This is a genomic window from Archangium sp., from assembly GCF_057119385.1.
Genome location: NZ_DBNGVP010000061.1, coordinates 1 through 57,671, shown reverse-complemented (window position 1 = coordinate 57,671; position 57,671 = coordinate 1). Strand labels below are relative to the sequence as shown.

The window sequence follows — 57,671 nt, the reverse complement described above, 5'->3', positions numbered from 1 at the left end:
TCTCAGACGACGTGATTCATGAGGTGACCTCCCAGATGAGGTGCGGCCTCCCGTTTCGCGAGGTGATAGAAAGGCGAACGGAAGGAGGCCGCACATGGCCGACGAATCACCATTCAAGGGCGGAAGACTGGGGCCGTTCCACCTCGGCAGGCGCTTCAAGCACAAGGAGCTCGGATCGGGCCTGGGCCGTCTCTACGAGGCACACAACGTCCACACCGGGGCCTCGGCGCTCGTGCTCATGCCCGACCGGCACTCGGACTGGGAGCCCACGGAGGATTGGCGGATCTCCGCCTCCTCGCACGTGTCGCCCCCCTACGTCGCGCTGGAGGTGGGGCACGCCCCGGCCTCGGGCCGGCTGCCGGCCTTGTCGGAGCTGCTCGATCTACTGACCTCCGCGGTCGAGCGGTTGGAGCAGAACGCCGAGGCCCGCGCCCACCTGACCCGCGAGCCCATCGGACGGGTGCGCAGGTGGCTCGGACGCTCGCGCCGGTGGTTGCGCTCGTGGCACGGGCGCACCCTCGCGGGACTGGCCTCTGTAGCTCTCGGCGTGGGCCTCTGGCTGGGAATCACCGGACCCGGCAAGGGCCCGGAGCACGAGCCCCGCACGGCCCATGGCGTGGCCGCGGAGGCCGCGGCCCGGCTCGATGAGCCCCTCATGATCAACAAGCACGATCGGGGTGAGGTGGCCATCGCCTATCCCATGCCCGGAGGCCCCTTCCGCAACCAGGCCAAGGCACCCTGCTTCGCCGACGAGGGCGAGGTGGAGATCAATGGCGGGTGCTGGATGGCGCTGGAAAAGCGTCCCCCCTGTCTCAAGAACCAGGCCGAGTACCAGGGCAAGTGCTACCTGCCGGTCGCCGCGACGGCCCGGAAGGCGCAATCCCTCCTGCCGTGAACCAAAGCGCTTGCATGACCGGAAAAGTCATGTTCCTATACGGACTCACGAAGTAGGACAGAAAACCCACTGACTGCCAGCAGTGAACTTCGTGGCCTCCCTCCCAAGGGCAGTACCGGCGTACCCGCGTCATGGCGGGGCGCCAACTCAACGCTCCCCGCGGTGCCTAGCAGCCCACGGTGGAGCGTTGTTCTTTTGGGGTGGAACGTGACCGAGCAGAATCTCCTCTCGAAGGCACTGAGCAATACGGCCCGCGAAGCCCGGCTACGAGCGGGACTTACACAAGACGACGTGGCCGAGCGCCTCGACCTCTCCCAGGAGGTGTACGGACGGATCGAGCGAGGTGCACTGCTCCCCAGCGTGCTCACGTTGCGGCGATTGAGCCTGGTGTTGCACGTCCCCACGGATCAGCTGCTCGGGATCGACTCCGCGTTGACGCACTCGCCGCCCTCCGAGCGGGATTCGCCACAGCTCAAGCGGTTGATCCGCTCGTTGCGCGAGCTGAGTGCTTCCCGGCTGCGGACACTGGGTCTCCTCATCGCCCACTTCCGGCGCCGCGACTGAGCCTGCCGCGGTGGCCCCCTGGCAGGTGTAGGTTGGTGAAGAATGCGCCGGATGACGCGGCCCTGGGTGAAGTACGCCAGTACCGCCGCATTCCTCCGCACCTCACCCCGAGTTGGCCGAGGCCCTCCCAGATGAGGTGAGGAGGGCCCGGCCCGCAGGGCTCAGCCGATGGCGAGCCGCTCGGGCGTGGAGTCCGTGCCCCTCACCACCGCTCTTCCGTAGTGGTAGTCGTCCGGACGAAGCTGCTGGAAGGGGCTGTCACTGGCGGCGGTCAGGCTGCCGCCCAGGGACTTCGCCACTGCGGCAGCGGCGTTGAGGCCGGTCTGGAAGGCGCTCTCCACCCACCCCCCCATCCACGACACGCTGTCTCCCGCCAGGTACACCTTGCCATCCAAGCTGCTCCCGACCTTGAGGAAGTCGTAGAAGAGCGAGTGAACGTACGCGTCCTGCCCAGGAAGATTGAGCTTGAACGCGCCGAAGTAGTACGGCGTGTTCTGCCAATCGATGAATCGCGCCGTCGAGCGGTCGATGGAGCTCGCCACGGTGGCCGCCAACGCCGGGGAGATGGTGTCCAGGTCCTTGAGAAGCAGATTCAGCCGGTCCTGCGGATCGGTAAAGGTCACCTGCTTCTGGGAGTCGTCTGCCCAGGTGTAACTGAAGAGCAGCACCCCTGGGCGGCCGGTGCCGTAATCCAGCGTGTAGAGATTGCGGAGCAGGGTGTCGCCCACCACGTTGCGCGGCCATTGCGGCTCGGCTGACGCCCAGAACCGCTGGGTCTCCACGAACACCTTGGACGAGTACTCGAGGTGCACCCGCCGTAGCGCATCCGTCACGTCTGTCTCGAGCAGTCGGCCGGAACCGTTGTTGGCGAGTCCCAGGGTCAGCTCCATGGCCCGGTGCGAGGTGGCGACGATGACGCGGTCGAACTCCTCCGAGGGTTTGTCCTGGAAGGAGAGCCGTAGACCCGTCCCGGCCCGCGTGATGGCCGTCACGGGCATCCGCGTCCGTACATGGTTCCTCACGCGGTCCGCCGGTTTCCCCGGCAGCTCGATTTGCTGCTCGAGGAAGCCGTCCACCACGCTGCTCACGCCGGTGGTGATGGCATGATGTTCAGCGTCCACCGCGTTGATGACGAACCGCATGATGTCCAGGAAGCAGATGGGGAACAGCGCGTCGAAGCCGCCAAACCCGGTTCCCAGCGCGCCGAAGAACTCGAAGTCGATCCTCTTCCACTGGGTACAGCCCGGGGCGTTCTCATCCGTGAAGATACGCTGCATCGCCTCGTACAGGCTGGAGTTGCCGAACGCCTGGAGATAGGCGGACCAGGCCTCGCGGATTCTCCCGGCGTTGCCTCGCGGGTCTTCGGCCAGCCATTGAGTGAGCTGCTTCGGCGCGATCAGGGAGATCTTCTCGTCCTTGCTCGTGAAGCCGTTCTCGTACCAGGCCTTCCACCCCTTCTCGACGATGGAGTAGCTCGGCGGGAGCTCGTTCTGCTCATCGGGGCGGTAGAGATACGTACTGCCCTGGAACGTGATGTACGTGAGGTTCTCTCCCGGATCCGGGAAGAGCGCTTCCTCGAAAATGATTGTCGATGCGCCCGAGGCGTTGAACACGTTGGCGTAGTAGTGCAGGAGCCGCTCGGAGGGGCTGAAGCGCATGGCTCCCATCTCGAAGAGGCTCCCATCCCCTGGTTTCATGGAGAACAGCCTCCCGCCGATGCGGTCCGTGGCCTCGAACACGGTGACGTCCACGCCACAACGGAGCAGCTCGTACGCGGCGGAAAGACCCGCCGCGCCGGAGCCCACCACCGCCACCATGTACCGGGAGGGGTCTGATTCGAAGGCCGCGATTCTCGCACCGCTGTTCCTCAGCCACGCGACGTAGTCCATCGTAGGGGTATCCACGAACGTGAGGGGCGTGGGCGTGGTGTCCGCAGTGTTCGCCGAGGCGAGCTTGGAGGTGGATCTGTTCGAGCGCCGCAATCTTGGAATGGCTGTCATGTCCGGTGTCCTCGTGAGGGATTGGAGCCAATGGCTCCACGCCAGAATAGACACGGCACGTTCCGGACCTTGTGATCGTGCTCACCGCGGACGCGTGAAGGCGATCACATCACCCACGCACCGCCAGATGGCAGGTTGATGCGTACCAGGAAGAATCCAGGGCCTGGTGCACACGCATTCAACCGGAGACACTCATGGCAGACGTCATCTACTATTCGACTGGCGAAATCTTCTGGGTCACCGACCCGCCCAAGGACACCAAGCTCCACGGGGGGGTGCCCTACGGATTCCCGCCGGTGCCATCGGACAACCTCTTCACCTACTCGCGGTCCGCCCACGCGCTCACCGAGGCCGGCCACACGGTCATCGGTGCCTTTGGCCGCATGCGTCAGGAGGTGCGTAAGAGCGCCGAACAACAGGATCCCGAGTTCCTCGCCCTGGGGCAGCTGCCGCACCCGGAGCGCACGGTCCTGGTGCTCATCGCCACCGACTTCGGGAAGGACCGCATTCCATTCACCGCCAAGGAGATCCAGTCCCTGGAGCGGTTCCGGGCCCGGGGCGGAGGAATCTACGTCACGTGGGACCACGGGCCGCTGGGCTACCAGGCGATGTTGGAGCTGGGGCTGGCCAGTCCCGTGGAGCCCGAACCCGAGGAGCCGCTCCGTCCGGCCATGGCGTTCTCCCACGACGCGACCAACACCGCCAGGGTGGAAGCCGACGGCTTCAAGCTCATGCAGAACGGGCAGCGCGAGCGCGTCCGGGTGCATCTGTCACCCGGCCCTCCCGCCGGCCATCTGCAGAAGATCGTCCCCGCCGAGTTGCTGTACGACACGCCGGCCAAGCCTCACCCCATCTTCAACGGGGTGGGCGGCGGGGACGGCATCTGGATTCCCGCCCATTCGCACGAAGGCAAGCTGCGCATCAAGGCCAGCCTGGTGACGGGGCTTGACGAGTCGCAGCTCCGCGATGGAGTGCGGGCCATGGCCATCCACCTGCCCATCATGGAGACGTCCTTCGACTCGTTCGCGGTGATGGCTCGCCAGGATCCCGAGAAGCAGCCAGACGGCAGCACCCGGGGGGGCGTCATCTGGGACACCAGCTTCCACCACCTCGTGGACATCAACTGGTCCCCGGACGGCAAGGTGCCCTGGGATGCCTTCGTCCCGTTCTCGGCGGAGTCGCTCTGGCTGCAGCAATTCTCCCCCGAGCTCTTCACCGCGCGCCTGGACCGCGGAATGCGGCGGTTGTTCGTCAACGCGGTGAAGTGGCTGGCGGGCGAGCTGCATGACTCTCCCGCGCACCAGGTGGGACTCCGGACATCGGTGCACGGCCTGTCCCGCGAGGCGGCCCTCCTGCGGAGCGAGCCCGCCATCCGCGAGCGGCTGACCATTGGGGGTCCCCTGTAATCGACCGGGCGGCTCCTGCTCCGCCGCCTCCAGGCGAGTGACCTGGAGGCGGTGTCGAGAAGCTCGTTCTTCCAACTCTCACAACGGCCCCGGGCGCCAGCACTCCGTACTCCAGGTCCCTGGAGACTGGCCCGGCGCACAGCCCGAGGGTGACACCCGGGCGGTTCGCTCGCACCCGGCCATCCGCGTCGGCCACGGGGCTCGGCGAGCGTTCACGCTCCCGCTCAGCTCTTGCTTCCATGCGCCAGACCGTTGGCTGGCCGAGGTGTCACCGGGCGCGTGTTCGCATCGAAACAGCTCCGCGCCGTCCCGGGGAAGCCAAAGAAATGCCCTTCCCGCGTGAAACCGTCGATGAGCATCCGTCTCATCTGCACATCGTCGTCGAAGACCTGCATCCAGATGCTGAAGAACCCCGTCGCTTGAGCGAGCTTCACGATCATGCGGCGCATGCCCTCGGTGGGGCTCTGCGCCAGATCAGCCTTGCTCGTCAGCGCCTGACCCCACACTTCCATGCGTTGGGCGTATCTATCGATCGCGACGATTCGTCCATTCTCGTCGGTCACTTCGCTCGGACCTTTGTCGAGGCCACAGAGCGCGAGGGTGTGAGCGGCCATCTGCTGTTGCGCCGCGGTCAACCCGTGAGCGGGAACGACCTCGCCACCGGAGGTGTAGGCGAACGCGGCGGCCGTGTTGTCGCGATCCGGCAGCAACACGTGCTCGAGGCTCACGTCCTGGTCCTTCTTCGTCGAGTTGCAATTCACGCAGCCGAGCAGGAAGTTGTCCCATTGCCCGATGAGCGCCGCATACTGCGGCAGCCCCTTCGGCTGGATGTGCTCCACCGCGAGCATCGTGGGGATGCGCCGCTCGCAGTAGGTGCAATACGCCCCAAGCCTCGAGACCAGGCCGGGGAACGCATCCCGATAGTTCTCATAGTCATGTGCCTGGGGACTGTTGCCACGCTCGACAGGGCGCATGGTCAGCGCTCCCCGTCGCCGTCATGGCGGCCCGGCTGCACCTGCTCGGCCATCGCCTCCAGCCGAGCTCCCAGCGTCGCCTCCCGCTTCAGCTCGAGGAAGGCCTGGAACGCCGGGTTGTCCGCATAGGGTGCGATGTCCGCCGCCAGCCGCTCGACATAGTCCCGGAGCTTCTCGGCCGGTGCTTTCTCCGCCTCGTCGAGCAGTGTCAGGTAGTTCTTCGCCACGTCGACCATCTGCCGATACCGCGGGCTGACTTCCGGCCGCTCGACCCGCATGAGCCCCCGGGCGATCTCCTCCAGACCCAGGTTCTCCGTTTCCGCCACGGGCTGGACATCCAACGGGATGAGCTCCCCTTCGCGCGCTGTCTGCACGATGAACGGGGAGTGGGTCGTGGCGATGAATTGCACCTCCGGAAACAAACGCCGGAGATCGTCCATCACGTGCCGCTGCCACCGCGGATGCAGGTGCAAATCGATTTCGTCGATGAGCACGATGCCTGGCGTCTTCAGCAAGACCTTCTCATCGAGGTGCGGGTTGAGCTGCGCGGCCTTGAACGCGAGATCACCCACCATCGCGATGACGTTGCGCTGCCCGTCACTCAGCGCGCCAAACGGCAGCCGCGGCTGGCCCTCGATATCGAGCAACAAGCCAAGTCTCGGGTGGTATTCGATACGGCGGCACCCTTCCACGGCATCTTGAATGGCCTGCTTCACCACGCGAAACTGAATGGACTCCCGCCGCTCCACGTTCGCGATCTGTTGCTCGAACTTGAGCCATCGCAAAAGGTCGCGCGGACTGCACCGCGGGTCGATGCTGAACCGGTAACCCGCGAGCCGGGATGCGAAGCTTTCGGCGAGGTCTTCCTCCGTCTCTTGTGCCGGCACCTCCTGCGGAGTGTGGCCGGCCTTGAGAGCCTCCGCCTCGGCGCGGACATCCTTCGGCTCCAACCAGAGCCTGCCCGTGCCATAATAAGAGATGAGCGGCAGCGTCACCTCTTCGCCCCGCTGCATCTTCTCGACCGCGATCTCCGCCGACGTCTTGATGTTCTTCGCGTTCACCCAGGTCGTACGCTTGCCGGCGAACTCGCGCTTCCAGGTGTAATCCTTCCCCTGCACCCGTCCCGTGGCTTCGACGACAACGGGGAGCTGCTTCTCGATGCGCTGGGTCTCGCGGAATTCGATGACGCGTACGCGCACGTCATCCAGCCGGATGTGGCGGGAGTCCTCGCCGCGTACGCCCAGGAACCAGCTGCCCACCGCGACCGCGAGCGCGTCCAGCGCACTCGTCTTGCCCCGACCGTTCTGACCGATGATCACATGGAACGAACCGTTGCCGTCCGCCGGCGCGTCCAACGAGCGCGGGAACGTGAAGGTGCGCTCCTCGAAGCCCTTGAAATTGCGAACGTAGAGTCGGTCGATCCGCATGGGGGGGGATTCTGACGTCCCCCGAAAGCGGGTCCAGCGGAAGCGTGTGCGGCCATGAAGTTTCCGCGGACGTCCGCTGGGCCCTCCGGGTCACGTACCACGCGCGGGCCCCGTCCCCTTCCGGGAACGAGGGCCTCACGGCAACAACGAAGGCTCAGCTCTTGTACTTCACCGAGCAGCCGTACGGCTCGGTGGTGGAGGCCGGCACGGGCTTGCCGGACAGGAGCGCGTCCACCGCCGTCTTCACGTGGTTGGTGGTGCCCTCCTTCTTGTTGCCGCGCGGATCATCGTCGATGGCGCCCGCGTAGCGCACCACGCCCTGCTCATCGATGACGTACATGTGCGGCGTCGTCCTGGCGCCATACGCCTTGCCCACCGTGCCGCTCGCGTCCTGCAGCACCGGGTAGGAGAAGCCCTCGGTCTTCTTCCAGGCCGCGGACTTGTCCGGCGTGTTGCTCGCGGTGGAGTCCACCGCCAGCCACACCACCTTCTTCGCATCCAGCCCCGAGAACGTCTTCTGCATGGTGTCGGCCGTGTAGTGGCGCTGCACGAAGGGGCAGCCCGGGTTGGTCCACTCGAGCACGACGATCTTCCCCTTGTACTGCGACAGCGAGTGCTCCTTGCCGGACTCGTCCTTCAGGGTGAAGGCCGGGGCGGGCTTGCCCACCTGGGCGGTATCGGCGGCGAGGGCCGCCACGGGCAGCATCACAGCGAGGGCCACTGCGGTGAAGAAAGGCTTCATTCGCTCTGCTCTCCTTGTGGGGGTACTGCGGAAGAAACGAACGCCGGGGCCGTGGCTATCGCGCATCGGCCACCCGCCCGGCCGCCCGGCGCACGGCGTCGGTGACGGAGTCCGAGGTGAGCAGCTCGGGCAGCACCTCGGGCTTGTCGGGCGCGGCGGGGCTCACCACCAGGTACATGGGCACGCCGGCCCGGCCGAACTCGGCCAGCTTCGCGCTGATGCGCTCGTCCCGCCGCGTCCAGTCCGCCACGAAGAAGGCCACCTTGTGCTGCGCGAAGGCGGCGCGCACGTCCTCGCGCGTGAGCACCGTGCGCTCGTTGAACTTGCAGGTGAGGCACCAGTCCGCGGTGAAGTCGATGAACACGGGCTGGCCCGCCTTCAGGGCCGCGGCCACCGCCGTCTCGTCCCACGGCTGGGCCTCGGCCACCAGGGAGGCCTTGCGCACGGCCGGGCCCGTCTCGTCGAAGCGCAGCGAGAGGAAGCCGCCCACCGCCAGCACGGCCACCACCGCCGCCACGCCCGCGGCCTTGCGGCCCCCCGAGGCGCCCTGCACCAGGCCGTACAGCCACGCGCCCAGGCCCACCACGGCGAGGAAGGCGAGCAGCCGCGCCATGCCGTCCACGCCCGTGAGGCCGCCCATCACCCACACCAGCCACACCGTGGTGCCCAGCAGGGCGAAGCCGAGCAGCTGCTTGCCGCGCTCCATCCACGCGCCCGGCTTGGGGAGGAACTTCGTCAGCCCGGGCACGAGCACCAGCAGGCAGAAGGGCAGCGCCAGGCCGACGCCCAGCATGAAGAAGGTGGCCAGCACGGTGGCCGGGCCCGCCGCGAGCGCGAAGCCCACCGCGGTGCCCAGGAGCGGCGCCGAGCACGGCGTGGCCAGCACCACGGCCAGCACGCCCTCGCCGGCGCTGCGCGCGAAGCCGTGGCTCGAGTCCACCTTCTCCACCAGCGCGGTGCCGTCCGTGCCCACGTTGAAGACGCCGAAGAGGTTGAGCGCGAAGGCCACCAGCACCGCGGCCACGGCGGCCACGAAGAGGGGCTCCTGGAACTGGAAGCCCCAGCCCACGCTGCTGCCACCGGCGCGCAGGGCCAGCACCACGCCCGCGAGCACCAGCAGGGAGCCCACGATGCCGCCCGCGTACGCCAGCGCGTGCAGGCCCACCTTGCCGCGCTCGGCGTGCACGGTGCGGGTGAAGCCGTAGGCCTTGAGGGCCAGCACCGGGAAGACGCACGGCATGAGGTTGAGCAGCGCGCCCCCGAGGAAGGCGAAGAGCAGCACCAGCCCCAGGGACAGCGAGGACTCGGCGGCCACGGGCGCGGCCACCGCCGGGGACTTCTGTGCGGCCACGGCCTTCGCCACCGGAGCGGCCCCGGGAGCGGCGGCCACCACGGAGGCCAGCGGCAGGCTCACCGTCAGGGCGGTGGGGCCGGGCGAGCCCAGGCGCAGCACGCCCGTGAGACGAGGCTCCTGCGCGGGCACGTCCGGAGCGGCCTCGCCCTCCAGCTTGAAGGTGCCGGGGCTGCCCGCCACGGGAGACAGGGTCAGGCGCGCGATGCCGGGGATGCGCTCGGGGTAGAAGAAGTCCTTGTCCCCCACGGACACCGGCTGGCCCTGGGGGCCCGTGACGGAGAGCGTGCCGGTGAAGGGCTGGCCGGCGGTGAGCGGCTTCGTGTCGAGCGCGAGCGTCACCCCGTGGCCGGAGCTCTCGGGGGCCACGGGCACGCGCGCATGGGCGGCGGCGAAGACGGGCTCGTGCTCGGGGTCCGGCTGCGTCCGGGGGCCCACGGGCAGGTTGCGGGTGAGCATGAGCTGCGCGGGCAGACAGTGCACCTCGCACACCAGCACGTCCGCCGCGGCCGACAGCTGCAACGAGCCCTGGGCCTGCCCGGAGGCGCGGGCCTCGGCGAAGAGGAGCACCTCGTCCGCGTAGCCGAAGGTGGTGATGTAGCCGTCCGAGGTGCGGAAGGTGGAGGGCGCGGGCCACTGCAGCGCGCCCACGGTGGTGCCGGGCGTGTCCCACGTCACCTCGGAGGCCAGGCCGGACTCGCCCGGGTTCTTCCAGTAGATGTGCCAGCCCGGGTCCATGCGGAAGCGCACGCCCACGCGGAAGGCGTCTCCGGCCTTCACCTGGGCCACGTCCGTCAGGAGGGCGGCTTCCACCCGGTTGTTGCCCTCGTCCGGCGCGCCACTGGCCACGGCGGTGGAAGGCAATTCCGCCCGGGCCCCGCCCGCGCCGAGGCAGAGCCCCAGCACCGCGAGGAAGAAAAAGGCCCCCCAGCTCGAACGTCGTACCGGCTGCTGCGTCATGCGCCTCCCGTTAACCCACCGGCCCGCCGTTCGCCAGCCGGACATCCGTGGATTGGCTCTCATCAACCCTCCAGGCAGGCGGGCATTCCCGGACGGCCCCGCCCTGGTGGTACGGGTGATACGCGGGCGGCCAGCCTCGGGTTACAGCCCCTACCGCTCGAATGCCCGCCAGGCGGCCGGGCTCGAAGGACTTCACGGCGGCGGAGTGGCGCCGAGGCCGGGTACGCGAGCGGTTTCCACTCGGCTGAACCACCTCACCTGGGAGGACATGGTGCTCTCATGGATGCTGGCCGCTACTGCTCCCTGAGTCGAGTCCGGGTGAACAGCACAGGAGGTGTCCATGAGTGCCGACGTCAGATGCGCGTTCAGGTCCTGGGCCGCACGATGTGGTGGGGTGGCACTGCTCCTTTCGTGGGTGCTCGCCGGCTGCGCCACGACTCCCGTCAAGCCGTCGCCTGCTGCGTGGAGCAGGGGGACACCACGAATCCGCCCAGCATCCCTCCCCACTCCTCCGCGGGTCCTGTTGGCCATGAGCGACGGCCCGCCAACAGGTGGAGCCTCCTCCAGCCCAACGGTGCGGGGCTACAACGTCCCCGGCCGGAAGCCGGATTCGCAGGTGCCTTATGAGTTCTTCCTCGGCAACGCCGCGCATCGGCTGGTTGCCTTCATGTATGGAGCCAAGTACCCGAGCAACCGCATCTTCTACAACACGGACACACTCCAGAAGATCCTCTCGGAGAAAGAACTCGGAGACACGTCCCTGCTGCACTCGAATGAGCGCAACCTACGTCCGGACATCACCAATATTTCCAGGCGGGTCCTCTTCGAGATCAAACCCTGGACCGAGCAGGGTCTCCAGGAGGGCCGCGAAGAGGCGCGAATCTACCTGGCCGCACTGAATCGAGCGCTCCTGGACGGCAGACGCTTCACGGGAGGCACGGACTTCCACGGTGAAGTCCTGATTCGCTTCGCGAGAGGCCAGTACATCTGGCGGCTGGAGTGGAGGACTCAAGAGCCAGGAGTGGTCCAGTACCGATGGACACGCAGCCAACAACGCTTCGAGTCGGAAGCCGCGGCGTATGAGGCCGGGCAGTGGGTAGAGATCACCGAGCAGGAGTTACAGCAATACGGCGGGTGGGTGGCACAGGCAGTGGAGGACATGGTGCGCCGACGCGAGGAACTCGCCACCTTCAGCGGAGCCGTGGGCGTCGTCATCGATGTCGCGGGCAATGTCGCGACAGGGTTCTTCTCGGGTGCGATTTTCGGCCAGATGGGTTCGACTCCCGGGGCACAGCAACCTCCCGCCCAAGGAGGTGGACAGGTCATTCCATTCCCCTCGAGGCCACCGCCCACCGTGCCGCCAGCACAGGTTCCCGCTGCTGCGGGCATGTCTCTTCCCCGGTGATGAGCCGCTTTGATACGACGCCCCCGCATGGCACCCAGTCAGGATTCTTCGCTGCAACTGCCTTCCTTCCTGCATGGCACGTTCCCCGCAGTGCACCAGAAGACAGCGAAGGAGGGCACAGCGTGCGGCGAGCAGTATCTGCGGGACGGCACCTTTCCCGTTCCCCGGCTGATGCGGGAAGTGCCCCCAGGAGAGGTGGTCGTGGCTCACGAGGTGGTCGACTTCCAACGCGAGCGACCAGCCTGGCGGCTGTATATGGTGTCCAACGTCAAGAACAGCTTGTACGAGGCGCTGGCAGGGCAGAACACGATTCCCGCGAGGGATGCCTACGAAGCCTCCTTCCGTGAAACCGCCTGGGGCGCGCTGTACTTCGCCATTCACTCATCGAGTCCGGAGAGCGCGGAGCGCACGGCGGTGAGACTGCGGGCGGTGCTGCGTTACTGGGAGCCGCTCCAGTCCGTACGCTACCTCTTCAAGCACCCGGGAGCGGCGCACACACTGAATGAACTGATGATGGCCGCCTGCGGTTGGGCCATGGAAGCATGGTGCCCGGAAGGAGGAGCATCGACGCGCGCACGCCTGGAGACCGCAGCCGAGCGCATGGCGCGCGCAACACGGGAGGACTGCCTCGAGGCCATCCTCCGTCAGCTGCCACGAGCCCTTGCCGCCGAGCGCGAGTTCAAGCACCGGCAGGTGTTGGCCGACCCCACCTTCCAACGCGAACGGCTCGCAACGCTCGATTCACGTGCATTCCAACGAGTGTCCGGCGCATGCACGTCGGAGCTCATCGGACTGCTCTATGACTGGGATCACGAGCTCGGAGTGCATTGAACGGAGCGATTGCACCGGACGATCGCTCCGCCACCGCTCAGTTCCCCGCCTTCCGGATGGGGATGGCGGGCTGGATGATGCTCAGGCCCGTATGCGCGTCGGCGGCCCGGGCCCGGCGCACCATCAGCGCCGGCAGCTCGCCCGCGCGCCGCTCCACCGCGAGCTTCAAGTCCGTCAGCCGCTCCACGTGGCGCTTCGCCGGCACCTCCTCCACCGCCAGCCGCACCAGCTCGCGCAGCGCCTCCTGCGCCACCTTCAGCGACTGCTCCGCGGCGATCGGATTGCGCCGCACCAGCGACTTCCACGCCGCCGACTCCGCCGCCACCAGGTCCAGCTCCGCGCCCACCGCGCGGATGAAGCGGCCCTCGGGGCTGTCCGGCAACACGCGCTGCACCGGCACCGCCACCCGCCGCGTGTCCCCATTCTCCGTCCACGTCGTCGTCACCCCGAGCGACCAGTCCGCCAGCTCCAGCCGCCCCGTGAAGAGCGCCCGGCGCGCGAACGCGTGCGAGAGCGAGCCCAACCCCACGCTCAGCGCGTCCCCCTCCACCCGCGCCGTGTAGCGGTGACGGCACAGCAGCTCGGTGAAGCCCATCGGCTTCACGAACACGCGCGCGTCCGTCCCCACCTCGCCGAACAGCTCGGCCACCAGCGCCGCGGCCGCCACCGGCAGGCCCTCGGCGTCGTCCACGTGCGTGAAGCCCGTGCCCGCGGGCGCCGTGAGCGCCTCGAGAATCTCCGGCAGGTAGTGCCGCCCCAGTCCCAGCGCGTGCAGCGTAATCCCCGACTCGGCCACCTTGCCGCCCAGCGTGCGGAAGTCCGCCAGCGAGCGCGGGCCCACCGAGGGCTCGCCATCCGTGAGCATCAGCATCTTCGGCCGCGCCCCCGGGATGAACAGCCGGCGCACCGCCGCCGCCCCCGAGTCCACCGCCTCGTGCAGCGCCGTGCCCTCGCCGGCCTGCAACGCCGAGAGGCTCTCGGACAGCTCCGTGCGCGCCTCCGCGTCCATCAGCCGCAGCGGCACCAGCTGCTCCGGCACGCCGTCGAACGCCATCAGCCCCAGGTAGTCCTTCGGCCCCGCGCGCTCCACGAGCAGCTGCGCCGCCTCCACCGCCGCGGCCAGCGGCGCGCCCCGCATCGACGCACTCCGGTCCAACACCAGGTTCATCGCCACGGGTGCACGGGGCGCGTCCGACTCGGCCTCCACGGTGACGAGCAGATGTACATTCCGGCCGCGCTCACCATCGCGCTCGACCGCCCAGGCCGTCAGCTTCATCGCTTCATCCTCCGTGCGAGGCACACTCGTGTGCCCCGTTACTACTACCGCCGCGTCCCCTCAGTATCGCTCCACTCGCCCCCACGGCCGCAACCCGAAGGCGCCCCCCTTCCCGAGGCTCGTCCGCCCCACCCGCGGACACGCTCCCGGAATGCAGGACCCGGACACGCCGCGAAACCCTCACGAGCGGGTCCCATCCACCCCACCCGCACCGGGCTCCCACACCCCTCGCCCCTCCACCTTCCTCATCACGCCCACCACCTCGGGAGGCAACTGCGCCAGCAGTGCGGGCGACTGCGTGGCCACGAGCAGCTGGCCCTCCGTGGAGGCGCGCCGCAGCAACCGCGCGAGCACCGGCAGCACGCGCGGGTGGAGTCCCAGCTCGGGCCCGTCGAGCCCCACCAGCGGCGCCTTCCGGGGCGACAGGCACAGCGCCGCGAGGCACAGCAGGCGCAGCGTCCCGTCCGAGAGGTCCGCCAGCGTCAGCTCGCTCCCCGCGCCGGCCTCGCGCCAGACGCCGATGACGGTGCCCGGCCCGCCCCGGGGTTTGACCGAGAGCGAGTGGAAGGACGGCAGGGCCTCGCGCAGGGTGGCCTCGAGCTCGCGCCAGCGCTCCGGGTGCTCCACCATCAGGTGGAAGAGCACGGCGCTCAGGTTGGCGCCATCCGCCGCCAGCAGGGGCTCGGGCTCCGAGAGCACGGGGCGCCGGAGGGCCGCGCTCCTCGACACGTCGAAGCCCGGGTAGAAGCGCCAGCCCGAGACGAACGCGCGAAAGCCGGCGGCGGAGCGCAGGGCCGGCTCCAGCTCCCCGCGCAGCGCGAGCCTGTCTGGCGGCAGCGCGTGGGACGCGGCGAGCACGCGGGGCCGGGGCGTCGCCCACGTCACCGTGCGCACCGTCCCCCGCCCATTCTCGAAATCCAAGAATGTGAACGACTCCGACTCCTGGCCGCTCGCGTCCGGCGCCACGCAGGCGAAGCGCTCCGAGGTGACGCGGGGTGCGCTCTCGGGACCGCCCAGGCCCAGCGTGTAGCGGAAGGCGCGGCCGTTGCCGCTGGTGACGCGCAGCGACAGGTGGAGCCGCTCGGGCGCACCGGCATGGAACAGGCGCTGGCCGGTGCCGCGCGGGTCCACGCCCGGGGGCAGCGGATGCTCCACCACGAAGGCGAGCAGCGCCAGGCAGTCGAGCAGCGAGGACTTGCCCGAGCCCGGCTCGCCCGTGAGGACCGTCAGCGCCCCGAGCCGCGCCTCGAGTCCCTCGAGCACGCGGTACCCGTCCACGCGCAGGTGCGTGAGGTGGAGGGGGGCCTCCAGCGGGCCCTGGGCCGCGAGCCGCGCGCGCACGGTGGCGAAGGGCTCCGTCTCCAGCACGGCGGGCGAGAGCTGGATGGCGTCGACGAGCCCCCCGTCCTCCCCGAAGAGCACCTCCGCGAGCTCGAGCTCCGAGGCGAAGCGCTCCAGCGTGCGCGCCACCTCCGCCTCTGGCAGGCCCGACAGCTCGCCGAGCTCCGCGGCCGTCCACGCCTTGCCACGGTTGCGCTGGTACGCCTGCTTCAGCGCGGGCAGCAGCCAGTCGAAGCGCGCGAGCTCCTCCTCGGGATGCCCCGCCACCGCTTCACCTGCGCTCGATTCGCTCGGAAATCCCACGAGGGGAGGAAGATACACGGAGCCGCGGATTCCATCCCCGGAACGGGTGCCAGGCACCGGCTCGACAGGGAGACGCGTCCCTCCGCGTCACACTCGCGCCCCCGCGTCTCGTCCCGTGACGCGGGGGCCGTGGCACTACTCGGCGTCGTACCCGCCGTACGCGTCGTCGGCCCCCCACAGCCGTCCGCCGGTCGTCACCCTCACCGGCATGATGGTTCCCGACTCATCGTCCTCACCGCCCGGAACCACGTAGGCCAGCCCCTCGTCGTCCAGGTACGTCGTGTCGTCGTGCACCATGGCTCCTCCTGGGCGCTCTTCGTGTGGCCACAGGTCGCCGGCCCGCGGGCTCGACGCCCCACACGCGCGCCCCCCTTTCGGTCACCTGGAGCCCACCCCATGTGGTGCTCCGTTCAACGCGTTGACCGATTTACCGTCCAGGATGGGCATTGTCGGCGGTCTTGTAAAGTCCTTGGGCTCTCAAGCGGCCAACCACGTCTCATGGTGCACGCCTGCTTGCATTTACACAGGAGCTTGTGGCAGCCCGCCCGGAGCACCCCTTCCGAGGACCCGGGCGGGCCGCGTTTTCAGCTCCGGCGCATCCGGGCCCGGCCGGGGGACGGCCAGGCGAGCAGGAACAGCAGCCCCAGCAGCCCCGCGGGAGAGCCCCCCGCGGCGGCACAGCCGGACCCCTCCTGGCACACACGCACCGGACGTCGAGCACCCGAGGCACGGTCGTGCTGTCCACGTTGCCCCGCCCGAGGAACGTGCAGGCGTCGCCCCCAGTAGAAACACTGCGGCGCCCACCCCGGACAGGCGCTTGATTCGCGAATCAACCTTGTTAGGGTTGCGGAGTTACAGCAGTTTCGCGAGGTTCACCGAACCGCCATGAGTCCCATCATTACAGGCCTTCTCCTCGCCGTCGGAGTCTCCCTCTTCGTCATGACCATGGCCGGACGCATCGGCGTCCTGCTGGCGATGAAGACGGAGAACCGGCTGGACAACCTCCCCCAGCGAGCCGCCGCGCTGCTGCGCTTCGGACTGGGGCAGAAGCGCATGGTGGATCCGGAGGAGTTCACCCCGGGCCTCATGCACGTCTTCATCTTCGCGGCGTTCGTGGTGCTGGCGCTGCGCACCATCATGATGTTCGTGATGGGCTTCTCCGAGACGGCCCTGGTGCTGCTCACGGACCTGAAGGACCCCTTCTGGGGCGCGCACCCCCTGCTGCTCGACGTCTACCGCGTCTACCTGTTGACCAAGGACCTGGTGGCGGCCGGGGCGCTGCTGGGCGCGGCCTACTTCGTCTACATGCGCGCCAGCGTGAAGCCGGACCGCATGAGCCCCTCCTGGGAGGCCTTCCTCATCCTCGGCTTCATCTCGGGGCTGATGGTGACGGAGTTCCTCTTCGGTGGCAGCCACATGGTGCCGCGTGAGCAGGCGATGCCGCTGGCCACGCCCCACTTCGTCTGGTGGGAGCCGGTCACCAGCGTGGTGGCCATGGCGATGGCGCCGCTGGGCTGGACCGCGGCGCACGTGCTGGGCGTGGCGGGCTTCTGGATCCACCTGACCATCATCCTGGCCTTCCTCAACTTCCTGCCGGTGGGCAAGCACTTCCACGTGATTACCGGCCTGCCCAACGTGTTCTTCCTGCGCCTGGGCCAGGGGCAGCGCAACACGCAGAGCGCGAAGCTGCCCACGCCCAACCTGGAGAAGGAGGAGTTCGGCACGGCGACGGTGAAGGACCTGACGTGGAAGCAGGGCCTGGACCTGTACTCGTGCACCGAGTGCGGCCGCTGCCAGACGCACTGCCCCACGTACATCACGGGCAAGCCGCTCACCCACAAGGGCGTGAACCAGGACCTGAAGCACTGGATCTGGGAGCACGAGATGTGGGTGGAGGAGGGCCGGGGCCCGTCGGGCACGGTGGAGCCGCTGCCTGAAATCATCGGGAGCGCGCTGAAGGCGGAGACGGTGTGGGCGTGCACGAGCTGCGGCTGGTGCGAGACGGCGTGCCCGGTGTTCATCGAGAACGTGCCGCGGCTCATCGACATGCGCCGCTACCAGGTGCAGGTGAAGGCGGAGTTCCCGCAGGAAATCCAGCGCGTGTTCGAGGGAATCGAGCGCCAGGGCAACCCGTGGGGCCTGGGCCAGGACAAGCGCGACGCGTGGGCGGAGGACCTGGCGCTGCCCACGTGGGGTGACGGCGGGACGTACGAGTACCTCTTCTTCGTGGGCTGCGCGGGCAGCTACGACGACAAGCAGAAGAAGGTGAGCCGGGCGCTGGTGAAGATTCTCCGCGAGGCGGGGGTGAGCTTCGCGACGCTGTCCAAGCAGGAGATGTGCAACGGCGACACGGCGCGCCGCCTGGGCAACGAGTACCTGTACCAGACGATGGCCAAGACGAACGTCGAGAGCTGGAACGCGATGGGCGTCAAGGCGGTGATTACGCAGTGCCCGCACTGCTTCAACACCATCAAGAACGAGTACCCGGAGTTCGGCGGCGAGTACCGGGTCATCAACCACACGCAGCTCATCAACGAGTTGCTGAAGGACAAGCGCATCAAGCTGTCCGCGGTGATGAACGAGAAGCTGACGTACCACGACCCGTGCTACCTGGGCCGGCACAACGGGGTGTACGACGCGCCGCGCGAGGTGCTGAAGGCGATTCCGGGACTCGAGGTGGTGGAGATGCAGCGCAGCCAGCGGGAGGGCTTCTGCTGCGGCGCGGGTGGCGGGCGGATGTGGATGGAGGAGCACATCGGCACGCGCATCAACCACAACCGGTTGAACGAGGCGGCGCTGACGCTCAAGCACGCCGAGGATCCGAGCACGCCGTACCCGGACGCGACGGACAAGAAGAAGCCGGGCCTGGTGGGCGAGTACAAGGAGCCGGGCGGCAAGGGGATTGTCGCGGTGGCGTGCCCGTTCTGCTCGACGATGTTGAAGGACGCGGTGAACGACACGGGCCGCGAGGAGCGCATCAAGGTGAAGGACATCACCGAGCTGGTGGCGGATGCGCTGGAGGTGAAGCAGGGAGCGGGCACGGTGGCGCCGAGCGTCGCGGTGAACGCCAAGCCCGAGTAGCCGCGAGCCTCCCAGCACCCCAGCACCCCAGGCAACAACTCCGAGCAAATCCCCTCTCCCCCCGGGAGAGGGACGGGGTGAGGGTGTCGAGGGCCCCAGGTTGAAACAAGAAGGCCCGGAGACCCCACACAGGGTCCCGGGCCTTCGTGCATCAGAGACGAAACTCAGATACCGCCGTACGAGGGCTCCAGCGCGCCCGGGACGAGCAGAGTGCCCGCGCCGGTGGAGGCGATGCTGATGCGGTAGACGTTGTCGTTGCCGCCGGCGTTGGAGAGGAAGGCGACCTCGGTGTTGCCGCGCCAGCTGGGCCAGGTGTCCTCGACGCCGTACTCACCGGTGTGGGACGTCAGCTGGGTCACGCTGGTGAGCGTCTGCCCGAGCAGTCCCACGAAGATCTGCGTGCCGCTGCTGGTGCGGCCATCGAAGGCGACCTTGGTGCCGTCCGGGGACACGGTGGGGCGGGACACCACCACCTGGGCGGTATTGCCCAGGCTGGTGGAGATGACGTCGGTGGAGCCGGTGGCCACGCCCACCTTCACGAGGAAGTTGAGCTGGCTGGTGGTGTAGCCGGCGGACGCGAGCACGTACTGCCCATCCGGGTAGTAGGAGGCGGCGCCGTAGACGTAGGGGCTGCCGTTGGTGAGGAGCTGGAAGCTGCTGCCATCCGCGTTCACCCGGGCGAGCTTCGCGTAGCCGCCCTGGTCCAGGGTGAAGACGATGGTGCTGCCGCTGGGGTTGAAGGTGGGGAAGCGGAAGTTGCCGCAACCCGTGCAGGCGGTGCTGGTGCTGGAGAACACCGTGGAGGGCTGGCCCGTGCCCGTGGTGGGCACCGTGCGCAGCTCCGACGCGGTGCCGGAGCGGAACACGAAGGCCACCAGCCGGCCGTTGCGCGACACGGTGGGGTAGTACGCGTTGCCCTGGGTGGTGAGCTGCAGCGGGGAGTTGGGGTCGCCCGCGTCATCCACCGCGTACAGGTTGCGGCCGCTGGTGCCGTTGCGCACGAAGACGAAGCCACGGCTGAAGGTGCCGCCGGCGCCGCCGCCACCACCGCCGCCATCCGGGTCAAAGCCCTCGAAATCACACCCCGACAGCCCCACCACCGCCGCCAACCCGAGAATCCGCAACAGCTTCATACGCTCGTGCTCCTGTGTCTTCCGGCCCCGCGCATGGAGACGTCCATGCGGGCGCGGCATTCAAACACGAGTGGGGAGCGGACGCGCGCGGAGGGCCGGCGCGCCTAGCGGTTGAGCTTGTTCAGCTCGTTGCGGCAGTTGTTGCACAGGGACAGCTGCTTGCGATCGCAGTCCTGTGGCGTCTGGGAGAAGAACATCACGCACCGGGCGTCCTCGCAGTAGGACAGCCCCAGCAGGTGCCCGGCCTGGTGCACGGCCTCCACCTGGAGCCGGCGCCGCAGCTGCTCGCCGTCGGCGCCCTGGCGCAGGCGGAACAGGCTCAGCACGGCGCTCTTGGACTCCCGGTCCGCCTCGCCCAGCACGAAGGGCGAGTCCGGCACGAAGAGGTCCACGTCCGTGACGCCCAGCACCATGGACTGCCCGGGCTCGAGCAGCCCCGCCAGCCGGCGCATGATGGCGTTGCAGTGGTACTGGCCCCGGTCCTTGTTGAAGGCGTAGGTGGGCGCCGGCAGCGACGCCTTGCTCACCACGGAGGCGAGGCCCAGCTGCAGGGAGATGGGTCCCTCCAACTCCTTGAGGAGCACCGGAGTCGGGCTACCCAGGGGGACCAGCAGGAGCAACTTCTGCGGCTGCGGCATCGGTCCACCGTCCTCGAGAGAAGAAGGGTGGCTGGGGCGCAAGGATTCGAACCTTGATGATCAGATTCAAAGTCTGACGTCCTGCCTTTAGACGACGCCCCAGCAAGATCGCACGGTTACAGCTCGTCACGGGATTGTATGCCATCCAGTTGCAGTCGGAAACATTTACGTTCATCGGTTGGCTGGAGGACAGGCGGGGGGGTGGGGGGAGGCCCGGGTGTTGTCCGCCCTTCACGTGGGGTGCGAGTCGGCGGGGGGGTGGGGCCAGGGGGCGGGCCCGGCCATGTAGGAGCCCGGGGGGGAGGCGGGCAGCTCCAGGACGAAGGTGGCCCCCTCGCCCGGCCGGCTGGTGACGTGGATGGAGCCCCCATGGGCCTCGACGATCTGCCGGGTGAGGAAGAGGCCGAGCCCCAGGCCGCCATACTCCTGGGTGGGGACGGCCCGCTCGAAGCGGCCGAAGATGCGCTCCAGCGCCTCCGGGGAGACGCCGATGCCCTGGTCCTCCACCACGAGCCGGGCCGTGCCACCCCCCTGCGACACCAGGAGCCGGATGGGCCGGCGGGCGCCGAACTTCGCGGCGTTGCTCAACAGGTGGGTGAGGGCCTGCTCCAGCCGGGCCCGGTCCCACCTGCCGGTGACGTGGGGCTGCAGGGACAGCGACACCTCGCAACCGGCGCGCCCCAGCTCCTCGGAGAAGCGCTCCACCACGTCCTGGACCAGCCGGCGAAGACGGCGGCCAGGTACACGGGCCAGCGGCGCGGGGCCGCGCGCAGGAAGACGGCGAGCGTCAACCCGCTGGGGAGCCACACCGAGGCACTCTGGAGGGGCGGGAAGACGAAGAGGGAGCTGAGCGCCTTCAGGCCGCAGAAGGCGGCGAAGAGCAGGACGGCACGGCCCCAGACCTCGGTCCGTGGCTCGCCCGTCCTGTCCCGTCCCGTCTCCACCATCGAGTTGTCCCCGGAAATAAAGGTATGCATGCGCTACATCCCGATGAACTTCCGAGGAAACCCGACACATGAATCCCGGCATCTACCTGGCCCATAAACCGGTGGGCCCCACCAGCTTCTCGCTGGTGCAGGCATTCATGGGCGAGGTGGAAGCCGCGGGCCTCACGCGCAAACAACTGCCCGTCTGCCACGGCGGCACGCTCGACCCCTTCGCCGAGGGCCTGCTGCTGCTGCTCGCGGGCCCGGCCACGCACCTGATGGACCTGCTGCACGCCCTTCCGAAGACGTACGAGGCGGAGGTCACCTGGGGCACGGAGACAGACAACGGAGACCTGCTCGGTCAGGTCATCCATGAAGGTGATACGACTGGCCTGTCGGACAATATTCTGGATGCCGCGCTCGTCCCCTTCCTGGGTTGGAGGGAGCAGGTGCCCCCCGCGACCAGTGCCAAGAAGGTAGGTGGCGAGCCGGCCTACAAGAAGGCCCACCGGGGCGAGTCCGTGGAGCTTCCTCCTTCTCGCGTCTATCTCCACGAGGCACGGTGGCTCTCGCATGAGCTGCCGCGCCGCAGCCGCCTGCGCATCACCTGCCGCGGGGGCTACTACGTGCGAGCACTCGCGCGGGACCTCGGCCGGGCGCTCGGTTGCGGGGCCCATTTGTCCCGGTTGCACCGCACCGCCATCGGCCCGTGGGAGGACCCGGGCCCGGGAGGGCGCGTCTGGCTGCACGGTCCCGAGGCGCTGCCGTGGTGTGCCTCCCGCGTCATCGCGGGCGACGAGGTGAACGACCTCAAGCACGGGCGCTCCGTGCCCGTCGGACAGGTGCGGCCCCCGGCCTGGCGCCTGCCCGAGGGGTTTCCGGATCCGGAAGCACCCGTGCTCGCCCTGCAGCGAGGCCGGGTGGTGGCGCTGCTCCGTGAACAGGACGGAAGCCTGCGCACCCTCACCCCGCTGTGGCCCGGGTTGTGAGCCATGCTCCCTCTCCCTCCGGGAGAGGGTCAGGGTGAGGGTGTCCGGGCCCGTTCTTCAACCCGTGGCCCGAATTGGGGACAGGGGGTTCAACCCGGGATGCGTGGCACCCTCACCCCGTCCCTCTCCCGAGGGGAGAGGGGAGATTCAGCGACTCGGCTTCACGCAGCAGCCCGATGCAACCCAGCCGGCTGAACCCTTCCACCGCGTGCCGCGCGGACTCCTCTCGCTCCAGACTCCCCGGCGCCGAGGCCCGCGCCAGCTCGAGCCAGGCCATCGCCTCGTCGTAGGGCATGCCCATCTCCCGAGCCAGCCGCGCGCTGCGCTTCCACGCCGAGCGCGCCCGCCACTGGTGGCCCAACAACCAGTGCATCCGCCCCGTGCAGCGCAGCGCCACCGCCCCCGACAGGGGGAAACGCACCGCGAAGGACGACAACCGCGCGCACGCCCGCTTCGCCTCTTCGGCCACCGGCGGCGGCTTCTGTCCGGGCACCCGCTCGCGCTCCCACAGCGCCAGGTACACGCGCGCCGCGCCCTCGTACCCGTGGCTCTCCGTGTACAGCATGGGCTCGTAGCGCCGGGCCAGCTCCATCACCTTGTCCGCCTCGTCGCGCGCCCGCTCCCACTCCTCGCGCTCCAGGTACGCCATCCCCAGCAGCCCGCCGCAGATGATGTGCGAGAGCGGATCATGCTTCCCCCGCAGCATCCCCACCGCCTCGCGCAGCAACGGCATCGCCTCGTCCAGCCGGCCGAGCACCAGCAGGCTGCGCGCCATGGTGTACGCGCTCCACACCTCGTGCTGGAAATGTCCCCGCTTCCGGGCCGACTCACGGATGCTCGCGAAGCGCGCCAGCGCCTCCTCGAAGCGCCCCGTGTAGTAGTCCACGTGCCCCAGCAGCACCTCGGACAGCTCGAACTCGCCCTTGTCTCCCAGCCGCAGCAACACCCGCTGCGCCTCGCTCGCCTTGGCCGCGGCCGGCTCCCAGCGCGCGAAGCACGAGTGATACATCGACTCGACGATGAGCCCGAACGCCGTGGCACTCGGATCCTCCACCAGCAGGCCCTCGCCCTGGGCGCGGCGGAAGTAGCTGCGCGCCAGCGGGTGCAGCCGTCCCATGCCGGCGATGGAGCCGAGCTGCCCATACAACCGCAGCATCTCCGCGTCGCGGCCCGCGCGCTCGGCCAGGTTCACCGCCAGCAGCGCGGTGGCCACCATGCGCATCGGGTCATAGCGCCAGTAGTAGCACTCGGCCAGCCGCGTCGCCGCGAGCGCCGAGGCCCCCAGCAACACACGCGTCTGCCGATCCTCCTCGCGCACCCACTTCCGGGGCAGCACCAGGTGCAGCACCTGCCGCACCACCTGCGTCAGGATGAAGCGCCCCAACCCTCCCGGCGTCTCCGGCAGCGGCCGGCCCAGCTCCGCCAGCGCCTGCTTTCCGTGCGAGATGCAGGCCTCGAAGTCCGACAGGCCGTGCATGGCCTCGGCGAGCAGCCGCTCCCAGCGCGCGCGCCGGCTCGCATCCACCCGCACGCCCGTGTCCTGCCCGCGCCGCACCTCCAGCTCCAGCGCCCGGCGCAGGTAGCCCGAGGCCTCCAGGTTCGCCCCCGACTGCAGCGCGTGCGTCCCCGCCTTCTCCAGGTACTCGAAGGTCCACACGTCGTCCTGGGCGAGCTCGAAGTGGTGCGCCAGCACGGGGTAGAGCGCCGGGGGCACCCCCTCCTCCGCGTGGTGCTCCTCCAGCGCCATGGCCGCCGCGCGGTGCAGGGAACGGCGCCGCTCGGGGAGGATGCCCTCGTAGGCGATCTCCCTCAGCTTGTCGTGGACGAAGCGCAGCCGCCCGCCGCCCGCGTCCTCCAACACGTGCCGCGCGCGCAGCTCCTCCAGCGCCTCCAGCTCCTGCAGGTCCCCCATCCCCGCGGCCACCGCCAGCACGTCCGCGTCCAGCTCGCGGCCCAGCACCGACGCCACCTCCAGCAGGCTCCGCGCCTCCGAGCCCAGGCCCTCCAGCCGCCGGCCCACCAGGTCGTGCAGCACGCCGGGCAGCGGCAGCTCCTCGTGCAACCGCTCCAGGGTGTCGCCGCCCGCGGCCACCTGCCACCGGCCGAACACATCCCGGAAGAGCAGCCGCTCGTCGATGGCGGTGCGCAGGTACTCGGCCACGAAGAAGGGGTTGCCCGCCGAGCGCGTCGTGAGGAAGCGCACGAAGGTGTCCGGCGGCGAGGGCAGCGCCAGCATGTCCTCCACCATCCGCGCCACCATGGACTCGTCCAACTGCCCCAGCGCCCGGTGCGTCACGCCCGGCGCGGCCAGCAGCAGCCGCAGCGCCGCGTCCAGCTCCTCGCTGCGGTAGGTGCCCACCACCAGCACGTGCGACTCGCCGAGGAACCCCGCCTGCAAGTAGTCCAGCACGCCCAGCGACAGCTCATCGGCCCACTGCAGGTCGTCGATGACGAGCAGCACGGGCTCCTTCTCGCAGAAGGCGGCGAGCGTCTCGGCCAGGGAGCGCATGACGCGCTCGCGAGCGGCCTGCGGGGGGAGCCGCGGAGGCTCGGGGCGGGCGTCCTGTCCGGGCAGATCCGCCAGCGCGGGCTCGTAGCGGGCCAGCACCCGCCCCCGCGCGCCCAGCAGCCGCTCCGTCTCCTCGAAACCCAGGTGCCGGCACTCGTCGGCGATGGCCTGCAGCAGCGGCTTGAAGGCATGCAGCGGCTCACCGTACAGCTGCTCGCCCGTGCTTCCTCCGGACAGCGGGAGGCACCCACCCGTGACGACGCGGAAGGCCGTCCGGCCCGCGGACACCGCGCACTCCATCACCACGCGCGTCTTGCCCGCGCCGCTCTCGCCGCCGATCAGCAGACAGCCGCCATTGCCCTCGCGGGCCATCGCCAGCCGCTGCTCCATCTCCATCAGGAGCCGCTGCCGGCCCACGAACTCGGGCCGGTAGAGGTACGGCCGCGGTGTGCCTCGCGGTGGCCGGGGCAGCTCCTCCGCCCCGAGCCCGGCGAGCACGGCGCCCACGTCCGCGGCGTAGCCGATGCGCTCGCGGGGCACCTTCGCCAGCATGCGCTGCACCAGGGCATCCAGCTCCGGCGGCACGCCCTTCACCCACTCCGAGAGCCGGTACGGCTGCTCCTGCAGGTGCCGCCGCAGCACCTCCCAGCCCGAGCCCGGGAAGGGCGGCTGCCCCACCACCAGCTCATGGAGGATGCAGCCCAGCGAGTAGAGGTCCGCCCTCGCATCCACCAGCCCGCCCTTGATCTGCTCGGGGGCCATGTAGACATAGGAGCCCTCCAGGCTGCCGGAGACATCGAGCGACTCGCGGCCCAGCGGCCCTCCGAAGGCCGAGGCCAGCCCGAAGTCCACCAGCACCGGCGTGCCGTCCGGGCGGATGACGATGTTCTCCGGCTTGAGGTCGCGGTGGACGATGCCCTCGCCATGCAGGAAGGCCAGCGCGGAGCACAGGCGGCGCGTCAGGGTGAGCACCTCGCCCAGCCGCTCCAGGGACGCCTCGCGCCGCTGCTCCAACGGGGGCGGCCCGAAGGGACGGAACGAGACGCCCGTGGAACCCGTGACGCTCGGAGCCTCGGGAGCGGAGACGACCTGGGTGATGACATCCGTCGTGGTGCCGGGGTTGCGCTTCCACAGCTCGTCGATGTAGCGCCGGAGGGTGAGCCCCTCGAGCAGCTCCATGGCGTACCAGGGCAGTCCGTCCTGCACGCCCTCGGCGAGCACGCGCACCACGCCCGGGTGCTGGATGCGCCGCAGCGCGTGGATCTCCCGGCGGATGCCTCGCAGCATGGCCGCCTCGGGCACCCGCACCGTCTTGAGGGCGACCCGCTCCCCCGTCTCGTCGGAACACGCGCGGTACACGACCCCCATCCCCCCCGAGCTCAACTTCCCCAGGAGGCGGTAGGGACCGATCCTTCCCTGCTCCATTTCCTGGAGCTCCGCGGCCGACATGATGGTCCACGAGACTCGCACGGTTCGGTGTACCCCTCCAAACGAACGGCCTTCCGAGAGTACCCGCCGCCTGCCTGCCCGCCCGGTGACGGCTCCAGAAGGAGACGACCTTTCCAGTCACCTCCGTCATCCCACCGTGACGCATCCGTGACGTGAAACCCACCCGACACCCATCGTGCACGAATCGTCACGGCGTGACACGGCCGTGAGATGCGCGCGAGCCGGACGTGACGCACGGCGTGACGAAGTGTTGCGGGGGCTGCACGTGGCTGAAACGTGACGTCGCTATACGGCTGGACGTCATGTTCGAGACCTACGACAGCGCCACCGACGTGCAGTCCGCCCGGCGGTTCGCGCTCTCGGGCGTCGCCTCCCTCGGGATGTGCGCCCTGATCGGACTCACGGCGGTGGCCGTGGGCAACCAGGTGCGGGAAGTCATCAAGGAGAAGAAGGTGGACGTGGTGTTCCGTCCGCCGCCGCCTCCTCCTCCGGTGGTCGAGGTGAAGCCGGCTCCCCCGCCGCCCCCGCCGCCCAAGCCGAAGGCGAAGCCTCCTCCGCCGCCCACCGTCGCCGCGCCCGCGGCCATGGTGGCGCCCAAGGAGATTCCGGTGGAGAAGCCGCCCGAGGCCGACGCGGAGCACGCGGTGGCCGAGGCGCCCGTCGCCGTGGGAGGCACGGGCCAGCTCGTCGCGGGTGCCATCGTCACGGGCGTGGACAGCCCCGGCGTGGCCGGTGGCTCGCTGCGGCCCAAGCCCATCAACCTCCCCGAGTCCGCCACCCCGCCCAAGGAGCTCAGCTCCAACCTGCTGCCCGAGTTCCCCTCGGACATGAGGGCCAAGGGGCAGGAGGGCATGGTCATCCTGAAGATCGTCGTCGAGGCGGACGGCGGCGTCAGCAACGTCAAGGTGATGCGCGGCGAGGAGCCCTTCGTGGGTGCCGCCATCGCCGCGGTGCGCACGTGGCGCTACGAGCCCGCGCTCGTGGACGGCCAGCCCACCGCCGTCTTCCGCATCGTGAAGGTCCCCTTCCGTCTCAAGTAGCGAGCAACCTCTGTCTCACCCGCCGGAGCCCCCCAGATGAACTTCAATCTGATCGAGATCTACCACCACATGGGCTTTTTCGCCCGGTGCATCGCCTACACGCTGGTCGCCTTCGCGCTGGCGTCGATGGTCGTGTTCTTCGAGCGCCTCATCTACTTCTTCCGCTCGAAGGCGGCGGACCGGAAGTTCGCCGCGCGGGCCGGCAAGTTGCTGGAGACGCAGCAGCACGAGCAGTTCGTCATCGAGTCCTCGGCGGCCCGGGCGAGCAGCCTGGCGAAGCTGTTGGGCGGTGGCGTGAAGACGTACCTGGCCAAGAAGGCGGCGCCGCAGGGCAAGCTGGGCGCGGTGGAGCTGACGCGGAGAGACCTGGAGCGCATCTACGAGCGCGTGACGGCGGACGTGCGCCGGGGCATGAGCGTGCTGGCGTCGGTGGGCTCGGTGGCGCCGTTCGTCGGTCTGCTCGGCACGGTGGTGGGCATCATCGAGGCCTTCGCCGGTATCGCGAAGACGGGCTCGGGCGGCCTGGGCGCGGTGTCCGCCGGTATCGCCGAGGCGCTCGTCGTCACGGCGCTCGGCCTGCTGGTGGCCATCCCCGCGGTGCTGATGTTCAACTTCCTCACCACCCGCTCCGACGCGCTCCTGCTGTCGCTGGACCTGGCCCGCAAGGAGTTCATGGACCACCTGGAGGACGTGGACGGGGTGGTGTCTCCCGCGGTGCGCGGGGAGGGCGCGGTGGCCCTGGACGTGGAGCGCGCCACGCGCAAGGAGGGCGTCGATGTCCGCCCGGCGTAGCGGTGGGCTCGTGCCCGAGATGAACGTCACCCCGCTGGTGGACGTGGTGCTCGTCCTCCTCATCATCTTCATGGTGGTCACCCCGCAGCTCGAGGCAGGCGCGGCGGTGGACCTCCCGGCGGTGACGAATCCGGACAAGGGCGAGGAGAACTCGCTCACCCCCACCACCGTGAGTCTCACGGCGCAGGGCGCCTTGTTCGTGGACAAGAAGGAGGTGCCCAAGGCGCAGTTCGCCGAGCAGCTCCGCGCCGTCCACGAGAAGGACCCCGAGGCCCGCGTGGTGCTCAAGGCGGACCGGGGCGTGCGCTACGCCGAGGTGCGCGGGGTCTTCAAGACGCTGCAGGACATCGGCTTCCCGGGCATCTCGCTCCAGGTCATCGACCGGAAGAAGGAGTGACGCGCCATGGCCTTTGATCTCGGTGGTGGCAAGGGCGGCATCCGCCCCGCGATGAACGTGACGCCCCTCGTGGACGTGGTGCTCGTGCTCCTCATCATCTTCATGGTCGTCACCCCGCTGATGACCAAGCAGATGTGGATGGACGTGCCGGGCAAGGCGGACGAGCAGACCGAAGTGGCTCCGCCTCCTCCCGGCGCACTGCCTCCCGTGGTGCTCACCGTCACCAAGGCGGGCGCCGTGCAGATCAACCGCGAGGACGTGCCGCGCGACCAGGTCGTGGCCCGGCTCCAGCGGATGATCAACGCGCGCCCGGACAAGATCGTGTTCTTCGACGCGGAGAACGACGTGCCGTATGGCACCGCGATGGAAGTCATGGACCTCGCGCGTGGCGGGAATCTCACCGTCGCCGTGGTCCCCGACGCCGTCGCCGAGCCGGCCGCGCCGTGACCTGAAGTCTTCATTCCGGTCTCTCCCTTTTCACCTTCCATCCATTTCGTTGCCACGGGCGTCGCGTTCTCTACGCGCGCTCGTTGGTGAGGAGTCCCGTGTTGTCTCTCCATTCCCTTCGCGCCGCACTGGCGGCGCTCGCACTGCTGGCCGCGCCCGTGATGGCGCAGGCGCCTGTTCCAGAGGCCTCCGGGTCCTCGTCCCAGGTTGACGCGGATTCAACCCAGCACCCTCACCCCGACCCTCTCCCGGAGGGCGAGGGAGGAGTGGGCACGGCAGCCACCTCCAGTGACACCGCCACTGACGCCGCTGACGCCGCCGAGCGCAGCGACGACGAGATGATGGCTGACTCGGCCACGCCTCCTCCGGGCTTCACCGGCGTCTACGGCCAGATCACCGACGCCCAGACGAAGGAGACGCTCATCGAGGCCACGGTGAAGGTCGTCACCGGCGGACAGAAGAGCGTGCTCACCGACATCGACGGCAACTACCAGCTCGCGCTTCCTCCCGGGAAGTATGACCTGCGCGTCTTCTATGACGTCTACGAGGGCCGCCGCATCACTGGCGTCATCGTGGAGCAGGGCAAGGCCACGAAGCTGGACGTGCAGCTGAGCGCCGACGCGGGCGCCGTGCAGGAAGTCGTCGTCGAGGCCCGCGCGGACCGCCGTGCCGAGGGCGCCCTGCTCCAGGAGCGCAAGAAGGCCGCCGCCGTCTCCGACGCCATCAGCTCCCAGGAGATCGCCCGCACGCCGGACTCGAGCGCCTCGGACGCGGTGAAGCGCGTGGTGAGCGTCACGGTGGTGGATGGCCGCTTCATGCTGCTGCGTGGCCTGGGTGGCCGCTACTCGGTGACGCTGCTCAACGGCGCGCTGCTGCCCAGCCCCGAGCCGGATGAGCCCTCCGTTCCGCTGGACCTCTTCCCCACCAGCCTCCTGGCCAACCTCAACGTGGTGAAGAGCTACACCAGTGACCTGCCCGGCACCTTCGGCGGTGGCACGCTCCTCATCGAGACCAACACCTACCCGAGCAAGTTCGAGTTCAAGCCGCGCATCACCTTCTCGGGCGACAGCATCTCCACCTTCCAGCAGCGCAACACGCACCCGGGCAGCTTCCTGGAGGCGCTGAGCTTCGCGGGCCCCGACCGCCAGCTCCCCGCGGGCCTGCCCCAGAACGAGCGGATGGGCAGCTCGGCGAGCACCTGGCAGTCCTTCCCCAACATCTGGTCCGCGCGCCGCGCCACCGCGCTGCCCAACCTGGGCCTGGGCGCGTCCATGGGTGACACGCTGCGCTTCGGCAACAGCCGCCTGGGCTACCTGGCCACCGTCAACTACGGCCACAAGGAGAGCGTCCGCGAGTCCGAGTTCGCCCGCGCCGACATGCCGGTGGGCGAACTCCAGGCCCAGGACGCCACCCGCACCCTCCAGGGCTCCGAGGGCTCCACCCTCAGCGCGCTCGCCAGCGTGGGCTACCAGTTCGACCGCGACAACGAGCTCACCTTCTTCAGCCTCTACACGCGCGGCACGGACAGCACCACCTTCACCTCCCGCGGCGTGAACAACGGCCGCTCGGAGACCTTCGAGAGCACGCGCCTGCAGTTCGTCTCCCGCGCCCTCTCCTTCAACCAGGTGCGCGGCTTCCACCGCCTCAACACCCTGGGCGATGCCGAGCTCGACTGGCAGGCCAACTTCAGCCGCGTGGACCGCGACGAGCCGGACACCCGCGACACCCTCTACAGCGACGACCTGGGCACCCCCACCGGAAAGTACGCCTTCCCCAACCAGCCCAACAGCGGCGAGCGCTTCTTCGGCACGCTCGGAGAAACCTCCACCGGCGGCAGCGCCAGCCTCACCCTGCCCTTCTCCGACGTGCGCGTGAAGGCGGGCGGTCTGGCCCAGGTGTCCTTCCGTGACTTCCAGGCCCGCCGCTTCCGCTACCTGCTCACCGACACCCCGGTGGACACCTCGCTGCCCCCCGAGGAGCTCTTCGCCTCCTCCCACCTGGGCACCAGCGTCCGCATGCGCGAGACCACGCGCGGCGATGACGCCTATGACGCGTACCTCGGCGTCTTCGCCGGCTTCGCGACGGCGGACTACAAGCCCGTGGAGCCCCTGCGCCTGGTGGGTGGCGTGCGCGTGGAGCACTCGCTGCAGCAGCTCACCGCCCACAGCCCGTTCGACACCACCTCCACCGGCAACACCCGTGCGAACTACCTGGACGTGCTGCCGGCCTTCAACGCCATCTACGCGCTGCGTCCCGACATGAACCTGCGCGCCGGCTACAGCTACACGCTGGCCCGGCCCACCTTCCGCGAGCTGGCCCCGTTCATCTTCTTCGACTTCGTCCGCCGCCGGAACGTGTCCGGCAACCCGGAGCTGCTCGAGACGCGCATCCACAACCTCGACACCCGTCTGGAGTGGTTCGTCGGGGAGAACGAGGTGCTCGCCGCCAGCGTCTTCTACAAGAACTTCCAGAGCCCCATCGAGCGCATCCTCCGCTACTCCGGCGACATGGGCTTCGAGAACGCGGATGGCGCCAACAGCTACGGCGTCGAGCTGGAGGCCCGCGCGTCGCTCGGCCGCCTCTCCCCGGCGCTCTCCCACTTCCGCGCCGCGGCCAACCTGACGCTCATCCAGTCCAACATCGTCCTCACGGACCCGGAGAAGCTGGGCGCGCAGACGAACAGCCAGCGGCCCATGCAGGGCCAGTCGCCCTACGTCATCAACCTCAACCTCGGCTACGACCGCCCCGAGAGCGGCACCGAGGTGGCCCTGCTCTACAACGTCTACGGCCCGCGCATCAGCGAGGTCGGCCTCAATCCGCTCCCGGACGTCTACGAGCAGCCCTTCCACCGCGTGGACCTGTCCGTCAGCCAGAAGCTCGGCAACGACCTGCAGCTCAAGCTCACCGGCTCCAACCTGCTCGACTCCGCCGTCGTCTTGGACCAGGGCGGAATCACCATCCTGAAGTACCGCCCGGGCATCGCCTTCTCCGCGGCGCTCGGCTGGACCCTGTAACCCCCGTCAAAAGGAAGCACACCATGAAGCGGCTCGCTCTCGGCCTCACCCTTGGTACGTCCCTGCTCGCCGGTTGCCCCGGCCCGGTGGAGCAGGACACCGCGGACGACGTCAGCGCCAACATCACGCAGAACACCACCTGGACGGCCGACAAGGTCTACACCCTCAAGGGCTACATCTTCGTGGAGAGCGGCACGCTCACCATCGAGCCGGGCACGAAGATTCTCGGTGAGGAGGGCAGCGCGCTCGTCATCACCCGCAACGCGAAGCTGAACGCGGTGGGCACGGCGGAGAAGCCCATCGTCTTCACCAGCGCGAAGCCCGAGGGCGAGCGCGCCGCCGGTGACTGGGGCGGCGTGGTGCTGCTGGGCAACGCGCGAATCAACGTCGCCGGTGGCAGCAACACCATCGAGGGCTTCTTCGCCACCAGCGGCGATGACCGCACGAAGTACGGCGGTACCGACGACGCCCACGACTGCGGCAAGCTGAAGTACGCCCGCATCGAGTTCGCCGGCTACGAGCTGGCCGAGGACAACGAGCTCAACGGCCTGACCACGGGCGCGTGCGGCTCGGCCACGGAGCTCGACTTCGTCCAGGTGCACAAGGGCGCGGACGACGGCGTGGAGATGTTCGGCGGTACCGCCAACCTCAAGCACCTCGTCATCAGCCAGCCGGACGACGACGGCCTGGACTATGACCTGGGCTACAGCGGCAAGGTGCAGTTCCTGATCGTCCAGCAGAACGACCGGGTGGGCAACCGCGCCATCGAGGCCAGCGGCAACAAGACCACCAACACGGCCACCCCGCGCTCGGTGCCGGAGATCTGGAACGCCTCCTTCATCGGCTCCAACCGCGCCCCGGCCACCACGGGCACCAAGCAGGAGGGCCTGGTGTTCAACACCGGCGCCGGCGTGAAGCTCAACAACGCCATCGTCGCTTACTTCGCCGACAAGGCGGTGGACGTGGACGGCGCGGCCTCGGCGCAGCTGTCCGAGTCCGGCAACCTGAGCATCAAGAACACCCTCTTCTGGATGAACAAGGGCAACACCACGTCCATCGACTACTCGGCCAACCCGGTGAAGGACGCCGCGGGCAACACCACCAACGCGGACGCCACCCGGCTGAGCGACGGCACCATCTACAAGGAGAACGAGCAGCTCCTCGCCACGGTGAACAACAACCGCGTGGTGGACCCCATGCTGAGCGCCGCGGTGAACGCCAAGACGCCCAACTTCAAGCCGGCCGCCGAGTCGCAGGCGCTCCTCACCTCCAACGCCGCCACGCCGGCGGATCCGTTCTTCGACGCCACCGCGAAGTTCATCGGCGCGGTGGGCAGCACGGACTGGACGGCCGGCTGGACCGCGTACCCGGAGAACTGAGCTTCACCTGAAGCCGTACGAGGAATGCCGCACCCGGCGCTGCCTCCCGGGTGCGGCCCCATCGCCCGGAGGTACGTTCTTCTGACGGAGGGGGCTCCGGGAGAAGACGTATCTCCGGGCGGTGTCTTTCTTCACGCCCGGGCACGCAGCGGCAGCTCCACGGTGAAGGTCGAGCCCCGCGCCAGCTCGCTCTCCACGCGGATGCTGCCCTGCATGGCCTCGACAATCTGTTTGGAGATGAAGAGCCCCAGCCCCAGGCCGCCGTAGTGCCGCTCGGACACGGCGCGCCCGAAGCGGGAGAACAGGCGCGGCAGGTCCGCGGGGGCGATGCCGATGCCCTCGTCCCGGACCATCAGCCGTGTCCGCTCGTCCTCCACCGTCACGCGCACGTGGATGGGCTTGCCCGCGCCGTACTTGGCCGCGTTGGACAGCAGGTTGACGAGCACCTGGTCCAAGCGCAGCGGATCCCAATACCCGTGCACGGGCGGCGTGGCGGGGAAGTCCACCGCGCACCCGGCCTGGGCGAACACCTCGGAGAGCCGCTCCATCACCTCGCGCAGCAGTCCGGTGAGCTCCATGTCGACGGGCTCGAGCCCCAGCCGGCCGGCGCCGATGCGGCTCACGTCCAGCAGGCTGTCCACCAACGAGGTGAGCCGCTCCACCTGACGCATCGCCTTGGGGAGCCGCGTGCCCACGGACGCCCGGCACTCGGGCGTCAGGCACTTGTCGATGAGCGTGTGCTGGAGCTTGAGCGAGGTGAGCGGCGTCTTCAGCTCATGGCTCGCCACGGAAAGGAACTCGTCCCGGAGGCCCACCGCCTGCCGGGCCTCCTCGTAGAGCCGGAGGTTCTCCAGCGACATGCCCACCCGGTGCGCCAGCTCCTCCGCGAGCGACAGGTCCTGCTCGTCCAAGCGCCGCAACGGGGCGCAGGCGGCGAAGATCATCATCCCGTGCACCTTGCCCCCCGCGCGCATCGGCACCGTCATCACCGAGTGGGCATCCAGCGTGTTCATCACCTCCAGGTGCTCGGGGCAGACGGCGTAGCGCTGGCGGACGTCCCGGGTGAACTCCCGGATGAGGACGGACTTCCCCGTGTGCACCCCCTCCAGCAGCGGGCTCCTCCCCGGGGCCTGGGGCACGAAGCTCCTGGCGCGCTGGACGAGCGGCTCCTCGGACGGCTCGCGGTGCGCCGCGGCCACGCGCGGCAGATGTCCGTCCGCCCGCGCCACGCCGATGATGCAGTAGGAGCAGATGGAGGAGGCGGCGAGCCGGGCCACCCGCTCGAGGATCTCCTCCGCCCGGTCCAGGCGCTCGGCGAGCAGCCGGCTGGCCTCCGAGAGGAAGCGGGCACTGGCCTCGGCGCGCTTGCGCTGGGTGATGTCCACCACCGTGCCGCTGAAGCGCAGCAGCTGGCCCCGCTCATCGAACCAGGCGCGCCCCTGGGCGGAGAGCCACCGCTCGATGCCATCCTGGATGCCGATGACGCGGTATTCGATGTCATAGCCCCCGCCACTCTCCGGGGTCTCGGCCCATTGGATGACCTGCGCCGTGCGCTCGCGATCCTCGGGATGGACGATGGAGAGGAACCGCTCGCAGTCCATCCGGTAGTCCGGCGGGGCGCCGAAGAGCGCCTGGGCGCGGGCGTCACACAGGAACTCGCCGGTGGCGGGGTTGTAGTCCCAGGTGCCGATGGAGGCCGAGGCGAGGGACATGCGCAGCCGCTCCTCGCTGAACCGGAGCGCCTCGCGTGCGAGCCTCGGCTCGGGCACCTCCTCGACGTACAGGCAGAGCCCCACCATCTCCAGGCCCTCATGGAGGGGATGGCAGCTCACCCGCCCCCACTCCAGCTCCAGCCAGGGGAAGGGCCGTCCCGTCGTGAGCACCTGCTGGAGGCGCCAGAGCAGGTCCTGCGTGGCCTCCCCCGGAGGAAACACGTCGGCCAGACCCATGCCCGGCCAGGCCCGGGTGCGCGGGCCGTGCAGCCCGGCCATGGCCCGGTTGAAGCGGACCACCTGGAGCCGCCGGTCCACGAGGGCGATACCGATGGGTGCGTTCCACAGCACCTCCAGTTGGACCGCCTCCAGGTCGAGCCGCGAGGCCGGGCCCTCCAGGGCCCCATTCATTCCCATCTCCCTCTGTCCATCCAACACCCCCTGCCGGTAACAGCCACTGGCCCGGCGTCCATGCCCTCGGGGACACCTTGGCCGCCCGGACGCGCAGCCACCCACCTCCCTCGGGCTTGCCAGGGAAGCGGCTATGCTCGCGGCATGAGCCGCCCCCGATTCGTCGCCGCCTGGTTCTCCCCCTGGCCGGAGCGGGCCCGTTTCGCGCTCGACCACTGCTGCCGCTCGCGAAGCTGGGAACGACGTTCATGAACCGGAAGTACCGCCTGGACACGCGTGACCCGGAGCAGGATCGGGCGACGATCCGGCGGGGACTCGAAGGGCTCCGGACGGAGCTGCGGGGGCGCGACACGCTGCTCTCCGACTTCACCTTCGCGGACATCGCCATCGCCGTGTCACTGACCCTGGTGCGGCCGGTGGAGCACCCCATCATTCCCCTCGGCCCCGCGATGCGCGCCGCGTTCACCGAGCCAGCTCTGGCCGAGGAGTTCGGGGACCTGCTGGCGTGGCGGGACAAGCTCTACGCGGAGCGCCGCTCCATGCAGGGAACCGCACATGCTTGATCCGCGCTTCTCCTACGAACACTTCATCCGAACAGAAGATCGCACCTGGCTCTGCCGCGAGCTCGAACAGGTGCTGACCCACCGGCTCCGGTCGGCCTCCGCTCCCGACGAAGAGGGACATCGAATGGTGATGGAGTTGCGGAAAAGTCTGGGGCGGGAACTGGGCGGACTTGGCGCAGCCCTACGAACTCGTCGTCGAAATGTCCTACCGGGACCCGGAGGAGCCGAGAACTGTGTCAGTCTCCTTTCGCGCCCGAGGACCCGCCTGAGCCGTAGCACCGCCTGAGCCCTACCGTCAGGAATTCTTCTCCCTCAGAAGCCGCTCAAGTTCTGGGACAGCGTAGAAATGGAAGGCCCGCCCCACTTGCTTCTTCCGCAGGTAACCGGCCTTCTCCAAATCGAGCAGGTCTTGACGAGCGGTCTGGTAAACGACGCCGTGCTCGCGGCGGTAGGGTTCAATCGAGTACTGCGCGCCCGGGTGACGAAGCGCATGGGCCAAAAGCGACCGTTGGCGGTGATTGACGTTATCTACAGCCCTGAGAAGCACCTCTACCTCCTGCACCTCCTTGCTCTTGCGGTCGAGATACACGTAGAGATCCTGCGTTGCTCTTCGGATGACCTCCAGTTGGTGCAAGAGAAAGTAGGTGAGGTCGCTTCCGTCTGTCTCGGTGAACAGGAAGGCGCGACTGTACTGGACAGGTGCTTCCTGGATGATCCGAGAGATGGAGAGGAACTCTGCAATCCAATAGCGTTGCCGGATCATGCTCCAATAGAAGAGTGCACGCGCGGTACGGCCATTGCCGTCGACAAACGGATGGTCATAAGCGATTATAAAGTGGAGACCGATAGCGCGAACAACAGGGTGGACGAAGGCATTCCCGGCGTTTTCATTTGCAAACGTGCAGAGAGCTTCTATTCGCGAAGGAAGCGCGCGTGCATCTGGGGGGATGTGGAGAACTTGTCCATTGCTGATGTCCTGCACTGTGACGGGCTCGTCTGGGCGCCTCAGCCGCCCTACCTCACCATGCTCCAAGGTGCCTTCGGTGATGACCTCGTGCAGTTCAAGAAGCAAAGCGATTGATAGGGGCTCCTGAGCTTTTCTACGCAGCAGCTCCATCGCCCGGAAATTGTTGAAGATCATCCGCTCATCTTTCGTTCGCGGCTGCCGCCCGTGCAGGAGCATGTCCTTTGCGACACGGCGGGTCGTCGAAGCTCCCTCCAACTGGCTGGAGGTAATCGCCTCCTCCATCAGGGAGCGGATGATGTACCGGCCTCGAACTTCCTTATTGGTCAACTGCGGGTCGGCCATCTCAAGCCGTCCGCCCATATCGCGGTCGATTTGATGCAATGCGAGCAGAAGACCATCGGTTCGCGCGAAGTGGAAGTTGTGCCCTGTGTTGTCAGTGAGAGGCAACTCGGTCCTAAGCACCCTCCGAGCCATGCTGACGCCAGTCCACCACTCCTCGTGTGTCAGTCCCTCTAGCGGAGGGTGCCGCCGAAGTTGGTCCCAATGAAGGTACTGTCCATCGATCTCGGGTTTGAATCCGCGCGAGAAGAAACGCGACAAGCGGCCTGGATCCCCCTTCAGGAGGGCTTGTAAGGCAGCTTGAGGGTCAGGAGGCGTAGCTGGGATCCGCACGACATCTCCGATCTACTAATTTAGTAACTAATAGTAGTTACATAGTAGTTCGGGATAGCACTCACGCCAAGTACGACGACTACTAACTTCGGCTTTGTTAGTAGGTCCCTAGTAGCTCCGGGGGTAGTTCCGGGGGTGCTACTAACTTCGGCTTTGTCGGGGACGGAAAGAAGGAAGCGGCCTGAAATAGGGCGGATTGGCAAGCACAAACCAGAGCGGCCGAGCCAAACCTGTGGCCCCGTGATGCCTACGGGTGGGGCCCCTCGGGATGGGGATGCATCCAGGCCAGCACGTGCCTCTTGTTCAGCAAGCCAACTTGACCCGGAAAGAGCTCAGGGGACCCCCACATCCCTGGGAGGAGCCGAGGTAGGGTCAATATCCTTTGGCCTGCCTCACGCCGCGGCGGGACGGGCGGCCACGGGCGCCGTCTCGACCGACTCGATGGCGACGGCCTCGGGCGAGCCGCCCTCGGCGAACAGCGGGGCGCTCGGGCGGGACTTCGGCGGACGGCCCCGGCGCTTCGGCGCCGACTCGTCGCTCTGCGCGGGGGCCTCGGCCGTCACGCCACCGTCCGCGCGCGCCACCTTGCGCCCCGCCCTCGGCAGCGGGATGGCCTCCAGCCTCGTGCTCAGCTCCGCGTCCTCCTCGGCGAACACCCGCGCGTACGCCAGCGCCCGCTGGCCCTTCTGCACCAGCGCCTCCTGCCCCTCGGCCAGCACCTGGCGCGCCGCCTCCAGCGCCGCCTGCGCCTTCGCCACCGCCTCGGCCTGCGCCCTCACCCGGCTCGCCGCCTCCTCCAACACCTCCGCGTCCACGTCCGGGAACTTCACCTCGGACAGCTCCGTGGAGAACACCTCGAGCAGTGCCCGCATCGCGGGCGAGATGGGATCGTTTTCGTTCGCGTCGAACATGGCCTGGGACTCCCCTCCAGCGTGCTGCGTGGGGCCCTCATGTGCACAGATGTTCAGTGCCTTTTCAAGGGGGTCCGCTCCGAGGCCGATTTACCGGCCCCGCGCCGTGTTCACCCCCCGCCATGCCAGCGGCGTCCGGCCCGGATGACTCCCCCCATGTGGGCGATGGACCCTCCATCTCCGGTCTCATCGGGTCCGGCACGGGGAGGTAGAATCGCGCGGGGAGCCCGGCAAGAGCGGGCCCTGGGGGAGTCGACATGCAGCCAGAGATGGTGGAGTTGCTCGCGGACACGGCGCAGTACACCGCCGTGGCGTTCATCGGTGCGTTCATCGGAATTGGCGAGCTCGTCTCCCGCTACAAGGATGACCCCTACGAGGCCATCACCAACCGCCACGCCATCACCTACACGCTGCTCAACGTGCTCGCCTCGCTCCTGGCCCTGCTCGCGCTCAAGACGCTGAACCCGGCGGATGCCCAGGGGGTGCTGCTCGGGGAGGGGCCGGCGTCGGCGCGGGTCGGGTACACGCTGGTCGCCGGGTTTGGCGCCATGGGGCTCTTGCGCTCCTCGGCCTTCAACATGCGCGTGGGCAACGAGGACATCGCCATCGGCCCGAGCGCGCTGCTGCAGGTCATGCTCTCCGCGACGGACCGCGCCGTGGACCGGGCTCGCGCCAGGGTGCGCGCCGAGATGATGGCCAGGACCATGCACATGGTTCCCTTCGAGCAGCTCGAGGTGGCCCTGCCGCAGCTCGCCTTCGCGATGATGCAGAACGTGACGGATCAGGAGAAGCAGGACTTCGCCAACGTGGTCTCGGCGCTGCGCGAGAAGAAGATGGACGCGGTGGCCAAGAGCATCAGCCTGGGGCTCGCGCTCAGCAACATCGTGGGACAGGGCGTGGTGGATGACGCGGTGATGGCGCTGCGCAAGACGCTGGCCGCGGCGGGAGACCCCAGCTTCTCCGCCACCCTGGCGCGGCCCCTGCCCACGCCCGTGGAGACCCCGGAGGCGTCCGTGTCGCCCACCGCGGAGAAGTAGGAGAGGAGGCGGGCCGCTCAGTCCACGCGCACCAGCGACACGGTGCGCACCCCCTGGGCCGGGTCCACCTCCACCGCGAGGAAGTGCCGGCCCACGCCGTCGAACTGCTCGGGAATGGCGCCGCCGCCGCCCGAGATGAAGGACGGAATCCCCGCGTTGGAGAACGAGTAGTACGAGTGCACGTGGCCGTAGAGCGTGAGGTCCAGCTTCGCGTTGGCCAGCTTCGCCAGCAGGGCCGCCGCCTCGTTGCGGCTCGCGAAGGCGCCGTTGCGCACGCCGATGGGGTCCACGATGGGGATGTGCGTGCCGAGGATGTGCACCGCGTCCCGCCCCGCCGCCAGCCACCCGTCCAGCATCTCCTCGGCCCTCGGATCCAACGAGCCGTTGCCCGAGTCGATCATCGTGAAGTGCACGCCGTGGAAGGTGAAGTGCAGGTTCCCCCGGCCGAAGTACTCGTGGTAGCGCGGGTCCGGGGTGATGAGCTCGTGGTTGCCGAGCGTGGCGAACAGGGGGATGCGCGACTCGAGCAGGCGGGACTGGAACTCCTCCAGCTGCTCCACGGTGCCCCGCTGCGTCAGGTCCCCCGAGAAGTAGATGAAGCGCAGCGTGGGGTCCGCGTTGATGCGCCGGTAGATGTCGCCCACCCGGGGCAGGGCCTCCTGCACGTCCGCCAGCGCCGCGAAGCGGAAGGGCATCGGCTGATCCCACAGCGGAGGCGCCACCGTCAGCCGGGCCTCGGCGCCCGCGGGCACCCGCACCTTCCACGTCTTCACGGTGGGCAGCGGTCCCTCGGGCAGGGCCTCCACCAGGAGCGGCTCGCCGCCCACCGAGGCCGAGAGCTCCGCGTCCGGCATGGCGTTGCGCACCACCACCGTCCACTCCTCGGTGGCCCCGGCGGAGGACACCGCGCGCACGTGGAAGGCCGGGGCCGAGCCCCACAGCGTCAGCGTGCCCGGCTCCACCTTGCGCACCACGGCCAGTCCGTCCTCCACGGTGAAGGCCACGCCGTTGGCGTCCACCTGGCCCACCCGCAGGTCCTTCAGCGCGCGCTCCTCGGCCGGCCGCTGGCTGCAGCCCGCGGCCAGCAGCGCGAGCACGGCGGCTCCCCGGCGAATGCTCCTCACGGCTCACCTCCCAACGCGTAGACGAGTGACACCCGGCCCACCACGGCCGAGCCCGCCTGGAGCTCCGCGGCCACGCCCCACGGCCCGGTGAGCAGCATGCGCCCGCGCAGCCCCACGTACCCCGGCACGCCGCTGCCTCCCCTGATGCCTCCCGGGAAGTCGTCCTTGCGGTGATCGTAGTAGAGCATCGCCTCGCCCCGGAAGGGCCCGCCGCGGCCCAGGTACACGCCGTAGCCGAAGGTGAAGAGGAGCTGCTCGAAGAGGATGTCGTCCACCGGGCCCGCGTAGACGTAGCCCTGCATGGCGAAGCCCACGCCCATCTCCGCGAAGGAGCCGGCCATGCGCGGGCTGAAGCGCGCCATGTCGTAGCGGCCCCGCAGGAAGAGCTCGCCACCGGCCAGCGTGAAGGACTCGGTGGGGTAGCGGTGCGCCAGGGCCGCGGCCTCCAGGTCCAACGCCGTGCCGTCCGCGCCCGCGCGCGCGCCCTCGGGTGCGCCCAGCAGCCGGTACGCCCCGCCCACGCGCACGCGCACGTTGCCCTCGCCCGGCGACAGCTTCGCCCCGGCCTCCAGGCGCACGCGCTCCAGCCGCGCCAGCGCGCCCACCGAGACGAAGTGCCGGTAGTCGAAGGCCGGGTCCACCACGTGCTGGTAGCCCAGCTCCAGCTCGAGCGGGGGCAGGTGCCGCGCCACCTCGCCTGGAGGGAAGGCGGGCGCCAGGGCGCCGTAGAGGTTGGCCAGCGTGGAGATGGAGAGCACGCCCACCCCCGCCAGCGTCACCGCGTACAGCGGACCGATGACCCGGCGCGAGGCCCCGGACAGGGCGATGGGCACGCCCCCGGCGAGCAGCAGCCCCAGGCCCGAGCCCTCCAGGAGGAAGTGCCGCCCCGCCGTCGCGGTGTCCCCCGCCACGAGCGGCCCCATCCCGTGCAGCAGCAGGCCGGGCACCACCGAGACGGCCGCCGGCAGCACCTCGAAGCGGGGCCGGGCCGGCGCCACCTCCGCGAGGGACACGGGCTCCACCTGCGCGGGGACGGCCTGGGCGGGGAGCTCCCCCACCGCCCGCGCCTCGCACACCTGGGCCTGGACCGCGCCCGGCAGCACCGCCAGGACGAGCACCCACAGTCGCACCATCATCGGCAACCCCTTCTCCCGGGCGGGCAGGGGGGCGGACCCATCCCCCGGCCGGAGCTGCCCGCCCGACGGATTCCAGGATAGAACGTTGACGGCTGGATTCGCAGCCCACCCCTGGAGTCAGGCGGGAAAGCCATCCGGGGACCCCCCCAGGCAGGACTTTTCCAGGAAGCGGGGTATGCTCCCGCCTCCCCCTGTCCTCCAACAACGCGACGCGCATCGTGGCCGCCAACGAAGCCCGGGAGTTTGGCAAGTACGAATTGGTCTCGAAGCTCGCCGCGGGCGGGATGGCCATCACCTATCGCGCGCGGATGAAGGGCGCCGCGGGGGTGACCAAGCCGGTGGTCATCAAGCAGATCCTCCCCCACTTCGCCGACGAGCCCGACTTCGTGGAGATGTTCGTCAGCGAGGCGCGCGTGGCCGCGGGGCTCACCCACGGCAACATCGCCCAGGTCTTCGACTTCGGAGAGATCGACGGCCAGTACTTCCTGGCCATGGAGTTCGTGCACGGCCAGACGCTGTCCAAGCTGCTGCGCCGCGCGCAGAAGGCCGGACTGCCCGGCCTGCCCATGCCGCTGGCGCTCTTCGTCGCCACCCAGATGTGCGACGGGCTGGACTACGCGCACCGGCACATCGGTGAGGACGGGCGGCCCATGGGGCTCGTCCACCGCGACGTGTCGCCGGACAACGTGCTCATCTCCTACGAGGGCCAGGTCAAGGTCATCGACTTCGGCATCGTCAAGGCGACGAGCGTCGTGGAGTCGCGCACCTCGCCCGGCACGCTCAAGGGCAAGTACCCGTACTTCTCCACCGAGCAGGCCCGGGGCGAGCAGGACCTGGACGCGCGCTCGGACATCTTCGCCGTGGGCGTGGTGCTCTACGAGATGCTGTGCGGCCGGCGCCCCTACGAGGGCGAGCTCGCCGCGGTGCTGCCGCGCATCCTCGACGGCAACTACCCGCCGCCCTCCTCGCTCAACCCCGCCATCACCCCGGAGCTGGAGGCGGTGATGGCCACCGCCATGGCACGGGAGCGGGAGCAGCGCTACCCCACCGCCCAGGCCTTCTCCGAGGCGCTGCGCGAGCAGCTCTACTCGGGCTGGCCGCGCTTCTCGCCGGCCATGCTGTCGCAGCTGCTGGGCCACCTCTTCGCCGAGGAGCTCGCCGCCGAGGGCCGCAAGGTGGAGGTGACGCCCGCCTTCCTGGAGCAGCTCGCCGCGTGGCAGGCCCAGCCCATCAGCGAGCCCATGGGGGCCCTGCCGGGCCCGGCCAGCGGCAGGACGAGCACCGGCTCCGGCATGCGCGCCGTGCAGTCACGGCCCGGCAGTGACAGTGGACGGCCGTCGAGCAACACGGGCAGCCGTCCCGCGCTGAGGCCCTCCACCAACGGCGCCGCCCGGCCCGCCAGCAACGCGGGCGCGCGCACCATCAGCTCCGCCTCCGGGCGCCGGGTGACGTCGAGCGCCGGCGTGACGCGCGTGTCCTCCCCCGCCACCATGGCGGCCCCGCCGCTGGAGCAGGAGACCTCCACGGCCTCGTCGCAGCCCGCCACCGCCGCGGAGAGCACCGCCGACGCCCCGCACGACACCCCCGTCGAGGTGCCCGCCGTCAAGCTGGTGCCGGACCCCCTGGCCCCCGTGCGCGAGGCCCGGGAGCGCGAGGCCCAGGAGCGCGCCGAGCGGCGCCAACGGCTGGTGATGCTCATCAGCGTCCCCCTCTTCCTCATCGCGCTGGTGCTGGCCATCCTCCACTTCGCCTTCTCCAGCAAGGCGGTGGAGGAAGTGCCGATGGGCACGCAGTGGATCAGCTCCATCCCGGCGGGCGCCACGGTGAAGCTCAACGGCCGCGACGTGCCCGGCGTCACGCCGCTCGTCGTGCCGAACGTCCCCCTCCACGAGGGCAACACCCTCGTCGTCACCCTGCCCGGCTACCGGCCCTGGACCAGGCGCTTCACCCTCACCACCGAGTCGGGACCGAAGATGCACGCGGATCTCGAGCCCCTGGAGCCGGAGCCCCCCGCCCCGAAGCCCGAGCCCACCGCCACCGCGCCCGCTCCGGAGACGGCCGGCGAGCAGCAGGCCGCCGCGCCGGACGCGCGGACCGGGACGCCCGCCACGCCGGACACCGCGGCGGCGCCGGTGGACCTCAAGAAGTTCAACGAGGTGGACTACCCGACGCGGGTGTTCGTCCTGCGCCCCCAGTACAACGCCTTCCCGGTGGAGAAGTACGCCACGGCCTCCATCGAGCTCAACACCGGGGCGAGCTACTCCCTCAGCACCACCGGCAGCGCCCTGCTGGGCCAGGGCCGCGCGAGCGCGTCCAACACCCTGGCCTGGTTCGCCGAGGGGGAGAACCTGTCCGTGGAGGACTCCTTCGGGCTGATCGGCCCCGCGCCGCGCACCTTCAAGGGTGTGCGCAAGCTGCACGTCTTCCTGCTGGACGACGACACGACGACCAACGCGGGCGCGATCCGGGTGAACGTGCGCCAGTCCAAGTGGGTGCCGCCGCGCCAGCTCACGTTTGATCCCAACCGCAACGCCCTGGTGCTCGAGCCCCAGCACCATCTGGCCGTGCGCGGGCTCAACCCGGACGCCATGTACCTGCTCACCGTGCGCGATGACCTGGCGGAGCTGCGCCCGGGGCCCACGGGCCGTACACGTCGGGTGCTGTGCGCCGAGAGCAACGCGAAGACGGGCCGGCACAACCACCGGCTCCTGGAAGCGGGCAAGCGCTACCAGATGACGGGCGCCGAGACGCTGCGGTGCACCTTTCCGGACACCCAGTTGAACGACAACACGGGTGCGCTCGAGGTGGACATCGTGGATGTCACGGCCATGTCCCGCCGGGAACGAGCGGCCGCGCTGCGTGGCACTTCTCGTTGACCACAAAACAGCAACTGGGTTAAACAAAGGGCACGGGCAATCAGGCGCTGGCCGCCTGATTCGTCCATCCCATTCGTACCCCCCAGCCGGGCACAAACCACCTCCCCTCGCATGTCGGAGGTGATGCGTACCCTGTCTGTCACGGAGGCCCCCACCGGGTGGTCCTCGGGGATTACAACAAGTTCCTTCCGTAAGGGCTCATGGGGGTCGCAGCCGTTCCGCGACCCAGCTCAACAAGGACGGGAAAGGCACGTGGGCGCGGAGCCGATTTCGGCACCGGGCCCACGGGTCTTTTTGGGGTCTGGAAACGTCAGGGATCAGCGGCCAGGCGGAGCGCCGCCCGCTCGCCTGCTCAGTCGCACATCACATCCGGGCAGCCACCACCGTCGGGCGCGCACACACCGCAGCCCGGGTTGCAGCAGAAGTAACCCTTGCCGCAGTAGTTGGAGCCGCAAGGGCCGCCGGAGCTGATCGCGATGGAGGCGGGCTCGGCCTGCTTCGCCTCGGCCTTCACCTCGGGCTGGGCGCTCGTCTCGCACATCACGTCGAGACACGAGGCGCCCTTGGCGGCGCAGACGCCACAGCTCGCGTTGCAGCAATAGGTGCCCGTGCCACACACGTTGGGGCCGCAGGCGGTGCCACCGAGCACCAGCGCCTCCTCCACGCTCGCGGGGACCGGCTCCTGCTCCACCACGCCACCACACGCCGCCATCAGGGACACCAGCGACAGCACCACCCGCTGCATCTTCATGACTCGCTCCTCGGTGAGGGGGGAGCGAATCCTCTACCAAGACCCGACAGGACGGAGCAATCGGGATAACAAGGGTTCAACTCGGGGGCCAAGATACCCTCACCCCGTCCCTCTCCCGGAGGGAGAGGGGAGAGTGGGCCCTCTCCCGGAGGGAGAGGGGATTCACACGGTGAGGGCCCCCTGGATCAGATGTCCAGGTTCTGCACGTCCAGCGCGTTGCGCTCGATGAACTCGCGCCGCGGCTCGACCGCCTCGCCCATCAGCAGCGAGAAGATCTCGTCGCTCTCCACCGCGTCCTCGATGCGCACCTGCAAGAGCGTCCGCGTCACCGGATTCATCGTGGTCTCCCACAACTGCTCCGGATTCATCTCGCCCAGACCCTTGTAGCGCTGCAGGCCCAGCCCCTTCTGCGCGTCCTTGCGCACCGCCGCCAGCACCTCCTGCACCGACAACGCCACCACCTCGCCATCCCCCACCTTCACCCGGTAGGGCGCCTTCCCCATCCCCTTGAACGTCTCGCGCAGACTCACCAGCTCCAGGTACTCGGGCGACGACAGGAAGCCGTGGTCGAACACCGTCTGGCGCACGCCTCCGTTGATGTCCGTCTTCACCACCAGCTTGCGCGTGTGGTGCTCCGGATCCACCGGGTAGGAGACCTCGAAGCGGCCCAGCGTGTCCGGCATCCGCGCCTTCAGGTACTCCACCATCTTCTCCACCTGCCCCCGCAGCGCCTCCTCGTCCGTCAGCAGCCCCGCGTCCACCCGGCCCGCCTGCACCAGCGCGTCCACCACCCGCGCATCCCGCCGCGACGCCATCTTCTCCAGGCGCTCCTCGTACGTAATCACCTTCTCCAGCAGCCCGCGCAGCTCCGAGCCGCCCAGCTCCCCGCCCTCCATCACCACCCGCGAGTGCTCCGCGGCGATGCGCAGCAGGTAGTCGTTCAGCCCGCGCTCGTCCTTCACGTACATGTCCTTCTTGTTGCGCGTGACTTTGTAGAGCGGCGGCTGCGCGATGTAGAGGTACCCGTTCTGGATGAGCTCCGGCATCTGCCGGTAGAAGAACGTGAGCAGCAGCGTGCGGATGTGGCTGCCGTCCACGTCGGCGTCCGTCATCAGGATGATGCGGTGGTAGCGCGCCTTCTCCGGGTTGTAGTCCTCGCGCCCAATCCCCGTGCCCAGCGCCGTGATCAACGTCACGATCTCCGCGCTCGTGAGCATCTTCTCGAAGCGCGCCTTCTCGACGTTCAGAATCTTTCCGCGCAGCGGAAGGATGGCCTGGTTGCGCCGGTCCCGGCCCTGCTTGGCCGAGCCACCTGCGGAGTCACCCTCGACGATGTAGAGCTCGCTCTCGCTCGGGTCGCGGCTCTGGCAGTCGGCGAGCTTGCCCGGCAGCGAGCCACCGTCCAGCACGCCCTTGCGCCGCACCGTCTCGCGCGCCTTGCGAGCGGCGATCCGCGCCCGCGTGGCATCTCCAATCTTCGCGACGATCTTCTTGCTGACGGTGGGGTTCTCCTCGAGGAAGGTCGCGAGCTGATCATTCACCATCTGCTCGACGAGGCCCTTCACCTCGCTGTTGCCCAGCTTCGTCTTCGTCTGCCCCTCGAACTGGGGGTTGGACAGCTTCACGGAGATGACGGCCGCGAGTCCCTCGCGCGCGTCCTCGCCCGTGGGCGTCTCCTTCAGGTCCTTCCACTGCCCGCTCTTCTCGGCGTAGCTGTTGAGCGTGCGCGTGAGCGCCGCCTTGAAGCCAGACAGGTGGCTGCCACCCTCGTGGGTGTTGATGTTGTTGGCGAACGTGAAGATGCGCTCGTCGTACCCGTCGTTCCACTGCAGGGCGATCTCCAGCGAGACGCCCTCCCGCTCCGTGCGGAAGTGGATGGGCTTCTCGTTGAGCGACTGCTTCGCCTTGTTGATGTACTCGACGAAGGAGACGATGCCGCCATCGAACTTGAAGTCGTGCTCCTTGCCGATGCGCATGTCGCGGATGATGATCCGCAGGCCGGCGTTGAGGAACGCGAGTTCGCGCATGCGCTGGCTGAGCGTGTCGAAGTTGAAGTCCGCCGTCTCCATGACGGTGTTGTCCGGCTTGAACCAGATGAGCGTGCCGCGCTTGTCCGTCTCGCCGACCACGGCCGGCGCGCCATTGGACACGCCGCGCGCGTACGACTGCTCGTACACCTTGCCGTTGCGCTGCACGCGCACCTTGAACCACTCGGACAGGAAGTTGACGCAGGTGACGCCCACGCCGTGCAGGCCGCCGGACACCTTGTAGGCGCCGTTGCCGAACTTGCTGCCGGCATGCAGCTCCGTGAGCACCACCTCGAGGGTGTCCTTGCCCTTGAACTTCGGGTCCGGGTGCGGACCCACGGGGATGCCGCGGCCGTTGTCCTGCACGGACAGCGAGCCGTCCACGTGGATGACCACCTCGATGTCGGTGCAGTGGCCGGCCAGGGCCTCATCGACGGAGTTGTCCACCACCTCGTAGACGAGCTTGTGCAGCCCGTACGTCATGGTGTCGCCGATGTACATGCCCGGGCGCTTCCGGACGGCCTCCAGGCCCTCCAGCTTCGTGATGGCACCGGTGTCGTAATCCGCGGGCGGCGGCGGGGTAGCGGCGCCGGGGGCGGGGATGTTTTCCATGCGCGAAAAGTCCTTGGGATGACGCTTGGCGGGAACAGGTGTGCCTACCACTTCGAGGCACCCTGGACAAGAGTGTTGAGAACACGCAAGGCAGCGAAAAGATTCACGAAATGCCTCGCGCGACGCTATGCGTCAAAACGCGGGGCGGGCTTCCTTTCTTCCAGGGCGGCCGCCAGCTCGCTGAACGCCGTGCGCGAGGGGAAGAGGTGCCGCGTGAGCAGCACCCGGCCCCCCTCGTCCAGGAACAGGCCGAGCATGTCTTCCTTGCGGCCGATGCGGCGCACGGAGTCGATCTGCCCCCAGGACAGCTGCAGCTGGCTGCCGGTGAAGGGACGCGCCAATGCGACGCCCCGAGCACTCAAGGTAACGCCCCAGCCCGGCCTTGGCCGCAATCGATGCCAGGCGAAGACGAAGGCGAGCAGGAGGCCGCCTGTAATGCCCGCCCGGGCCATGGCCAGGGGAGCGTTGTCCGCCGCCCGCGCATCCGCCAGCGCCCAGGCGCTGAGAACGGCGAGCACGCACGCGCCCAGGAAGAGGGCCCGGCGCGTGGGACGGGGATCGAAAGCGTAGAAACGGGGCTCCATGCGAGCGTCCACACCCTAGCCTCCCGAGCGGCCGGCCGGGGATTTTCCGCACGCCAGCTGTCCACCCGCGAGCGCATGGATGCGCCTACCCTGCCCTCCATGACGGACGCTGAACTCACCGCGCGCCTGCGCGCCAACCTCCACGGCTTCAAGACGCACCAGGCCCGGGGCGGTCCCCTGCGGATGAGGGACCTGCCCGGAGTGCGCGCCTTCGCCCTGCCCGGCCCCGGGGCCCCCCTCTTCCAGCAGCAGGTGCTGTACACCGACGCCCGCGCGCTCGCCGAGGCGCTCGGGCCGCTCGACGCGTGGTACCGCGAGCTGGGCGTTCCGGCCTGGCGCGTCCCCGTGTACCCGGGCGACACCGCCGCCGCGGCCGCGCTGGCCCGCGCCGGATACCGCGCCGAGGACTCCCTCCCCGCGATGGCCATCCCCCTGAACCACCCACCTCCCCAGCTCGCCCCGGGCACCACGCTCGAGCACCCGGACACGCTGCACGAGGTGCTCCAGCTCAACGCGCTCAGCTATGGCCAGGAGCACGCCGACTACTTCGAGAGCTGGCGCCCCCAGCTGGAGCCCTCCTCGCCGCTGTACGCCGTGCTGGTGCGCCAGGACGGCCGCGCGCTCGCCGGGGGCGTCGCCTTCGAGCAGGACGGCACCGCGGGCATCTACCTCGTGGCCACCCACCCCGAGGCCCGCCGCCGGGGACTGGGCGCGCTCGTCATGCAGGCCCTGCACGCGGATGCGCGCGCCCGCGGCTGCACCGTCGCCGTCCTGCAGGCCTCGGCCCTCGGGCATGGCCTGTACCAGCGGCTCGGCTACCGGGACCTGGGCGCGTGGACGAGCTGGGTACGCCGCGCCGGCTGAGGCCCCGCCTCGCGCCGCTCACTCGCCCTGGAAGTGCTGGCCCACCGTCTCCACCAGCACCTCCACGTCCACCGGCTTGCGCAGGTAGGCACACGCCCCCACCTCCTCGGCCACCGCCGCGTTGCTCGCCGAGGCGGAGAAGATGACGATGGGGATGTCCTTCCACTCGGGCACCGCGTGCATCTGGTGGGCGAAGCCTGGCCCGTCCAGCACCGGCATCATCATGTCCAGCAGCACCAGCCCGGGCAGCGGCCGCGCCCGCGCGAGCACCTCCAGCGCCTCGCGGCCATTGCCCGCGCCCAGCACCGCGTGGCCCGCGTCGCGCAGCACCTCCTCGAGCGCCTCGCGCAGGTCCGTGTCGTCATCCACCACCAGCAAGGGACGCGTCATGCGGACTCCTCTACCGTCTTGTCCACGGCACGCAAGGGCAACTCCAGGGTGAAGCGGGCCCCGCCGCCCGGACGCGGCTCGGCCCACACCCGGCCCCCGTGCGCCTCGGCCGCCCGGCGCGCCAGGTACAGCCCCAGCCCCAGCCCTCCGTACGAGCGCGAGGACACCGCCCGGCCGAAGCGCTCGAAGATGTGCTCGAGCTGCTCCCGCGCAATGCCGATGCCCCGGTCCTCCACCACCACCCGCGCCCCCGCGCCGTCCGCCATCACCCGCACGTCCACCGGCTGGCGCGCCCCGAACTTGAGCGCGTTGGAGACGAGCGCGGACACCCCCTGCTCCACCCGCATCCGGTCCCACTGTCCCACCAGCCCCCGCTCCGCCTCCAGCCGCAGCACGCACCCCATGGACTGGGACTCCGCCTCGAAGCGCTCCAACACCTCGCGCACCAGCTCCACCAGGTCCACCGCCTCCAGCGCCAGGGGCACCTCGCCGGTGGACAGCAGCGACACATCCAGCAGCGTCTCCACCAGCGTGCCCAGCCGCTTCACCTGGCGCAGGCCCTTGTCCAGCCGCTCCACCATCTCCGGGGAGGACTCGCGCCGCGCCCGCTGCACCAGCGTGCCCAGCTGCAGGCCCAGCGTGGTGAGCGGCGTGCGCAGCTCGTGGGCCGCCACCGCGAGGAACTCGTCGCGCAGGCGGATGGCCTCCTGCGACTCACGGTACAGGCGCACGTTCTCCAGCAGCAGCGCGGCGCGGCGCACCAGCTCCTGCGCCACGGGCAGGTCCTCCGGAGTGAAGCGCGGCCGCCGCGGCTCCGTGATGCCGAGCGTCACCACGCCCAGCGTGCCCAGGCGTCCCACCAGGGGCACGTGGGTGACGGAGCGCAGCCCCAGCGCGAGCAACCGGCGCAGGTGCTCCGGGGAGCGCGCCAGCGCCCGCAGCCGCTCCAGGGAAACGTCCGGCAGCACCTGCGGCTCGCCCGTCCGGAACACCCTCGCCGGGCCAAAGGGGGCGTCCAGCTCCAGCGGGAAGAGGCGGTCCGTCTCCAACCCCTGCTCCACCTGCCGTGGGTCCTCGTGCGCCAGGGACGCCACCCGCAGGTGCTTCCCATCCTCGGAGAAGTAGACGGCGCACCAGTCCGCCAGCTCCGGCACCGGCAGGCGCGCCACCTTGTCCAGCGTCTCCTGCAAATCCAACGAGCCGGCCAGCACCTCCCCGGCGCGGGCCAGCAGGTTGCGATCCCTCTCGGCCCGGGCGCGCGCCTGACGCTGCCGGGCCTGCTCCACCTCGCGCGCCACCGCGGCCGGCAGCCGGGTGAGGAGCGTCTTGGGGAAGTAGTCGCGGGCGCCCGCCCTCATCACCTCCTCGCCCTCGAACTCGCCCACGCTGCCGGACACGACGATGAAGGGGATGTCCAGGCCGCTGTCGCGCACGATGTCCAGCGCGGCGGGCGCGTTGAAGCCGGGCAGGCAGTAGTCCGAAAGGATGATGTCCCAGGCCCCGGGCTCGAGCGCCGCGCGCAGCTCCTCGGCCGACTGCACCCTGTGGCTGGACACCTCGAAGTCCCCCCGGCGCAGCTCGCGCTCCACCAACTCCTGGTCGTCCGGGTTGTCCTCCACCAGCAGGACGCGCAGCGGCCTCGTCATCCAGACACCCCCGGCTGCGGGGAGCGGTTGAGCTCCAGCCAGTAGACGCCCAGCTGCCGCGCCGCCTCGACGAACTCGTTGTAGCTCACCGGTTTGCGCACGTAGCTGTTGCAGCCGTGGCTGTAGCTCTCCACCAGGTCCTTCTCCTCGTCCGAGGAGGTGAGGATGACCACGGGCAGGAAGCGGGTGCGCGGGTGGGCGCGAACCTGGCGCAGCACCTCGTGCCCGTCCAGGCGCGGCAGCTTGAGGTCCAACAGCACCAGCGCGGGCAGCGGCTCCTGGGCCCGGTGCGCGAACGCGCCCCGCCCGAAGAGGTAGTCGAGCGCATCCATCCCGTCCTCCACCACCTCCAGGGGCCGGGTGACGCCCGCGCGCTGGAAGGCCCGCTGCGTCAGGTCCACGTCGTCCGGGTTGTCCTCCACGAGGAGGATGGTGGGAGAGCCGATCATGCGAGTGCCTCCTGGAGGGTGAAGCGGAAGGTGGCGCCTCCGCCCGGGGTGGCCTGGGCGGAGATGTCCCCGCCATGCCGGTGGACGATGCGCTGCACCGTGGCCAGCCCGATGCCCGTGCCGGGGAACTCGGAGGGCTTGTGCATCCGCTGGAAGGGGCTGAAGAGCTTGCCCGCGTACGCCATGTCGAAACCCACCCCGTTGTCGCGCACAGCGTAGTGAGTCACCCCGTCCGCCGTCTCCGCGCACAGCTCGATGAGGGCCCCGGAGCGCTTGCTGGTGAACTTCCAGGCGTTGCCCAGCAGGTTCTCCAGGAGCACCCGGAGCAGCCGCGCGTCCCCCCGCGCGGTGAGGCCGGGCTGGAGCGAGCACGTCACGTCCCGCCCGGGCTCGCGCTGGCGCAGCTCCTGGAGCACGGAGGCGGCGATGGCACTGAGGTCCACCGGCTCGCGGCGCAGCTCGGCGCGGGTGACGCGGGAGAGCTGCAACAGGTCGTCGATGAGCTGGCCCATGCGCGTGGCGGCCGCCTGCAGGCGCGTGAGGAGCCGCAGGCCCTCGGGGGACAGCCGCTCGCCCTCGTCCTCGCGCAGCGCCTGGGCGAAGCCGTCGATGGCGCGCAGGGGCGAGCGCAGGTCATGCGAGACGGAGTAGCTGAAGGACTCCAGCTCCTTGTTGGCGGCGGTGAGCTCGAGGGTGCGCTGGGCCACGCGCGACTCCAGCCGGGCCTCGCTGGCGCGCAGGGCGTCCGCCTGGGCGCGCACCTGGGCGAGGCTGGCGTCATAGCCCCGCGCCAGCGCGAGGAGCTGACGCCGGCTGAGCCAGGCCAGCAGCACCCCCACCGCGAGCGTCCACAGCCCTCCGGCGATGAGCACGGAGCGTCCCGCGCGCTCGGCCTCGAGGCCCTGGAGGGTGGCGCGCTGGAGCTCCTCGGCGCCGATGGTGTCCAGCGTCGAGCGCAGCGCGTCCATGCGGGCCTTGCCCTCCCCCGAGCGCACCAGGGACAGCCAGTCTCCTCCCTGGTGGAAGCGGGAGAGCTGCTCGTCGGCCACCTGCTCCCACTCCCGCCAGCGCCCACGCACCTCCTGCATCCAGGCCCGCTGCTCGGGCTCGCTCGCCAGGCCCTGCTCCAACTGCGCGAGCGCCAGGGGGAGCCGCTGCCCGGCCGCCTGGTAGGGCTCCAGGAAGACGGGCTCTCCGGCGAGCAGATAGCCGCGCACGCCCGTCTCCCGGTCGATGAAGAGCTGACGCACCCGCTCCAACCGGGTGAGGGCCTCCTGGTAGTGGCGCGCCTTCTCCTGGGCCTGGATGAGGCCGCCCACCGTCCACATGAGGATGCCCGCGAGCACCAGCAGCAGGCCCACCGGGAGCAGGATGGCGCGCAGCAGCAGCCGGCGGAAGCGGCGGGGGTCGGTCAGGGACAGCTCGTGGTGGGAGGTGGTGGACACGTCCCCGTGAAGGTTGGGGTCCCCGGGAGACCCTTCAACCCGTGCCACCTGCCACGGGGGGCGGGCGAGGGCTGGAGGCTCGCCCGGGAGGCGGGAGGTGCCCTCCGCCCACACGGGCCCGCCCACCCGCGGGGAACCCGTCCCGCGAGGTGGGGTGACCTGCGCAGTAGCCTGCGGGGTGATTCCGCGAGTAGTGTCCGGCGGCATGACGTGTCGGCTCACATGCGGGAGGCACCCGCGGCGGGAGCGCCGCGGCCTCGCGCCATGGAGACGACGCTGGAGGTCACCCGCATGGCTGAGAATCCAAGGTCCCCGTCCCCTCCCGTCCGCCGCGGCGCCCGCCCCGGACCCCGCCGGCAACCCCCTCCCGTGCTGGACCCGGGCACCCGGGTGGCCGGCTACGAGGTGGTGCGCCGCCTGGGGGCGGGGGGCTACGGCACCGTGTACCTGGCGCACGCCACCACGAGCCTCGTCGCGTTGAAGGTGCTGCCCCTGGAGCGCTCGCGGGGGTGGGAGGAGCGGGAGGTGGACGTGCTGCGCCGGATGCGGCACCCCGGCGTGGTGCGGCTGCTGGGGTACGTGGACTGGCCGGAGGACGAGCCCCGCGTCCGCGTGCTCATCATGGAGTACGTGGACGGGCTGCCCCTGGACGAGCACGTGCGCGGGAGCAACCCGTCGGCGCTCGGGGTGGTGGAGCTGATGGGGGAGTTCATGGAGGCGCTGGAGGCGGTGCACGGCGCGGGCGTGCTGCACCGGGACGTGAAGGCCTCCAACATCCTGGTGCGCGCCGCGGACGGCAGGCCGGTGCTGGTGGACTTCGGGGCGGGGGCCTACCTGGGGGCGCCCACGCTGACGAGCTCGGTGCTGCCCCCGGGCACCCCGGAGTACCGCAGCCCCGAGGCCTGGGACTTCTTCCGCCACCACATGGGCGACGCGGGCGTGCGCTACCTGCCCACCCGCGCGGATGACCTGTGGGCGGCGGGCGTGCAGCTGTACTGGGTGCTCACGGACCGGCTGCCCTTCACCGGCCCGGACTTCCTGGCCATTGGCGCGGCGGTGCTCAACGAGCGGCCCGTGCCTCCGCGCGAGCTCAACCCGTGGGTGCCGGAGGCGCTGGAGCGGCTGTGCCTGCGCATGCTGGAGAAGTCCCCCGACGCGAGGTACGCGGACGCGGGCGAGGTGCGCGCGGTGCTGGCCGTGCTGCGGGCGGAGGCGGAGGAGTCATGGCGCGAGCCGCTGTTCGAGCCCCATGCGCCCCACAACGCCACCACCCGGCCCCAGGGACGGCTCGCGCAGGGGCAGGATCTGCTGCTGCGGATGAGCAGGCTCGCGCGGCAGCCTCCCCGGCGGGGCGAGGTGCCCACGCGGAAGACGAGCGCCGGGCCGGGGACGGCCGCGCCCCCTCGCGAGGAGCGGGACGGGACATCCACCCGCGCGGTGCTCACGGCCCAGGCGCCCGTGCACGGCACCCGGGCGGGGGGCGGATGGCGATGGGGAGCGCTGGGGTTGGGAGTCCTCGCGCTGACCGCGGCGCTGTGGCTCCTGCACCCGTGGAAGACGGAGGTCCCCTCGGAGGTAGTGGGAGCAACCCAACCTTTCATGTCGCCCGAAGCCTTTCCCATACGGTGGGATGCTTTTTTCCCAGATGTCGTGCCCTCGCTGAAACCGCCGCATGTTGTGGCGGACGCGGCGCCCAACGGACAGGCCGTTGCCGCGCCCGTCGTCAACACCAGACATAGCGAGAAAGACATGACCGAGAAGCAGAGTTCCCAGAAGCCGCCCCCTCCCACCCAGGCCAGGAAGGCACGTCCGAGCATCAGCGCCTGCCTGGGGCTGGGCGCACTCGCCGCCCTGGCGGCAGGCTGCGCCTCCGTGCACAACAAGGCGTTCTACGAGAACTTCGTCAAGAGCAAGATCCTCTACGAGGCCGAAGGACTCATGGACTGCCCTCCCTCATCGATCAAATCCATGAAGGAGCACGGCATTGCCATCGGGAGCCTCCATGATGCCGTCTATGGCTCTGGCCTCAACCAGAGAGAGCTTCTCGTTCCTCTGGAGAAGCTTGGAGAGAAGATGTCGGTGCCACTGAATGGCACCGGAGTCGAGCTCCGATCCGACTGGGGTGCTCTCGGCGCGCGTGGCAACTTCGGCGGAGCGAGCATCATCGTGGAAGACCGCGTCTATACCCGTCTCATCGTCTTCAACCCCTTCGCCGTCAATGCGTTACAGGTCCCCGTGTGCATGGAGGTCTGGTATGACGGAAAGCCGGGGGTTCCCCACTTCGGAAGGGACCCGACGAAAGCGTTCCCGGGTGGATTCGTCTGGGTGGTGCCACAAGTTCAGCTCAAGGCCGTGAGTCGCTTTCACGAATGAGCACCCCGAGCACTTCCGGAAAACAATCCCCACGTGTTCTCAATGTCTCTCGGCCCGCTGCTGGTGATGGGGCTTCTGCTCGGAAAAGCAGCAGCACCGGATGTTGCTCCATCCGAGCAGGATGTACCTTCCACCGCTTCTGCCTCGAAGTCCCCCCAGCAGCCACACGCCCAGGAGGGCCCTGGTCAGCGGGTCAGCCTCGCGACCGAGGCGTTCTCCAGAATGGAGCCTGAGGGTCCATTCTCCGTCTGGGACATCACGGGGCGCGTCACGTGGACACCCGACCTGCAGGGTCTACGAAGAGTCATCGTCTACCACAGCATCCGCGCCACGGATTCCGCTGGAACACACATGCTGCTGCAGGTGGAATTGACGCACCCGCTTGCCAGCATCGCCAGGCGGCTGACGGGTGCAAAGTTGCGCCAGGGAACGAATGATTCCTGGCTCCTCATCTGGCAGGCCCCCGACTCCTCGGGTGAGGTCTTGCGCCTGCTGCTGCAAGGTACCGTGGAGTTGCACAGACTCCAGAACTCCCCCCATAAGCTCATGCTGTTGGGAGGCGAAGAGGGCATGGAGCAACTCGCCGTGTTCGACAACATCATGCTCCGCTGACGGTATGCGCTCGGAGACCAGGTCAGGCGGCGGGCAGAGGTTGGAAGACCACGCCATCCAGCTCGAGACGGCGGCAAGCGTCGACGAAGCGCTCGGTGCAGACCATCGTGGTGGGGAAGTCCTCCAGCCGGAACAGGTCCAAGTGGCCGGGAAGCGTGGATGCATCCAGCAGCATGTTGCTGGGACGCGTGAGTGCATCGCGGCCGCAGCGAGGACAAGGCGGTTTGCGATCTGGCGGCAGGCAATTCGAGTGCATCCGACCCACGGGGAGAAGTTCCAACTCGAGCAACTCGGGCGCGTTCCTCTGGCGGGAACGCAATTCCGTGCGGCAGCCCTTGAGTCCCCGAAGCCCTTCGGCCTGAAGCTTTTCCAATGCATCACGCCGAGCCAACAACAACCACGGAAAGCGAGCCACGAGCGACCCGAAACGGCCCTGGACCTTGCCCACGAGCGGGCCCAACTCAGTTCCCGGTTCCACCAATGACCCTGGAGGTAACAGAGGCAGCACCAGATCGCGCAGCCTCTCATATTCCTCGATAGGCTCGGCTCGGGGTTCCTCGAAGTCAGCCAGAGCGGTCACAGTAGACAGGTCCACAGAAGGGTATGCGCTGGCGCCTCCACTCCACGTGGCTGTACAGGCAGGGCAGCGAAGCACTCCTGGAAGCCCCCACTTGTGGGTGCAATCGATGTACCCCATGTAACCTGACGACTTGTCTTCTTTGAGAGTGAAATAGTTCATGGGTAGCCCGTACTCATTCACAATAGTAGGATACGAGCGGGCCCATCACTCTGAATCGCGACATGAGTTCACCCGCGAATCGCCACATGTCTTCCGAGCTGGCCCCCTTGTTGTCTTGCCGGAATTGCCTCCACGCATCATTCCACTGGCCCCCTTGAGACCCACCGCTGTGTAGCCATCGGTGAAAGCTCCTGGGCAGCCGAATCGTATAGGCGTGGATCGCGATGTGCTGGCGCTTGAACCAGAGAGCCAACTCCTGCGGGAAGATGTGGTGCTTCTCGAGTGGCTCCCACGAGCGGACACACGGGGGCTTGAGCACCCGGGGCGCGTACTGGCCGCGGATGTTCCAGTTGTGCCACGGAATCTCGAAGACGGCTTCCCGGCCTCCAGGTACCGCCAGCGGCCTTCCCCACCAGCGCGTCGGATTGGGCGGTGGGCGCAGGCTGCCGTGGGCGAAGGCCAGCACCACCGGGTGCTCCTCCACCTCCTCCACGTCCTGGC

The 57,671-nt window shown here is 69.2% G+C and carries 46 protein-coding genes and 1 tRNA gene (1 of these 47 running past the window's edge); 20 read left to right on the top strand and 27 right to left on the bottom strand.

Annotation, left to right across the window (positions count from 1 at the left end):
• The 3 genes from AC16DP_RS13635 to AC16DP_RS13625 all read left to right on the top strand — a co-directional run.
• On the top strand, positions 1-22 hold the final stretch of the coding sequence (locus tag AC16DP_RS13635) for a Uma2 family endonuclease (RefSeq protein WP_329733628.1). It extends 773 nt beyond the left edge of the window; the window shows 22 of its 795 coding nt (coding positions 774-795); its start codon lies off the left edge, out of view; the stop codon is at positions 20-22.
• Positions 23-94: 72 nt separating this feature from the next.
• Positions 95-895 carry a hypothetical protein gene (locus AC16DP_RS13630; RefSeq protein ID WP_329733627.1) on the top strand — a complete coding sequence of 267 codons (801 nt, stop codon included), beginning with the start codon at positions 95-97 and terminating at the stop codon, positions 893-895.
• A gap of 207 nt (positions 896-1,102) precedes the next feature.
• Positions 1,103-1,459 carry a helix-turn-helix transcriptional regulator gene (locus tag AC16DP_RS13625; RefSeq protein WP_329733626.1) on the top strand — a complete coding sequence of 119 codons (357 nt, stop codon included), beginning with the start codon at positions 1,103-1,105 and terminating at the stop codon, positions 1,457-1,459.
• Between the two features lie 161 nt (positions 1,460-1,620).
• On the opposite strand, the gene AC16DP_RS13620 is transcribed toward AC16DP_RS13625, so the two are convergent.
• On the bottom strand, positions 1,621-3,348 hold the full coding sequence (locus AC16DP_RS13620) for a flavin monoamine oxidase family protein (RefSeq protein WP_329733625.1): 1,728 nt from the start codon (positions 3,346-3,348) through the stop codon (positions 1,621-1,623).
• Between the two features lie 305 nt (positions 3,349-3,653).
• On the opposite strand from AC16DP_RS13620, the gene AC16DP_RS13615 reads away from it, so the two are divergent.
• The gene (locus tag AC16DP_RS13615; protein WP_329733624.1) at positions 3,654-4,865 is read left to right on the top strand and encodes a hypothetical protein; all 1,212 of its coding nucleotides are present in this window, start codon (positions 3,654-3,656) and stop codon (positions 4,863-4,865) included.
• A 224-nt stretch (positions 4,866-5,089) separates the two neighbouring features.
• Here AC16DP_RS13615 and AC16DP_RS13610 read toward each other — a convergent pair whose 3' ends face one another.
• From AC16DP_RS13610 to AC16DP_RS13595, 4 genes are all read right to left on the bottom strand, one after another.
• Positions 5,090-5,839: an HNH endonuclease gene (locus AC16DP_RS13610; RefSeq protein WP_329733623.1), complete on the bottom strand. Its 750-nt coding sequence runs from the start codon at positions 5,837-5,839 to the stop codon at positions 5,090-5,092.
• A 2-nt stretch (positions 5,840-5,841) separates the two neighbouring features.
• A complete protein-coding gene (locus AC16DP_RS13605) occupies positions 5,842-7,266 on the bottom strand; it encodes an AAA family ATPase (RefSeq protein ID WP_329733622.1) in 1,425 nt (474 codons plus the stop codon).
• A gap of 154 nt (positions 7,267-7,420) precedes the next feature.
• Positions 7,421-8,008, bottom strand: coding sequence for a thioredoxin family protein (locus AC16DP_RS13600; RefSeq protein ID WP_329733621.1), 588 nt, complete (start codon positions 8,006-8,008; stop codon positions 7,421-7,423).
• Between the two features lie 55 nt (positions 8,009-8,063).
• Entirely contained in the window at positions 8,064-10,319 is a 2,256-nt protein-coding gene (locus AC16DP_RS13595; protein WP_329733620.1) for a protein-disulfide reductase DsbD family protein, read from the bottom strand.
• Between the two features lie 616 nt (positions 10,320-10,935).
• Between AC16DP_RS13595 and AC16DP_RS13590 the strand changes: the two genes are divergently transcribed.
• Both AC16DP_RS13590 and AC16DP_RS13585 read left to right on the top strand, forming a co-directional pair.
• Complete coding sequence (locus AC16DP_RS13590; protein ID WP_329733619.1) at positions 10,936-11,724, top strand: hypothetical protein; 789 nt, start codon at positions 10,936-10,938, stop codon at positions 11,722-11,724.
• A gap of 27 nt (positions 11,725-11,751) precedes the next feature.
• Positions 11,752-12,555 (top strand): hypothetical protein, encoded by an 804-nt coding sequence (locus tag AC16DP_RS13585; RefSeq protein ID WP_329733618.1) that lies wholly within the window; start codon positions 11,752-11,754, stop codon positions 12,553-12,555.
• 37 nt (positions 12,556-12,592) lie between these two features.
• Here the strand turns inward: AC16DP_RS13585 and AC16DP_RS13580 are convergent, their stop codons facing one another.
• From AC16DP_RS13580 to AC16DP_RS13570, 3 genes are all read right to left on the bottom strand, one after another.
• Positions 12,593-13,831 carry a vWA domain-containing protein gene (locus AC16DP_RS13580; protein WP_329733617.1) on the bottom strand — a complete coding sequence of 413 codons (1,239 nt, stop codon included), beginning with the start codon at positions 13,829-13,831 and terminating at the stop codon, positions 12,593-12,595.
• Between the two features lie 180 nt (positions 13,832-14,011).
• Positions 14,012-15,439, bottom strand: a complete 1,428-nt coding sequence (locus AC16DP_RS13575) for an AAA family ATPase (protein WP_329733616.1) — start codon at positions 15,437-15,439, stop codon at positions 14,012-14,014.
• A gap of 171 nt (positions 15,440-15,610) precedes the next feature.
• Positions 15,611-15,772 (bottom strand): hypothetical protein, encoded by a 162-nt coding sequence (locus AC16DP_RS13570; protein ID WP_169800641.1) that lies wholly within the window; start codon positions 15,770-15,772, stop codon positions 15,611-15,613.
• 588 nt (positions 15,773-16,360) lie between these two features.
• On the opposite strand from AC16DP_RS13570, the gene AC16DP_RS13565 reads away from it, so the two are divergent.
• Complete coding sequence (locus AC16DP_RS13565; RefSeq protein ID WP_483956720.1) at positions 16,361-18,556, top strand: (Fe-S)-binding protein; 2,196 nt, start codon at positions 16,361-16,363, stop codon at positions 18,554-18,556.
• A gap of 164 nt (positions 18,557-18,720) precedes the next feature.
• Here the strand turns inward: AC16DP_RS13565 and AC16DP_RS13560 are convergent, their stop codons facing one another.
• From AC16DP_RS13560 to AC16DP_RS13545, 4 genes are all read right to left on the bottom strand, one after another.
• On the bottom strand, positions 18,721-19,689 hold the full coding sequence (locus AC16DP_RS13560; RefSeq protein ID WP_329733614.1) for a hypothetical protein: 969 nt from the start codon (positions 19,687-19,689) through the stop codon (positions 18,721-18,723).
• A gap of 104 nt (positions 19,690-19,793) precedes the next feature.
• Positions 19,794-20,327, bottom strand: a complete 534-nt coding sequence (locus AC16DP_RS13555) for a non-proteolytic archaemetzincin-like protein (protein WP_329733613.1) — start codon at positions 20,325-20,327, stop codon at positions 19,794-19,796.
• A gap of 28 nt (positions 20,328-20,355) precedes the next feature.
• Positions 20,356-20,429, bottom strand: a tRNA-Gln gene (locus AC16DP_RS13550).
• Between the two features lie 129 nt (positions 20,430-20,558).
• Positions 20,559-21,032, bottom strand: a complete 474-nt coding sequence (locus AC16DP_RS13545) for a sensor histidine kinase (protein ID WP_329733612.1) — start codon at positions 21,030-21,032, stop codon at positions 20,559-20,561.
• A 310-nt stretch (positions 21,033-21,342) separates the two neighbouring features.
• Between AC16DP_RS13545 and truB the strand changes: the two genes are divergently transcribed.
• Positions 21,343-22,242: a tRNA pseudouridine(55) synthase TruB gene (gene truB, locus AC16DP_RS13540; protein ID WP_329733611.1), complete on the top strand. Its 900-nt coding sequence runs from the start codon at positions 21,343-21,345 to the stop codon at positions 22,240-22,242.
• A gap of 112 nt (positions 22,243-22,354) precedes the next feature.
• Here truB and AC16DP_RS13535 read toward each other — a convergent pair whose 3' ends face one another.
• On the bottom strand, positions 22,355-26,176 hold the full coding sequence (locus tag AC16DP_RS13535; protein WP_329733610.1) for a serine/threonine-protein kinase: 3,822 nt from the start codon (positions 26,174-26,176) through the stop codon (positions 22,355-22,357).
• A gap of 326 nt (positions 26,177-26,502) precedes the next feature.
• Here AC16DP_RS13535 and AC16DP_RS13530 point away from each other — a divergent pair, with 326 nt between their 5' ends.
• The 6 genes from AC16DP_RS13530 to AC16DP_RS13505 all read left to right on the top strand — a co-directional run bounded on the left by AC16DP_RS13530 (position 26,503) and on the right by AC16DP_RS13505 (position 33,269).
• Positions 26,503-27,240 (top strand): energy transducer TonB, encoded by a 738-nt coding sequence (locus AC16DP_RS13530; protein WP_329733609.1) that lies wholly within the window; start codon positions 26,503-26,505, stop codon positions 27,238-27,240.
• Between the two features lie 36 nt (positions 27,241-27,276).
• On the top strand, positions 27,277-28,032 hold the full coding sequence (locus tag AC16DP_RS13525; protein WP_329733608.1) for a MotA/TolQ/ExbB proton channel family protein: 756 nt from the start codon (positions 27,277-27,279) through the stop codon (positions 28,030-28,032).
• Positions 28,016-28,429 carry an ExbD/TolR family protein gene (locus tag AC16DP_RS13520; protein WP_329733607.1) on the top strand — a complete coding sequence of 138 codons (414 nt, stop codon included), beginning with the start codon at positions 28,016-28,018 and terminating at the stop codon, positions 28,427-28,429. Before AC16DP_RS13525 ends, AC16DP_RS13520 begins: the two co-directional genes overlap by 17 nt.
• A gap of 6 nt (positions 28,430-28,435) precedes the next feature.
• On the top strand, positions 28,436-28,876 hold the full coding sequence (locus AC16DP_RS13515; RefSeq protein WP_329733606.1) for an ExbD/TolR family protein: 441 nt from the start codon (positions 28,436-28,438) through the stop codon (positions 28,874-28,876).
• A 98-nt stretch (positions 28,877-28,974) separates the two neighbouring features.
• On the top strand, positions 28,975-31,890 hold the full coding sequence (locus tag AC16DP_RS13510; protein WP_329733605.1) for a TonB-dependent receptor: 2,916 nt from the start codon (positions 28,975-28,977) through the stop codon (positions 31,888-31,890).
• Positions 31,891-31,913: 23 nt separating this feature from the next.
• Complete coding sequence (locus tag AC16DP_RS13505; protein ID WP_329733604.1) at positions 31,914-33,269, top strand: hypothetical protein; 1,356 nt, start codon at positions 31,914-31,916, stop codon at positions 33,267-33,269.
• A gap of 131 nt (positions 33,270-33,400) precedes the next feature.
• On the opposite strand, the gene AC16DP_RS13500 is transcribed toward AC16DP_RS13505, so the two are convergent.
• A complete protein-coding gene (locus tag AC16DP_RS13500; protein WP_329733603.1) occupies positions 33,401-35,392 on the bottom strand; it encodes a PAS domain-containing sensor histidine kinase in 1,992 nt (663 codons plus the stop codon).
• 248 nt (positions 35,393-35,640) lie between these two features.
• On the opposite strand from AC16DP_RS13500, the gene AC16DP_RS13495 reads away from it, so the two are divergent.
• Positions 35,641-35,955 carry a glutathione S-transferase C-terminal domain-containing protein gene (locus AC16DP_RS13495; protein WP_329733602.1) on the top strand — a complete coding sequence of 105 codons (315 nt, stop codon included), beginning with the start codon at positions 35,641-35,643 and terminating at the stop codon, positions 35,953-35,955.
• Positions 35,956-36,250: 295 nt separating this feature from the next.
• On the opposite strand, the gene AC16DP_RS13490 is transcribed toward AC16DP_RS13495, so the two are convergent.
• The gene (locus AC16DP_RS13490; RefSeq protein ID WP_483956719.1) at positions 36,251-37,264 is read right to left on the bottom strand and encodes a Fic family protein; all 1,014 of its coding nucleotides are present in this window, start codon (positions 37,262-37,264) and stop codon (positions 36,251-36,253) included.
• A 722-nt stretch (positions 37,265-37,986) separates the two neighbouring features.
• Complete coding sequence (locus AC16DP_RS13485; RefSeq protein WP_329733600.1) at positions 37,987-38,505, bottom strand: hypothetical protein; 519 nt, start codon at positions 38,503-38,505, stop codon at positions 37,987-37,989.
• A gap of 257 nt (positions 38,506-38,762) precedes the next feature.
• Here AC16DP_RS13485 and AC16DP_RS13480 point away from each other — a divergent pair, with 257 nt between their 5' ends.
• Positions 38,763-39,542: a hypothetical protein gene (locus AC16DP_RS13480; RefSeq protein WP_329733599.1), complete on the top strand. Its 780-nt coding sequence runs from the start codon at positions 38,763-38,765 to the stop codon at positions 39,540-39,542.
• Positions 39,543-39,559: 17 nt separating this feature from the next.
• Here AC16DP_RS13480 and AC16DP_RS13475 read toward each other — a convergent pair whose 3' ends face one another.
• Together AC16DP_RS13475 and AC16DP_RS13470 are read right to left on the bottom strand one after the other, a co-directional pair.
• Positions 39,560-40,666, bottom strand: a complete 1,107-nt coding sequence (locus AC16DP_RS13475; RefSeq protein WP_329733598.1) for a metallophosphoesterase family protein — start codon at positions 40,664-40,666, stop codon at positions 39,560-39,562.
• Positions 40,663-41,802 (bottom strand): hypothetical protein, encoded by a 1,140-nt coding sequence (locus AC16DP_RS13470; protein WP_329733597.1) that lies wholly within the window; start codon positions 41,800-41,802, stop codon positions 40,663-40,665. Before AC16DP_RS13470 ends, AC16DP_RS13475 begins: the two co-directional genes overlap by 4 nt.
• A 218-nt stretch (positions 41,803-42,020) precedes the next feature.
• Here AC16DP_RS13470 and AC16DP_RS13465 point away from each other — a divergent pair, with 218 nt between their 5' ends.
• The gene (locus tag AC16DP_RS13465) at positions 42,021-44,678 is read left to right on the top strand and encodes a protein kinase domain-containing protein (RefSeq protein WP_329733596.1); all 2,658 of its coding nucleotides are present in this window, start codon (positions 42,021-42,023) and stop codon (positions 44,676-44,678) included.
• 352 nt (positions 44,679-45,030) lie between these two features.
• Here the strand turns inward: AC16DP_RS13465 and AC16DP_RS13460 are convergent, their stop codons facing one another.
• From AC16DP_RS13460 to AC16DP_RS13450, 3 genes are all read right to left on the bottom strand, one after another.
• Complete coding sequence (locus AC16DP_RS13460; RefSeq protein WP_329733595.1) at positions 45,031-45,429, bottom strand: hypothetical protein; 399 nt, start codon at positions 45,427-45,429, stop codon at positions 45,031-45,033.
• Positions 45,430-45,614: 185 nt separating this feature from the next.
• Positions 45,615-48,068 (bottom strand): DNA topoisomerase (ATP-hydrolyzing) subunit B, encoded by a 2,454-nt coding sequence (gene gyrB / locus AC16DP_RS13455; RefSeq protein ID WP_329733594.1) that lies wholly within the window; start codon positions 48,066-48,068, stop codon positions 45,615-45,617.
• 125 nt (positions 48,069-48,193) lie between these two features.
• A complete protein-coding gene (locus AC16DP_RS13450) occupies positions 48,194-48,652 on the bottom strand; it encodes a hypothetical protein (protein WP_329733593.1) in 459 nt (152 codons plus the stop codon).
• Between the two features lie 75 nt (positions 48,653-48,727).
• Here AC16DP_RS13450 and AC16DP_RS13445 point away from each other — a divergent pair, with 75 nt between their 5' ends.
• Entirely contained in the window at positions 48,728-49,516 is a 789-nt protein-coding gene (locus AC16DP_RS13445; protein ID WP_329733592.1) for a GNAT family N-acetyltransferase, read from the top strand.
• Positions 49,517-49,534: 18 nt separating this feature from the next.
• On the opposite strand, the gene AC16DP_RS13440 is transcribed toward AC16DP_RS13445, so the two are convergent.
• Genes AC16DP_RS13440 through AC16DP_RS13425 form a run of 4 tightly spaced genes read right to left on the bottom strand, consistent with a single transcriptional unit; the run spans position 49,535 to position 53,446 of the window.
• Complete coding sequence (locus AC16DP_RS13440) at positions 49,535-49,906, bottom strand: response regulator (RefSeq protein WP_329733591.1); 372 nt, start codon at positions 49,904-49,906, stop codon at positions 49,535-49,537.
• Positions 49,903-51,552 carry a hybrid sensor histidine kinase/response regulator gene (locus AC16DP_RS13435; protein ID WP_329733590.1) on the bottom strand — a complete coding sequence of 550 codons (1,650 nt, stop codon included), beginning with the start codon at positions 51,550-51,552 and terminating at the stop codon, positions 49,903-49,905. Before AC16DP_RS13435 ends, AC16DP_RS13440 begins: the two co-directional genes overlap by 4 nt.
• On the bottom strand, positions 51,549-52,001 hold the full coding sequence (locus AC16DP_RS13430) for a response regulator (RefSeq protein WP_329733589.1): 453 nt from the start codon (positions 51,999-52,001) through the stop codon (positions 51,549-51,551). Before AC16DP_RS13430 ends, AC16DP_RS13435 begins: the two co-directional genes overlap by 4 nt.
• A complete protein-coding gene (locus AC16DP_RS13425; RefSeq protein ID WP_329733588.1) occupies positions 51,998-53,446 on the bottom strand; it encodes a sensor histidine kinase in 1,449 nt (482 codons plus the stop codon). Before AC16DP_RS13425 ends, AC16DP_RS13430 begins: the two co-directional genes overlap by 4 nt.
• A 291-nt stretch (positions 53,447-53,737) precedes the next feature.
• On the opposite strand from AC16DP_RS13425, the gene AC16DP_RS13420 reads away from it, so the two are divergent.
• Both AC16DP_RS13420 and AC16DP_RS13415 read left to right on the top strand, forming a co-directional pair.
• Positions 53,738-55,819, top strand: coding sequence for a serine/threonine protein kinase (locus AC16DP_RS13420; protein WP_329733587.1), 2,082 nt, complete (start codon positions 53,738-53,740; stop codon positions 55,817-55,819).
• Positions 55,820-55,861: 42 nt separating this feature from the next.
• Entirely contained in the window at positions 55,862-56,431 is a 570-nt protein-coding gene (locus AC16DP_RS13415) for an SRPBCC family protein (RefSeq protein WP_329733586.1), read from the top strand.
• 22 nt (positions 56,432-56,453) lie between these two features.
• On the opposite strand, the gene sitI6 is transcribed toward AC16DP_RS13415, so the two are convergent.
• Entirely contained in the window at positions 56,454-57,170 is a 717-nt protein-coding gene (gene sitI6 / locus AC16DP_RS13410) for a SitI6 family double-CXXCG motif immunity protein (protein ID WP_329733585.1), read from the bottom strand.
• 13 nt (positions 57,171-57,183) lie between these two features.
• A partial coding sequence (sitA6, locus tag AC16DP_RS13405; RefSeq protein WP_483956718.1) for a SitA6 family polymorphic toxin lipoprotein occupies positions 57,184-57,671 on the bottom strand: 488 nt, incomplete at its 5' end.

Coding starts and splice junctions, on each gene's coding strand:
- AC16DP_RS13630 (WP_329733627.1), top strand. CDS start 95: ATGGCCGACGAATCACCATTCAAGGGCGGAAGACTGGGGCCGTTCCAC.
- AC16DP_RS13620 (WP_329733625.1), bottom strand. CDS start 3,348: ATGGACTACGTCGCGTGGCTGAGGAACAGCGGTGCGAGAATCGCGGCC.
- AC16DP_RS13615 (WP_329733624.1), top strand. CDS start 3,654: ATGGCAGACGTCATCTACTATTCGACTGGCGAAATCTTCTGGGTCACC.
- AC16DP_RS13610 (WP_329733623.1), bottom strand. CDS start 5,839: ATGCGCCCTGTCGAGCGTGGCAACAGTCCCCAGGCACATGACTATGAG.
- AC16DP_RS13605 (WP_329733622.1), bottom strand. CDS start 7,266: ATGCGGATCGACCGACTCTACGTTCGCAATTTCAAGGGCTTCGAGGAG.
- AC16DP_RS13600 (WP_329733621.1), bottom strand. CDS start 8,008: ATGAAGCCTTTCTTCACCGCAGTGGCCCTCGCTGTGATGCTGCCCGTG.
- AC16DP_RS13595 (WP_329733620.1), bottom strand. CDS start 10,319: ATGACGCAGCAGCCGGTACGACGTTCGAGCTGGGGGGCCTTTTTCTTC.
- AC16DP_RS13585 (WP_329733618.1), top strand. CDS start 11,752: ATGGCACCCAGTCAGGATTCTTCGCTGCAACTGCCTTCCTTCCTGCAT.
- AC16DP_RS13580 (WP_329733617.1), bottom strand. CDS start 13,831: ATGAAGCTGACGGCCTGGGCGGTCGAGCGCGATGGTGAGCGCGGCCGG.
- AC16DP_RS13570 (WP_169800641.1), bottom strand. CDS start 15,772: ATGGTGCACGACGACACGACGTACCTGGACGACGAGGGGCTGGCCTAC.
- AC16DP_RS13565 (WP_483956720.1), top strand. CDS start 16,361: ATGAGTCCCATCATTACAGGCCTTCTCCTCGCCGTCGGAGTCTCCCTC.
- AC16DP_RS13560 (WP_329733614.1), bottom strand. CDS start 19,689: ATGAAGCTGTTGCGGATTCTCGGGTTGGCGGCGGTGGTGGGGCTGTCG.
- AC16DP_RS13555 (WP_329733613.1), bottom strand. CDS start 20,327: ATGCCGCAGCCGCAGAAGTTGCTCCTGCTGGTCCCCCTGGGTAGCCCG.
- truB (WP_329733611.1), top strand. CDS start 21,343: ATGAATCCCGGCATCTACCTGGCCCATAAACCGGTGGGCCCCACCAGC.
- AC16DP_RS13535 (WP_329733610.1), bottom strand. CDS start 26,176: ATGGAGCAGGGAAGGATCGGTCCCTACCGCCTCCTGGGGAAGTTGAGC.
- AC16DP_RS13530 (WP_329733609.1), top strand. CDS start 26,503: ATGTTCGAGACCTACGACAGCGCCACCGACGTGCAGTCCGCCCGGCGG.
- AC16DP_RS13525 (WP_329733608.1), top strand. CDS start 27,277: ATGAACTTCAATCTGATCGAGATCTACCACCACATGGGCTTTTTCGCC.
- AC16DP_RS13520 (WP_329733607.1), top strand. CDS start 28,016: ATGTCCGCCCGGCGTAGCGGTGGGCTCGTGCCCGAGATGAACGTCACC.
- AC16DP_RS13515 (WP_329733606.1), top strand. CDS start 28,436: ATGGCCTTTGATCTCGGTGGTGGCAAGGGCGGCATCCGCCCCGCGATG.
- AC16DP_RS13505 (WP_329733604.1), top strand. CDS start 31,914: ATGAAGCGGCTCGCTCTCGGCCTCACCCTTGGTACGTCCCTGCTCGCC.
- AC16DP_RS13500 (WP_329733603.1), bottom strand. CDS start 35,392: ATGAATGGGGCCCTGGAGGGCCCGGCCTCGCGGCTCGACCTGGAGGCG.
- AC16DP_RS13495 (WP_329733602.1), top strand. CDS start 35,641: ATGAACCGGAAGTACCGCCTGGACACGCGTGACCCGGAGCAGGATCGG.
- AC16DP_RS13490 (WP_483956719.1), bottom strand. CDS start 37,264: ATGGCCGACCCGCAGTTGACCAATAAGGAAGTTCGAGGCCGGTACATC.
- AC16DP_RS13485 (WP_329733600.1), bottom strand. CDS start 38,505: ATGTTCGACGCGAACGAAAACGATCCCATCTCGCCCGCGATGCGGGCA.
- AC16DP_RS13480 (WP_329733599.1), top strand. CDS start 38,763: ATGCAGCCAGAGATGGTGGAGTTGCTCGCGGACACGGCGCAGTACACC.
- AC16DP_RS13470 (WP_329733597.1), bottom strand. CDS start 41,802: ATGATGGTGCGACTGTGGGTGCTCGTCCTGGCGGTGCTGCCGGGCGCG.
- AC16DP_RS13460 (WP_329733595.1), bottom strand. CDS start 45,429: ATGAAGATGCAGCGGGTGGTGCTGTCGCTGGTGTCCCTGATGGCGGCG.
- gyrB (WP_329733594.1), bottom strand. CDS start 48,068: ATGGAAAACATCCCCGCCCCCGGCGCCGCTACCCCGCCGCCGCCCGCG.
- AC16DP_RS13450 (WP_329733593.1), bottom strand. CDS start 48,652: ATGGAGCCCCGTTTCTACGCTTTCGATCCCCGTCCCACGCGCCGGGCC.
- AC16DP_RS13445 (WP_329733592.1), top strand. CDS start 48,728: ATGGATGCGCCTACCCTGCCCTCCATGACGGACGCTGAACTCACCGCG.
- AC16DP_RS13440 (WP_329733591.1), bottom strand. CDS start 49,906: ATGACGCGTCCCTTGCTGGTGGTGGATGACGACACGGACCTGCGCGAG.
- AC16DP_RS13435 (WP_329733590.1), bottom strand. CDS start 51,552: ATGACGAGGCCGCTGCGCGTCCTGCTGGTGGAGGACAACCCGGACGAC.
- AC16DP_RS13430 (WP_329733589.1), bottom strand. CDS start 52,001: ATGATCGGCTCTCCCACCATCCTCCTCGTGGAGGACAACCCGGACGAC.
- AC16DP_RS13420 (WP_329733587.1), top strand. CDS start 53,738: ATGGCTGAGAATCCAAGGTCCCCGTCCCCTCCCGTCCGCCGCGGCGCC.
- AC16DP_RS13415 (WP_329733586.1), top strand. CDS start 55,862: ATGTCTCTCGGCCCGCTGCTGGTGATGGGGCTTCTGCTCGGAAAAGCA.
- sitI6 (WP_329733585.1), bottom strand. CDS start 57,170: ATGAACTATTTCACTCTCAAAGAAGACAAGTCGTCAGGTTACATGGGG.